Consider the following 56,425-nt stretch of genomic DNA (forward strand, 5'->3'; position numbering starts at 1 on the left):
ACCCACCAGGCGCGAGACCGAATGCGCTTCCATGTACTCGGACATGTCGAAGCGGATCATCTCGATGCCGAGCTGCATGGCCAACTGTTTGGTGACCTCTGTCTTGCCCACGCCGGTAGGGCCGGCGAGCAGGAAGCAGCCGATCGGCTTGGACGGATCGGCCAGGCCCGAACGTGCCATCTTGATGGAAGCCGCCAGGGCTTCGATGGCCGGGTCCTGCCCGAACACCACCATCTTGAGGTTGCGCTCCAGGTTCTTCAGCACATCGCGGTCAGACGCCGAGACCTGCTTGGCCGGAATGCGCGCCATCTTGGCGACGATGTATTCCACTTCCGGTACGTCGATCTTGCCAGTGCGCTGCTCGACCGGCAGCAGGCGCTGGCGGGCACCGGCTTCGTCGATCACGTCAATGGCTTTGTCGGGCAGCAGGCGATCGGGAATGTGCTTCACCGACAGATCTACCGCGGCCTTCAGCGCTTCCATCGTGTAGGACACGTTGTGGTGTTCCTCGAAACGAGACCTCAGGCCCTTAAGGATTTCCAAGCTGTCGGCCACGCTAGGTTCGACGACGTCAATCTTCTGGAAGCGGCGCGCCAGCGCGCGATCTTTCTCGAAGATGCCGCGGAATTCCTGGAACGTGGTGGAACCGATGCAACGCAACTCGCCCGACGCAAGCATGGGCTTAATCAGGTTGCTGGCGTCCATGGTACCGCCCGAGGCAGAACCGGCGCCGATGATGGTGTGAATCTCGTCGATGAAGAGAACCGCCCCCGGCTGCTTCTTCAGCTGACCGATGACGGCTTTCAGGCGCTTCTCGAAATCGCCGCGATACTTGGTGCCGGCCACGAGCGCACCCAGGTCCAGCGCCCAGATAGTGGCGTTTTCCAGCACCTCCGGCACCTCGCCGTCGACGATGCGCTTGGCCAAGCCTTCGGCCAGCGCAGTCTTACCGACGCCGGCCTCGCCGACGTAGAGCGGATTGTTCTTGCGGCGGCGGCATAGCACCTGGATGGTGCGCTCGATCTCGTCCTGGCGGCCGATCAGCGGGTCGATCTTGCCTTCCAGCGCCAGTTCGTTGAGGTTGGTGGCGTACTCACTGAGCGGATTGCCCTTGCCCTCACCGCCTTCCTCGGCATCGCGCTCGCTGCCGGAGATGCCGCTGGAGGGCTCGTCGCCGATCTTGGCGATGCCGTGTGAAATGTAGTTGACCACGTCCAGGCGCGTGATTTCCTGCTGATGCAGGAAATACACGGCGTGGGAGTCCTTTTCGCCGAAGATCGCCACCAATACGTTGGCGCCGGTGACTTCTTTCCGACCGGACGACTGCACGTGATACACCGCCCGCTGCAGCACGCGCTGGAAGCCCAGCGTGGGCTGAGTATCGCGTTCGTCGCCGTGCGGCAGCACCGGCACGGTCTCGGCGATGATCTTTTCCAATTCATGGGTCAGCCGCGGGAGGTCGGCGCCGCAGGCGCGCAGGGCGCCCAGCGCCGATTGGTTTTCCGTGAGCGCGAGCAGCAGGTGCTCCACCGTCATGAACTCGTGGCGCTGTTCGCGGGCCTGCTTGTAGCACTGGCCGATGGTGACTTCGAGATCCTTGCTGAACATCCGGACCTACTCCACTGCAATGTTAGGGCGGCATCTACCGCGATAGATGCAAGATGGGGGCCAAAAAGGGCCCGATCAATATCTCCACACAAGGGCCGCCTTGGCGAAAGCTTGAACGGATTCTCAAACCTTTTCCATCGTGCATAACAGAGGATGCTGATTGGCACGTGAATATTCGTTCACCTGGGTGACCTTGGTTTCGGCCACCTCGCGAGTGAACACCCCGCACACGCCCTTGCCGCGGGTGTGTACGTGCAACATGATTTGTACGGCTTTTTCCTGGTCCATGCCAAAGAACATACGCAGCACCTCGACCACGAAGTCCATCGGTGTGAAATCGTCGTTCAGCAGCAGCACCTGAAACAGAGGCGGACGCGCCACCTCAGGTTTCGATACTTCCACAGTGAGTCCATGCCCACTGCCGTGTTCTTGCTCGGATTCGTTCGCCATGCTTTGAAAAATGGATTCGGGCCTGTTCGGTTGCAGTATACGCCTGGCGCTTATCTTGCTACTCGGCGAGTGCGCTTGAGGTAATGGCACAATAACGATATTTCCAGTGCCCTTCCCCAGGGCTTCCTTGACTTCAAGATGACAATACCTGACAGCTCCAGCCATGACGTGTGGCGTCCTCGTGTAACAGTCGCGTGTGTGGTGACAGATCGCGACCGTTACCTCATGGTTGAAGAGGAGATCAACGGCTGCATGGCCTATAACCAGCCGGCGGGCCATTTGGACGATTTCGAGAGCCTGCAACAGGCTGCCGTGCGCGAGACGCGTGAAGAAACTGGCTGGACAGTGGCGTTGACACATTTAATCGGCGTGCACCAATGGCGCAGCAAGGAGCACTGCGAGGTAATCGTGCGCTTCAGCTTTGCGGCCAAGCCGTTGCATCACGATCCTCAGCAACCACTCGATGTCGGTGTTCGCCGCGCGCTGTGGCTGACACGCGGCGAAATAGCGGCGCTGGGCGAACGCCTGCGCAGTCCGATGGTGCTGATGAGCATCGACGACTGGCTGGCCGGGCAGCGCCTACCGTTGTCGGTGGTGACCAGCCTGATGCCTAGCGGTGACGCCCCATGAAGGTGATGCTGGGCATTTCCGGCGGCGTCGATTCCTCGGTCGCTGCGCTGCTGTTGCAGCAGGCCGGCCACGAGGTGGAAGGCCTGTTCATGCAGAACTGGGAGGAAGACGATCGCAGCGGCCCCTGCACCGCCGATGCGGACCGCAAGGACGCCGTGGCCGTCTGCGGCCGATTAGGCATTCCCTTCCATGCCCGCAATTTCGCTGCGGAGTACTGGGACGGCGTGTTCGAGCATTTCTTGGCCGAGTACCGCGCCGGGCGCACGCCCAACCCGGACGTGCTGTGCAATCGTGAAATCAAGTTCAAGACCTTCCTGGACGAGGCGCGCGCCCTGGGCGCGGAAAAAATTGCCACCGGTCACTACGCGCGCGTGGACTGTCTGGACGGTCGCTACCGCCTGCTGCGCGCGGTGGACGGCAGCAAGGATCAGACCTACTTCCTGCACGCACTGGGCCAGCAGCAACTCGCCGCCACCCTGTTTCCCGTGGGTGAGATCGAAAAAACGCAAGTGCGTGAGATGGCGCGCCAAGCCGCCCTGCCCACGCACGCCAAGAAGGATTCCACCGGTATCTGCTTTATCGGCGAGCGCGATTTTCGTCAGTTTCTGACTCAATACATCCCTGCCCGCCCCGGCGAAATGCGCAGCCCGGACGGCCGCTTGATCGGCGAGCATCAGGGTGTGATGTATTACACCTTGGGCCAGCGCAATGGCTTGGGGATTGGTGGGCGTCAAAATGCCGGCGGTGAACCCTGGTACGTAGTCGGCAAGGACGTGGCCCGTAATGTGCTCTACGTGGCCCAGGGCGGCGAGAACGAGTGGCTGCAGTCCCGGCGGCTGATCGCCGAGACACCTGCCTGGGTAGCAGGCTTAGCGCCAGCCAGGGAGCTTCGCTGCACCGCCAAGACCCGCTACCGGCAGCACGATCAGGCCTGCGTGGTGTCCTTACACAATGATCAATTGGAAGTACGGTTCGACGAGCCACAACGTGCCGTCACGCCCGGCCAGTCGGTGGTGTTCTACGCCGGCGAGGAATGCCTGGGCGGCGCAGTGATCGCGGCTACTGACGCCGCCTACGGTGGCCTTGCCCCTCAACAAGTAGAGAGTGTGACGCAGCGTGTTTAAAGCCTTCGCCATCAACGAGGAACGTGTACTGGCGCTGGCTGGGTTGTTCCAGGCCTCCGCCCTGGCGCATCAGCTGGCGAATGAAGGACGCTGCGACGATCTCGCGCTCGACGCCAGTCTGGCAAGCGTATTCCGCATCGATGCGCCCTCCGTGGTCGGCGTGTACGGCAACGTTTCGGGCATCCGTCTGGGACTGCGTACGCTGATCGGCCAGTTGGACGAAAACGGTCGCGACATGGCGATCACGCGCATGGTGGTCACGGTGATGCGCTTGGAGCGCAGCCTCGCCCATCACAAAGATCTGCTCGACGAACTGCAGCAAGGCATCGTGTCCGCCAAACGGCAGGTGGATCACTTCGGACTGAATTCGCCACAGGTGTACAGCCGCCTGGCCGAACTGTATGCCAGCACGCTGTCGACGCTGCGGCCGCGAGTGATGGTGACCGGCAACCCGCAATGGCTACAGCAACCGGCACTCGTGGAACGCGTGCGCGCAAGCCTGCTGGCAGCAGTACGCTCGGCGGTGCTATGGCGGCAGATCGGTGGGCGTCAGTACCAACTACTGCTGCATCGTCGGCAGTGCACGATGTTGGCGCGCGGTCTGCTGACCGGAACCACCCTGTAACGGCCATTGAGGGTTTACACAGCTTCTATGAGACGCAACCCAGGCCTCTGCTTCGCGAGCTTACGCAATAACTCTGCGAAGGCTTGCAGATCACCATGCCACGGCGACGCCTCGCGCCAATACAGCGCAATCTCCCGCCCTGGTGCATCACCTCGGATCTTCGCCAGCACGATGTCCGGCATCGACGCCAACCGATCGTGCGCAAGCGCCGGCACCAGCCCATGTCCGCCGCGCAAAGTGACCAGCGCAGCAAGACTCTCCAGACTCACGTCCTGTACATAGCCTTCGCCATCGGCATGGCTTTCCGCCATCAAAATGGCTTGGCTGACATCCAATTGATCCATCGAGATAGTGCGCTTGCCGGCGAGCGGATGATCGGCGCGCAGCAGTACTTCCCAGGGTTCGAAGAACAGCGGACACATGACGATGCCGCTGAGTGACGATGCAGGCGGCGCCAGCACTGCGTCGAGTTCACCTTCGTGTAGGCGACGCAACAATCCGCGCGGTTTGCCTTCGGACAGGCTCAAACGCGCACCGGGAAAATGCTGTGGAAACGGTTCGATCAAATGTGGCAGCAGATACGGCCCTAACGTGGCCAGCACACCCAGACGCAACTCACCACCGAATGCGGTGTCGTCGGCACGCGCCGCTTGCTGTAGATGCTCGGCCGCCAGTAGTACCGCATCGATCTGCTCCAGCAAACGCTGGCCGCCCGCCGTGGGCACGACGCGCCGTCCGCCGCGCTCGAACAGTGGCGCACCGAGCGCTTGTTCCACCTTCTGCACCTGATGCGAAAGGCCCGATGGGCTGATGTGCATCGCCCGTGCCGCGCTGTTGAAGCTGCCGTGTCGGTGCACGGCTTGCACCAGGATCAGGTCGCGCAACGAAACGGCGGATAGGTGGGAAGAGATCATTGCGCAAGCATAAACGACGAAGCCCGGCATAAGCCGGGCTTCGTGATCCCCTCCCGTCAGGAGAGGGAAGGTTTCATGCACTCAAGCTCCGACCGTATCCGCCACTTCCTTGAAATCAGCGATCTGATCGAAGTTCATGTAGCGATAGATCTTCTCGCCGTTCGCGTTGATCACGCCGATGTCGGTCATGTATTCCTGCTTGGTCGGGATGCGGCCAAGGCGCGAGCAGATGGCGGCGAGTTCCGCCGAACCCAGGTATACATTGGTGTTCTTACCCAGGCGATTCGGGAAGTTACGCGTAGAGGTAGAAAACACCGTGGCACCTTCGCGCGCCTGCGCCTGATTACCCATGCACAGCGAGCAGCCGGGCATTTCCATGCGCGCGCCGGCCGTACCTAGCACGCCGTAGTGACCTTCCTCGGTGAGCTGCTTCTGGTCCATCTTGGTCGGCGGGGCGACCCACAGGCGCGTGGGAATGTCGCGCTTGCCTTCCAGCAGCTTCGACGCCGCACGGAAGTGACCGATGTTGGTCATGCATGAGCCGATGAATACCTCATCGATCTTTGCACCGGCCACATCGGACAGCGTCTTGACGTCGTCCGGATCGTTCGGGCAGGCCACGATCGGCTCGTGTACGTCAGCCAGATCGATGTCGATGACGGCGGCATATTCGGCGTCCGCATCACGCTCCAGCAACTGCGGATTGGCCAGCCACGCTTCCATCGCCTTGATGCGGCGCTGCAGGCTGCGAACATCCTGATAGCCCTGCGCGATCATGTACTTCAGCAGCGTGATGTTGCTGTTGATGTATTCGATGATCGGCGCTTTGTCGAGGTGCACGGTGCAACCAGCGGCGGAGCGCTCAGCGGAGGCATCGGACAGCTCGAACGCCTGCTCGACCTTCAGATTCGGCAAGCCTTCGATTTCCAGGATTCGGCCGGAGAAGATGTTCTTCTTGCCCTGCTTGGCCACCGTGAGAAGACCTTGCTTGATGGCGTACAGCGGAATCGCGTTGACCAGGTCGCGCAGCGTCACGCCCGGCTGCAGTTCGCCCTTGAAGCGCACCAGCACGGATTCGGGCATATCGAGCGGCATCACGCCGGTGGCCGCGGCGAACGCCACCAGGCCGGAACCGGCCGGAAAGGAAATGCCAATCGGGAAGCGCGTGTGGCTGTCGCCGCCGGTGCCGACGGTGTCGGGCAGCAGCATGCGGTTGAGCCAGGAATGGATCACGCCGTCGCCCGGACGCAGGCTGATGCCGCCGCGCGTGGAAATGAAGGTCGGCAAATCATGGTGCGTCTTGACGTCGACGGGCTTGGGATAGGCGGCGGTGTGGCAGAACGACTGCATCACCAGGTCCGCGGAAAAGCCGAGGCAGGCCAGATCCTTCAACTCGTCGCGTGTCATCGGGCCAGTAGTGTCCTGCGAGCCCACCGAGGTCATCTTCGGCTCGCAGTACGTACCTGGGCGCATGCCTTTGCCTTCCGGCAGACCGCAGGCGCGGCCAACCATTTTCTGCGCCAGCGTGTAGCCCTTGCCGGTATCGGCCGGGTTCTGCGGTAGACGGAACAGCGTCGATGGCGACAAGCCCAACGCCTCGCGCGCCTTGGCGGTGAGGCCGCGGCCGATGATCAGCGGAATGCGGCCGCCGGCGCGCACTTCGTCGAACAACACGTCGGACTTCACCTGAAACTCGGCGATCACCTGGCCGTTCTTCAGCGCCTTGCCTTCATACGGACGCAGCTCGACCACGTCGCCCATCTCCATGCTGGAGACGTCCAGCTCGATCGGCAGCGCACCGGCATCTTCCATGGTGTTGTAGAAGATGGGCGCGATCTTGCTGCCCAGGCACACGCCGCCGAAGCGCTTATTCGGAATGAAGGGAATGTCCTCGCCCGTCCACCACAGCACCGAGTTGGTGGCCGACTTGCGGCTGGAGCCGGTACCGACCACGTCGCCGACGTAGGCAACCAGGTGACCCTTTTGCTTGAGGTCCTGGATCAGCTGAATCGGGCCGCGCTTGCCGTCTTCCTCCGGCTGGAACGGTGCGCCGTCGCGCTTGTTCTTCAGCATCGCCAGCGCATGCAGCGGGATGTCCGGGCGCGTAGTGGCATCGGGTGCCGGCGAGAGATCGTCGGTATTGGTTTCGCCCGGCACCTTGAACACGGTGATGGTGAGGCTCTGTGGCACTTCCGGACGGCTGGTGAACCACTCGGCATCGGCCCAGCTTTGCAGCACGCCCTTGGCATTGGCGTTGCCCTTGTCGGCTTTCTCTTTCACGTCGTGGAAGGCGTCGAACATCAGCAGCGTTTTCTTCAGCGCTTCGGCTGCGATGCCGCCGACTTGTGCGTCATCCAGCAGTTCGATCAGCGGATGGATGTTGTAGCCGCCAAGCATGGTGCCCAGCAGTTCCGTGGCTTTCTCGCGACTGATCAGTGCGCATGGTTCGGTGCCGAACGCCACCGCGGCGAGATAGGACGCCTTGACCTTGGCCGCATCATCCACACCGGCCGGCACGCGGTGGGTGATCAGGTCAACCAGGAAGGCCTCTTCGCCCGCGGGTGGGTTCTTCAACAGGTCGATCAGGTCGGCGGTCTGCTGGGCCGACAGCGGCAGCGCGGGGATACCCAGCGCAGCGCGCTCGGCAACATGTTGGCGGTAGGCGTTGAGCATGTGGTCGGTTCCTCGGGGAATGATGCAGTTGCCGTAACGGCCCCTCACCGCGAGGAGAGGGAGCAGAGAAGCGCGTATTTTGCCAGCCGGCCCCAAACACCAGCAACGAAAACCTGTTTCCGCCTGCGTTCGAAATCTTGCAATGCGATCATGGCCAAATAGCTCGAAAGTGGGTTGCGTGACCACCGATTTGGCCCAAACTTCGCGGCATCCCCCAAACAGAACGCGAACCTCCTTGCAATTCCCCTAACGCTCGCTGCTTTAGCATCTACCTGTTACGCCGCGTGCGTCCGCCAGACTTCAAGCAACAGGAGTTATCCCCATGCTGGATTCATTCGCCACCCGCGACACCCTCAAGGTCAACGGCAGCTCGTACCAGATCGCCAGTCTCGCCAAGCTCGGCCAGCAGTTCGATCTGAAGCACCTGCCCTACTCGATGAAGATCCTGCTGGAAAACCTGTTACGCCATGAGGACGGCGTCAACGTCACCAAGAAGGAAATCGAAGCGGTCGCCAAATGGGATCCCAAGGCCGAACCGGATACCGAAATTTCCTTCATGCCGGCGCGCGTGGTGCTGCAGGATTTCACCGGTGTGCCCTGCGTAGTGGACCTGGCGGCGATGCGCGATGCGGTGGTGAAGCTGGGCGGCGATGCCAACCAGATCAATCCGCTTGCTCCGGCCGAACTGGTGATCGATCACTCGGTGCAGGTCGACGTGTTCGGCTCGCCCTCGGCCATAGATAAGAACGTCGAGATCGAATTCGAGCGCAACCATGAGCGCTACTCGTTCCTGCGCTGGGGCCAGAAAGCCTTCAACAACTTCAAGGTAGTGCCGCCGCGCACCGGCATCGTGCACCAGGTGAACCTGGAGCACCTGGCGCGCGTAGTGTTCACTGGCAAGAAGGATGGCGCGGATTGGGCGTACCCCGATACCGTGTTCGGCACCGACTCGCACACCACCATGGTCAACGGTTTGGGCGTGTTGGGCTGGGGTGTAGGCGGCATCGAAGCGGAAGCGGCGATGCTGGGACAACCGTCCTCGATGCTGATTCCGCAAGTGGTGGGGTTCAAGCTCACCGGCAGGCTGCCCGAGGGTGTGACCGCCACGGATCTGGTGCTCACTGTCACGCAGATGCTGCGCAAGCTCGGCGTGGTCGGTAAGTTCGTGGAATTCTTCGGCGAGGGGTTGAAGCATCTGCCACTAGCCGACCGCGCCACCATCGGCAACATGGCGCCGGAATACGGCGCGACCTGTGGCATCTTTCCGGTCGATCAGGAAGCGCTGAACTATCTGCACCTCTCCGGCCGCAGCGAAGATCAGATCGAACTAGTGAAAACGTACGCGCAGGCGCAAGGTCTGTGGCACGACGAAAACACGCCGCATCCGCAATTCTCCACCACACTGGAACTCAACCTCGCCGACGTGAAGCCATCAATGGCCGGCCCCAAGCGCCCGCAGGATCGCGTACTGCTGGAAGACGTCAAGAAGAGCTTCCATGACAGCCTCGGCGCGCTCATCGCCAACCGCAAGAACAGCGGCGAGGTGCGTGGCGAAGCACGCTTTGCCGGCGAAGGCGGCGGCACCGCCGTGGGTCATGACGCCAGCGCCTTGGCCCAGGGTCAGCACGTATCGATGAACGGCGAGAGTTTTCATCTGCAAGATGGCGCCGTGGTGATCGCCGCGATCACTTCGTGCACGAATACGTCCAATCCGGCCGTGATGCTCGGCGCCGGCCTGCTCGCCAAGAAAGCCGCGGCGAAAGGACTGAAAGCCAAGCCGTGGGTGAAGACCTCGCTCGCGCCCGGCTCGCTGGTGGTCACCGATTACCTGGAGAAAACCGGTCTGCTGAAAGAACTGGAGAAGGTCGGCTTCTACCTGGTCGGCTACGGCTGCACCACCTGCATCGGCAACTCCGGTCCTTTGCCACAGGAAATCAGCAAAGGCATTGGTGAAGGCGATCTGGCGGTGGCTTCGGTGCTCTCCGGCAATCGCAACTTCGAAGGCCGCGTGCATCCGGAAGTGAAAATGAACTACCTGGCCTCGCCGCCGCTGGTGGTGGCTTATGCACTTGCTGGTTCGCTGGGCGTGAATCTCGCCACGGATCCGCTCGGCACCGGTAGCGATGGCAAACCGGTGTATCTCAAAGACGTCTGGCCGAGTAACAAGGAAATCTCCGATGTGATCGCCGGCGCGGTCAGCCCGGACATGTTCAAGAAGAACTACGCTGACGTGTTCAAGGGCGACAGCCGCTGGAACAGCATCGCCTCGCCGGAAGGTGCCGTGTACAAATGGGCCGATTCCACCTACATCAAGAACCCGCCCTACTTCGAAGGTATGACGATGGCGACGGGCAAGATCGAGGACGTCCACGGCGCGCGCGTGCTGGGGCTGTTCGGCGACTCGATCACCACCGATCACATCTCGCCTGCCGGCTCGATCAAGAAGGACAGCCCGGCCGGTAGATTCCTTATCTCCAAGGGCGTGGAACCGAAGGATTTCAACTCCTATGGCTCCCGCCGTGGCAACGACGACGTGATGGTGCGCGGCACCTTCGCCAACATCCGCATCAAGAACATGATGCTGGATGGTGTGGAAGGCGGCTACACACTATACGTGCCGAGCGGCGAGCAGATGGCCATCTACGACGCCGCGATGAAATACAAAGCGGACAAGACGCCGCTGATCGTGATCGCCGGCAAGGAATACGGCACCGGCTCCTCGCGCGACTGGGCGGCCAAAGGCACGCTGCTGCTCGGCGTGAAAGCGGTGATCGCGGAGAGCTTCGAGCGTATCCATCGCTCCAACCTGGTCGGCATGGGCGTGCTGCCGCTGCAGTTCAAGGATGGCGAGAACGCGAAGTCGCTCGGCCTGACCGGCAAGGAGACGTTCGAGATCACCGGTCTGCAAGACGGCGAGGCGAAGGAAGCCAAAGTGGTTGCCAAGAGCGATAAGGGCGAGAAGACTTTTACCGTGAAGGTGCTGCTGCTCACGCCGAAGGAGCGGGAGTTCTTCCGTCATGGCGGCATCTTGCAGTACGTGTTGCGTCAGCTGGCCAGCAAGAAGGCCGCGTAACCACGTAAACTCTCATGGCCGTCATTCCCGCGGAAGCGGGAATCCATTTTGCTCCGATACAAAAAGCGAAGATGGATTCCCGCTTCCGCGGGAATGACGGCCGAGTGGTGACAGCGCAAGATTGCTAGCCTCCTCTCCCAGAAGGAAAGAGGAGGCTAGAGTTGTTGCGTCCACGTCGCGTTATAACAGCGCCAATCATGCCCTTCCCTGCGCCACGCGGTTTCCACCTTGTAGACACCCAGTTCCGAAGGAAACACTTTGCCGCCGCTGGTCAGCGTGACGGTGAAACTGGCTACATATCGCTCGCCGCGCGGCTGCACGTCCACTGGGCCAAGCACCGCATGCAAGGTTTCGCCACGAAATTTCGCCACCCGCAGCAGATTGGCGATGTCCTGTCGGCTCATCGCGCCGCTGTTGCCGTCGAAATCGTCACTAACCGGTTGAAGCACCGCGGCGGCATCAACCTGCTCGGTGGCCTGGGCAACCTTGTCGATCGCCTGCCGGATCAGCACCTCGTCCGGCGCGTGATGGCAACCGGCTGCCGCCAGTATCAGCAGGGCGAAAATCAGAAATCGGTACAGATATTTCATGGCCGGCTTTTCCCAAGAGAGCTCGCTGCAACGCGGCTTGCCGCTGTACGTCAGCGTATGCTCCAATGCTTCGCCCGCATGATGCCCGATGCGCGCTGCCGCCACCATTGGCACGTATTCATGGAGCCTGGAATCGAAACATGAGCAATCAGTGTCCGTGGCTGAGTCACTATCCGGATGGCGTACCTGCAGAGATCGACATCAACCAGTACGCGTCGGTGGTCGCCGTTCTGGAAGAAGCGTTTGAACGCTTTCGCGGGCGTGATGCCTTCTCCAGCTTCGGCAAGCGGCTGAACTACGAACAGATCGATACGCTGAGCCGGCAATTTGCCGCTTATCTCACCGGGGAACTGAAGCTTTCCAAAGGCGACCGCGTTGCGATCATGCTGCCGAACATTCTGCAGTATCCGATCGCGCTGTTCGGCGCGCTACGTGCCGGCATGGTGGTGGTCAACACCAACCCGATGTACACCGCGCGCGAGCTGAAACATCAGCTGGAAGATTCCGGCGCCGTGGCCATCGTGGTGCTCGACAACTTCGCGGCGACCTTGCAGCAGGTCGTGGCCGAAACCCACGTCAAGCACATCGTGACCACCGGCATCGGCGATCTGCTCGGCGCCAAGGGCATGGTGATCAACTTCGTGCTCAAGCACGTGAAGAAGATGGTGCCGCCTTATTCGCTGCCGCATGCGCTGCGCTTCAAGGATGCGTTGGAGGCCGGCGCGAAGCACGCGTTGCCGAAACCCTCCATCACGCATGACGACATCGCCTTCCTGCAATACACCGGTGGCACTACGGGCGTGGCCAAGGGTGCCATGCTTACCCACGGCAACATGGTGGCAAACATGATGCAGGCCGGCGCCTGGATCGGTGCGAACCTCAAGGAAGAACGCGAGATCGTCATCACGGCCCTGCCGCTGTATCACATCTTTTCGCTCACCGCGAACGGGCTGGTGTTTCTGCGTCTGGGTGGCCTGAACATCCTCATCACCAACCCGCGCGATATGCCTGCCTTCGTGAAGGAGCTGCGTAACTCGCATTTCTCAGTGATCACCGGCGTCAATACCTTGTTCAACGGGTTGCTCAACACGCCGGGCTTTGAAAGCGTGGATTTCTCAAACCTGCACCTGAGCCTGGGCGGCGGCATGGCCGTGCAGCGCGCGGTAGCCGAGCGCTGGAAAAAAGTTACGGGCTGCACATTGGCCGAAGCCTACGGCCTCACCGAAACCTCGCCGGCCGCCTGTATCAACCCACTGGATTTGAAGGAATACAACGGCTCGATTGGTCTGCCGATTTCCTCCACCGAGGTCGCCATCTGGTCGGAAGACAATCAACCCCTGCCGATCGGCGAAGTGGGCGAGCTGATGGTGCGCGGCCCGCAGGTGATGAAGGGTTACTGGAACCGCCCCGACGAAACCGCCAAGGTGCTTGCCGATGACGGCTGGTTGCACACCGGCGATATCGCAAAGATGGATGCGAACGGCTATGTGTACATCGTCGATCGCAAGAAGGACATGATCCTGGTATCCGGCTTCAACGTGTATCCGAATGAGATCGAGGACACCATCATGAAGCACCCGGGCGTGGCCGAAGTAGCCGCCATCGGCGTTCCGGACGAACACTCGGGCGAAGCGGTGAAGCTGTTTGTGGTGCGCAAAGATCCCAGCCTCACGGTGGAGCAGCTCAAGGAGTTCTGCCGCGAAAACTTCACCGGCTACAAGCGCCCGAAGACCATCGAATTCCGCGATGCGCTGCCCAAGAGCAACGTGGGAAAGATTCTGCGGCGCGAATTGCGCGACGAAAAGAAACAGCCCGCTGTCGCGGGCTGATAATGCATGCATCGCGCGCGCTCCTACACAGGAAGCGCGCGTAGTTATTTTGCCCTACTCGTCGTGCCACATCTCCAGGATGTCGGCATAGCCGCCCAGCAGATTCCACAGCGGTACCTGCTTGTCCTCGGGGATGTGTGTGTACGCAAACCCGATGTGCCGCTCTGACACGCGCGCCACCTTCGCCTCCAGATGGATGTGCAGGTCGTCGCCGAAGATCATGTCCAGCACCCAGCTCTCGCCGGCCTGACCGCGCCAGTCGAGCGGACGGCGCACCAAGGCGCCCGTCGCTGAAATATCGATCAGGTCGGTCGGATGCGATTCATTGCCGTGGCTCATCAACACCGTGGTCTTGATGCGCATGCGCGCGGGGCGCAGATGCTCCTTGCCGGAACCATCCATGGCATCGTCACCTTTTGTATTCATGCTTTAGCTCCCTAACCCGCTTTACGTCGTCGACGCGACGCCCAGATCCGACCTCCGTGGCGATTGAACCATTGGACTTGGACAACGGTTCCATCACTCGTCAGCACCAGCGTATTCCTGCCGGCGTCCCCCGGATGTGCGCGTATGATGAAGCAAGGCACATGCCACTGCTACAACTACGTTTCAGCGCAGGATGCTGCTCGTTTCCAGGGCTCAGCCTGCTTGCTGGCGACGCAATGGGTCACATGCTGCCGCTGCTTGAACAGCAGCAACCAAGGCCAGCTTGTTGAATGAATCCGCGCCCGCTGCAGTCCAGGGTTTCTTGACAACCCGCTACCGCAGCTGAAGCACTCGCTGGACATGCCACAGCAGTGCCGCTAATCTGTAACCCGCGCGTGGAGCCATGCATGGATGGTCGCCGGGAGCCCCGGCGGGAATGGCCTTCACCCGATGTACTCAGCCGACCTTTTACGAATCGCGGGCGACGCCAGCGGCGTCACGCCGGTTCTTGCCTGATCGTATCTTTACCGACCCGGCGCCGACGACCGCCAGCCTGACACGAACCACGCCGTGTGGATTCATCAGGGCCAGCAATCGCGGGAAACCGTACGCTCGGCTGGGCATTGCGCAGATTGGCTTTTATGGGAATGGCCGCAAAAACCCGGGCCTTCCAGGCATGAACCCTTATGTTCCGCGTATCGGAAAAAGGGTTCTGAGTCGTCAACAGAACGAACGCCAGCCCGTCGGGCGGGCCAATGACATGCATTGATGAGCACTGAGCCAACCGAGTCTCAGCCTGTAGAAGCAACGCAAAATGCGTTCGCCGGGGTTCCGCAGCAGCAGGAAATGCCGCTGGCAGTCGTGCGCGGAGAACCGATCCTGCAGATGCCGCAGGATCTGTACATTCCACCGGATGCGCTGGAAGTTATCCTGGAGGCATTCGAAGGGCCGCTGGATTTGCTGCTGTATCTGATCCGGCGGCAGAACCTGGACATTCTCGATATTCCGATCGCCGAGATCACCCGGCAATACATGGAATACATCGAGATGATGCGCGATGTGATGCGCTTGGAGCTGGCCGCCGAATATCTGCTGATGGCGGCGATCCTGGCCGAAATCAAATCGCGGCTGCTGCTGCCGCGGCCCCCCTCGGAAGAAGGGGTGGAGGAAGATCCCCGTGCCGAACTAGTGCGCCGCCTGCAGGAGTACGAGCGTTTCAAGAAGGCGGCTGAGGACATCGATACTCTGCCCCGCCTGGAACGCGACACGGTGGTGGCGCAGGCCGACACGGGCGAGCGCAATGTGATCAAGCTGCCGCCGCCGCTGGACCTGAAGGAAATGCTGCTGGCCCTCAAGGACGTGATGCACCGGGCCGAATTGTTCGGGCATCACGCCATCAAGCGCGAGGCGCTGAGTGTGCGCCAGCGCATGGGCGAGTTGCTGAGCCGTCTCGAGGGCGACCAGTTCCATCGCTTCGAATCGTTGTTCGACCCCAGTGAAGGAAGACTGGGCGTGGTGGTCACCTTCCTGGCCATGCTGGAGCTGGCCAAGGAATTCTTGGTCAACATCGTGCAGGAAGAGCCGCTGGCGCCGATCTACGTGAAAGCGAACGCCGGTTCGGCCGCGGAAGAAGCCAGCGTCGCCGCCGGCGATGACGCATTCGATGAAGAACAGCATGCCGCCTCCGGCGGCGAATAACAGACAGCGGGAACAACACGCAACCGTCATGGACACCCGATCCTAAGGCTATGCAGATCGAGCAACTCAAACCGATTATCGAAGCCGCACTGCTGGCCGCCAGCCAGCCGTTGAGCGTGGCGCAGTTGGGCGAGCTGTTCGTGGAGGCAGACGAAGTCGACCGCGCACAGATCGCCATGGCGCTGGAGCAATTGGCCGAGGATTGTCAGGGCCGCGGTGTGGAGCTGAAGGAAGTCGCCTCCGGCTTCCGCTACCAAGTGCGCCAGGACATGCACCCCTGGGTCTCGCGCATGTGGACGGAAAAGCCCAGTCGCTACTCGCGCGCCCTCTTGGAAACGCTGGCGCTGATCGCTTACCGCCAGCCCATCACCCGCCCGGAAATCGAACAGATCCGCGGCGTGGTGGTTTCCTCCAACATCATCAAGACGATGGAGGAGCGCGAATGGATACGCGTCGTCGGCCACCGCGACGTGCCCGGCAAACCCGCCTTGTTCGGCACCACCCGCGGCTTCCTCGACTACTTCAACCTGAAATCGCTGGACGAGCTGCCACCGCTCTCCGAAATCCGCGACATGGAAGATCCACAACTGCGGCTGGACGACGAACCTTTCCCACCCAGGCCCGTGCGTAACTTGCCGATCGACCCGGATGCCGAAGAAACCGACGGCGAAACACCCGCCAATGAAGCACACGCTGAGCAAGAAGTGCACGCTGGCGAAGGGTCGATCGACGTCGAACACCACGAAGCGCCGAACGACGAAACATCGAACGAAGCATCCTTGGACGAAGCTGGGGAAAACCCGGAACCTTCGCTCCCCACCGAAGAAACTGCATCCCATCCCGACGAGCCTGACGATGAACTGAAGGCCGTCGCCGAAACCCATCCCGCCACTGCCGACGAGGCAGCGGCTTCCGCGGACGCCGATAACGGCACCGCCGAGCAAGACACCGAGGAGTACCGCGCATGAATGCGCCGCAAAAATCCGTATTGAGCCTCAAGCGCGCCGCGCCGACCGAGAACGCCCCCCAAATCGAAGAGCGCCTGCACAAAGTGCTCGCCAACGCAGGCCTCGGCTCGCGCCGCATGCTGGAGCAACGCATCCAGGCCGGTGAGGTCGAAGTCAACGGCAGCCCCGCCAACATCGGCGCCAGCGTGCGCGCAGGCGATCGCGTGGTGATCGATGGCAAGCAATTCGTTGTCGCCACTGACAGCCGCGACGATGCCGAAGTGCTGGTCTACCACAAGCCCGAAGGCGTGGTGACCACACGCGAAGATCCCGAAGGTCGCCCCACCGTATTCGAACAGCTGCCGCGACTGAAAGGCGCGCGCTGGGTCGCCGTGGGTCGCCTGGACATCAACACCACCGGCCTGCTGCTGCTCACCACCGATGGCGATCTCGCCAACGCGCTGATGCATCCGCGCAGCGGCCTGGAGCGCGAATACCTGTGTCGTGTGCATGGCGAAGTGCCCGACGAGATGATCGAAAAACTCAAGGCCGGCGTAGAACTGGAAGACGGCCCTGCCCGTTTCGACGAGATCGCCGTTATCAGCCGCGGCGGCAGCCACAGCTGGTTCCGCGTGGTGATCCGCGAAGGACGCAACCGCGAAGTGCGCCGACTGTGGGATTCGCAGGGCTTTCTGGTTAGCCGCCTGAAGCGCATCCGCTACGGCGGCATCGAACTGCCGCGTATGCTGCGCCGTGGCGATTGCGAAGCGCTTGGCGAAGAAGCCGTCAAGGAACTGCGCAAGAGCACCGGTCTGGGCGCACCGCAAGCTGTGCTCACGCTGAGCCCGGTGTTGCACCAGCGTCGCGCACCGCGCAACGTTGTGGAATACCGTCCCGAAAAAGGCGGCGCTGCTGGCTGGAGCGGCGGCTACCACGATGAAGCTCGCGAATTGCGCGCCTTCGACCGTATCCGCGAAGACCAACCCGCGCGCGGCAAGCAGCGCCGGCACGCGAATCCGAATCGCGAAGTGAACGGCAACGTGGCGACTCCGGAACGCCAGAAGAAAAATATCCACAAGAAGAAGCGCGTCGCCCCCGGCCAGGAATTGCCGCCGGCACGCACCTGGTTCGCTGGCGAGAACCGCGAAGGTGGGCGCACGCACGGCGGTGGCCAGGCGCCGGGCAATCGTCGCAGTGGTGGTGGCGGTGGTAGCACCAATCCGTATGGCGGCTTCAACGCCGGCGGCGGCGCAAACCGCAACAACAACCGCGGTAATAGTCGTCCTGGCGGCGGCAATAATCGCCCTGGTGGCAATCGACCTGGCGGCCGGCCGCAGCGCGGCAATCGCCCGCAGGGACAAGGCGGCGGTGGCGGCAATCGCGGCGGCAATCGCTGAATCACCGCGTGATCCGCATCTACCACAACAGCCGCTGCTCGAAATCGCGCAGCGCGCTTGCCTTGCTCGAACAGCACGGCAAACCGTTTGAAGTGATTCACTATCTCGAAACGCCACCTAGCGCCGCCGAATTGAAGGCGTTGCTATCGCAACTCGGCATCACCGCGCGGCAACTGTTGCGCACTGGCGAGGATGAGTATCGAGAGCTTGAACTTGGCGATTCGTCGCTGAGCGAAGCAATGCTGATTGCGGCGATGGTGAAACATCCGCGCCTGATCGAACGGCCTATCGTGATCGCCAATGACAACGCGGTAATTGGACGGCCGCCGGAGAAAGTGCTCGACATCCTGCAGTCGTAACGCGAACTCCAACATCTTCACGCCGCGTTGGAGCTCGCTTGCGCCTGCGCCAACTCCAACCTACGCCAAGCTATCCAATCGGCGGTTCCGACAACGGCAGCAGACGCGAATCTTCAAGCGCCGCCGTGCGATGCCCTATTCCGGCCAGATATGCTTCATGCGAAGCGAACGCCATGAACGAGGCGACGCTTTGTTGCCGTACCAGCATCACCATATCCCACCGCTCGTTCGGCGGACCGATCAGGAAATGATCGCCGCCTCCCAGAAACATCAACTCACCACCGCTTTCGCGCAAATAGGGCAAGGTGTGTTCGATATAGCGCTGGAAAGCTTCCGCGCCGCTGATCGCTTCGGCGGGCGCCAAATTTGGCGTGGCCGAATAGTCGGCCACAGTGCGAAAGCGCAACAAGTTGAGCATCACAATGCCGCCTTGCAGTTGCCTCGCCATAAACGCGCGCCCTGCTTCCCATGTAGGTTCCAGATAGTTCGTCACGGATGATGTCCTCTCATTCGCCGAACGCGAGCTCCATTGCGTAATCGCGTACGTCGCCCGGCCACTTGGTGATCAGCTCGCCAAATTTTGCGCGGTCGCCCGCGAACAAGGCGCGCGTGGCTTCTTCGAAGCCGGGCATGTCGCCAGCCATCGCTGACATGAAGTGATAGGCGCGCTCCTGTTGTGCGCGCGTCTTGTCGCGTTCACCGTTCGCGCGCCGCGCTTCCTCTACCAGCTTGCGCAGCGTCACGGACGAACCACCTGGCTGGGATTCCAGCCATTCCCAATGTCGCGGTAGCAAGGTCACTTCACGTGCGACCACGCCCAGTTTCGGACGTCCCCTGCCTCGGGGCGGATCGGGAATGGCACCGACGTCGCTTGCATTGTAAGCAAGCGCAACGGCATGGCGAGCAAGCACCTGCTCGTCGGTGCCTCGCGTATCGAGATCAATCGTACGGCCGGTTCTGTCGTCGAAGATCAGGATCGGCTTGGTACCACCATGCTCGGCGGCGAGCTTCACTGCCAGGGCAACGACGTGGAGCGGGCCGGAGGTTAGGCGCCGGTGACCCTGGAAACTGGTATAGGAAGCGGATGGCGTAGCACTGGTCATGACGGACTCCTGTCAAGGCGTCGAATAATACCCGGATAAAATACGGTCAAGCAATATCATCCGGGTAAAATTATTTTCGCGCCAACAAAAAAGGCCGCCCCGAGGCGGCCTTCCTTGATGATGACCCAGATTAGATCCGGCTCTGCGTGGCCGGATCCCCGACCTTCGCCCCAGCATCGCTGCGCGGCGGCGGCGGCGGTACCGAGCTCGAGGGCGTGGTCTTGGACCAGTCCGCCGGCGGTCCCGGCACGCGGCCAGACATGATGTCGTCGATCTGGCGGGCATCGATGGTTTCGTACTGCAGCAGCGCATCCGCCATCATGTGCAGCTTGTCGATGTTCTCGGTCAGCAACTGCTTGCTGCGCCCGTACGCGCGATCAAGGATCTCGCGCACCACTTCGTCGATCTTGCGCGCGGTCTCGTTGGAGACGTTCTTGTGCTGCGTCACCGAGCGACCGAGGAACACTTCATCCTCTTCCTCGCCGTAGGTCACCGGGCCAAGCTCGTTCGACAGGCCCCACTTGGTAACCATGTTGCGCGCCATCTTGGTGGCGCGCTCGATGTCGTTGGAGGCGCCGGTGGTGACCTTGTCGTTGCCGAAGATCAACTCTTCGGCAACGCGGCCACCGTACAGCGAGCACAGCTGCGATTCGATCGCGGTCTTGTTCATGCTGTACTTGTCGCCTTCCGGCAAGTACATGGTGACGCCCAACGCACGGCCGCGCGGAATGATCGTGACCTTGTAGACCGGATCGTGCTCGGGCACCAGGCGGCCGACAATGGCGTGGCCTGCCTCGTGGTAAGCGGTGAGCTTCTTCTCGTCCTCGCTCATCGCCATCGAGCGACGCTCGGTACCCATCAGGATCTTGTCGCGCGCCTTGTCCATGTGGGACATGCGCACTTCGCGGGCGTTCTCGCGAGCGGCGAACAGAGCTGCCTCATTGACGAGGTTGGCCAGATCCGCACCCGAGAAGCCCGGCGTACCACGCGCAATCACCATGGCATCCACGTCACTGGCGATCGGCACCTTGCGCAGGTGCACTTTGAGAATCTGCTCGCGGCCCTTCACGTCCGGCAGGCCAACCACCACCTGGCGGTCAAAACGACCTGGGCGCAGCAGCGCCGGATCGAGTACGTCTGGACGGTTGGTGGCAGCGATGACGATGATGCCCTCGGTGCCTTCGAAGCCATCCATCTCGACCAGCAACTGATTGAGCGTCTGCTCGCGCTCGTCGTGACCACCGCCGAGACCAGCGCCGCGATGACGGCCGACTGCATCGATTTCGTCGATAAAGATGATGCACGGCGCGTGCTTCTTGGCCTGGTCGAACATGTCGCGCACGCGTGAAGCGCCTACGCCGACGAACATTTCGACGAAGTCGGAACCGGAAATCGAGAAGAACGGCACCTTGGCCTCGCCGGCGATCGCCTTGGCGAGCAGGGTCTTACCGGTGCCGGGTGGGCCAACCATCAGCACGCCGCGCGGAATCTTGCCGCCCAGGCGCTGGAACTTACCCGGGTCGCGTAGGAATTCGACCAGCTCGCCCACTTCTTCCTTGGCTTCGTCGCAGCCGGCGACGTCACCGAAATTCACCTTGACCTGGTCCTCGCCCTGCAGCTTGGCGCGCGAACGGCCGAAGCTCATGGCGCCGCGGCCACCGCCGCCCTGCTGCATTTGGCGCATGAACCAGATGAACACGCCGACGATCAAGATCACCGGCAGCCAGTTCACCAAGAGACCGATCAGCGAGAAGCCGGTGCCGGAATCCTGAGTGACCGTGACGTTCTTGTCCTGCATCTGCTTGACCACCGAATTGGTGGAGAAGCCGAGCACCGGTGCAACGGTGCGGTAGTTGCTGCCGTCCTTGAGCTTGCCGGAAATGGTGGCCGGATTTTCGGCGCTGATGTTGGCGCTGGAGACGTTACCGCTCTCCACGCTCTGCACGAAGCTGCTGTAAGGCAGGTCCGAAGAGGCGCCACCGTGCGGGTTGAAGCTCTGGAACACGGTGATCAGTACTACTGCGATCACCAGCCAGAGCAACAGAGTTTTCCATGTTTCGTTCATGCGCGGTTCTCGCCAGTCTGCTGGCCGGTCGGTTTGAATCCGGTGGCCAGCGCATACACCTCACGCGAACGCGCGCGTGAGGCCTTGGGTTTACGCATACTTACGCGCGAGAACTCGGCGCGCAAGGTACGCAGGTAATCGTCGAAGCCTGTTCCCTGGAATAGCTTGATTAGAAACGCTCCGCCCGGTTTGAGCCAGTGCCTCGAGAAATCAAGCGCCAACTCCGCCAAATCCATCGCACGGATCTGATCGGCCAGCGCTACTCCACTCATATTGGGGGCCATGTCCGACAGCACAAGATCGACCTTCTGCCCATCCAAACGCGCCTCCAGCGCACGCAGAACGCTTTCTTCACGGAAATCGCCCTGCAAAAAATCCACGCCACCGATGCCCTGCATCGGCAGGATATCCAGCGCGACCACAGTACCACTATCGCCCAGGCGCTGCCGGACCAGCTGCGACCAGCCACCCGGCGCCGCACCCAGGTCGACCACGCGCATGCCTGGCTTCAAAAGATGATCGCGATCGACCAACTCTTCCAGCTTGAAGACCGCGCGCGAACGCAACCCTTCGGCCTGGGCCTTTTTGACGTAGACGTCGTCGAAATGCTCCCGCAGCCAGCGGGAACTGCTCTTGCTGCGAGGCATGGGTCGGCTAACAAACCGGGAACAGGGGACGAGCATGATACCCTTTACGATTCCCTCGCAGTGCATCTGAGACTGAACGCATGGCCATTTCCCCCTCGCAGCGACGCTATTTGCGCAGCCTCGCACACGACCTCCACCCAGTGATCCTGCTGGGCGCCAAGGGCGCCACCGAGGCGGTAGTGAAGGAGCTGGACCTGGCGCTGTCGCACCACGAGCTAGTTAAGGTGAAGCTCTCCGGTGGTGATAAGGAGGAGCGCGAGGAGCAGATCCAGTTCCTGATCGATGGCACGCGAGCAGAGAGCGTGCAGCAGATCGGTCACATCGTGGTGCTGTTCCGGCGCAACGAGGAGGATCCCCGCCTGGCTTTGCCACGCTGAGGAGGCTTTATGGATCTTTCGCTGGACCACCCTGGCGATTACCTGTTCGTCCGCCGCGTCACCGAGCGCGCCATTACGGTCATCGACCGCGAGTTGACCGCCAGTTTCCTACTCTCACCCGACCGCGCAGTGGAGCAATGGCCCGTCACCAGCGCTCAGGCGCTTAACGACCATCACGTCGAGTCCGTGCTTGAGCTGAAACCCGAAGTGGTGCTGCTGGGCACCGGCACGCGCCAGCAGTTTCCGTCAGCGGCGTTCATGGCCGGCTTTCTGCGCAAAGGTATCGGCATCGAAGTGATGGACAACGCTGCTGCGGCACGTACCTACGATCTGCTTGCCGGCGAAGGCAGGCGAGTCGTTGCGGCATTCATTCTCCCCGCCAGCTAAGCGCTTTCTCTCCTGAGAGAAGGCTGGGGTGAGGGGCCAACCTTGCCTACAAGCCGATCTGGCCAAGACGCGCCGAAAGCTGTTGCAAGATTGTCCCCTCACCCTAGCCCTCTCCTCGAAGAGGAGAAGGAACCGCTATCGCGACGGCAGATACTCGAGCGGATCCACCGGATTACCGTCCTTGCGAATCTGAAACTGCAGTTCGTCACGTGAACTGCCACTCGAACCCATTTCGGCAATTTGCTGCCCGGCTTTAACCTGCTGCCCTTCCGTGACCAGCCGCTTGCGGTTGTGGCCATAGGCAGAAAGGAAGCTGTCGTTGTGCTTGATGATGATCAGCTCGCCATAGCCGACCAAGCCATTGCCGCTGTACACCACTGTGCCGTCAGCGGCGGCGACTACCGGGTCACCTTCCTTACCCGCGATATCGATACCCGGAATCGCGGCGCTGGCCTGGAAGCGGCCAACGATCTGCCCGGATGCCGGCCAACGCCACTTCACCCCGCCCGCGGTATGCGTACCGCCGCTGCTTGCCACCACCGGTGTGGCGGCCGCAACGGCTGCAGGTGGCGGATTGCTGGGCGCGCTGGCCGGCACTGCCACGACAGCCGGCGGTGGTACCGGGTGTGCAGCCGCCACCGGTGCTGTCGAGCTTGCGTGAGCCGGCTGCGGCATTGTTGCAGCCGGCGTTGTTTCGACTGTCTGGAACACCGACGCCGAGGTAACAGGAGGCGGAGGCGAAGGCACTCTGGCGACAACCGGAGGCGATGGCGCATGCGCAGGCATCGCGCCGGCATGACCCGGCAGTTGCAACACCTGCCCAGGCCAGATCGTGTACGGCTGCGGGATGCCGTTCAACCTGGCCACTTCGCGAAAATCGGTGCCGTTACGGAATGCGATGGAGTAAAGCGTGTCGCCCTTGACCACCGTATAGGTACCGGCTTGTTGTGCTGGCACGGGACGAGCACCGCTCGGCGAACCCGGCGGTTGCTGCACCACGACCGTACTGCAGCCGGTCATGAGTAATGCTATAGCGGCAATTGTGGACCATCGCATCCATTCACTCATGCGCGCCAGCATAACGGGGTCGCGCAGAGTTTTCATGCGATCGCCACGAAACCATCGCTGCATGTTAATGCTTCAGCAACCACCACCCGGCAAGCGCCACCAAAGCAAGCAGCGCCGCCCAACCGATCCATTCGATGTGCTTGTGCAGGATGCGCTCGGCGCGCTCGCCGAACAAACGGATCAGCAAGGCCAGCAGCCACACGCGCTTGCCGCGCCCGAGCAGGATGCAGACCAGGAACGGAAGCACCGGCACGCCCACGATGCCCGAGGCCCAAGTGACGAACTTCATCGGCACCACTGGCTGCAGCGCTGCCAGCATCAGCACCAGCAGCATTTCCAGCCAATGCGAATTCATCTGCGTGCGCAGGCTTTCCACGCCTCGCTCGATCGAGTCGTACAGATGCAGCGATTGCAGCAAGGGCGTGAGTGCGTGAAACGCCCAATGCCCCAGCGAATAACCGACCAGCGAACCCAGCAGCGAGAACAGCAGGCTGAGGTTGGCGTAGAAAAACGCGCGGTGGCGCTTGCCCAGCATCATCGGCGCCAGCATCACCTCGGGCATGATCGGGAAGATGAAGGCTTCCACGAAACTCAGGCCGCACAAGTAATAGACCGCCCTGCGATGGCGCGCCCAGATCAGAACGCGCGCATAAAGCTTTCCGAAGAGCTGCATCAGCCGATACCGCCCAGCAAGGGTACGAAACTGACTGCCGCCAATTCTTCCTGCATGAAATCGCCTTTTCCATCGCCGCGCATGCGGATCAAAGTTTGACTGCTGGGGGACCCGACCGGCGCCACCAGCACGCCATCGGGAGCCAATTGATCGAGAATCTGGGAGGGAATCGCATCGCCCGCCGCAGTAAGAATGATCGCATCGAACGGCGCCTCGGCCGGCCAGCCGAGCTTGCCGTCATCATGGCGTGAGCGGATGTTTTCCAGACCTAACTGGCGGAAGCGGCGGCGTGCCTGACGCAGCAGTTCTTCGATGCGCTCCACCGTGTAAAGCTGCGGCACCAATTGGGCGAGCACCACGGCCTGATAACCGGAGCCCGTGCCGATTTCCAGCACTTTCTGCGGACGGCCGGACTTGGGCTCGAACGGTTCGAGCAAGGCCTCGGTCATGCGCGCCACCACCCACGGCTGCGAGATGGTCTGGCCGTGGCCGATCGGCAGTGCGGTGTTTTCGTAAGCGCGCGAATGCAGCGCCTGATCGATGAAGTGATGGCGCGGTAGATTGCGCATCACGTCGAGCACACGCTGGTCGCGAATGCCCTCTTCCTTCAATTTGGCAACTAGCCGATCGCGCGCACGCTGCGAGGTCATGCCCTCGCCTTTCAATGCGGATGGCGGCAATGGATGGATCATGCAGCCTTACCGTTTTCCTGTTTACCCATGCCGTCGCTCAACGCGCGCACCCAACTGCTCACTTTCTCCAATGCCTGAAAGCGCGTGAGGTCCACGTGGATCGGCGTAACGGAAATGTAGCCACGATTCACCGCATCGAAATCGGTGCCGGGACCGGCATCGTCCACGTCGCCCGCCGGACCGATCCACCAGATCGGCTTGCCGCGCGGATCGGTCTGCTTGATGCACGGTGCAGAGCGATGGCGCTTGCCCAGACGCGTGGTTTCGAAGCCGCGAATATCTTCCCACGGACGATCCGGCACATTGACGTTGAGAATGGTGTCGGCCGGCAGTGAATCGACCAGCAAGCGCTCCATGAGCAGCAGCACGGCCTTAGCCGCCGATTCGTAATGCTCGCCTTTGTGATCCTTGCTGACCAGCGACACCGCGATCGCCGGCAGACCGAGAAAGCGCCCTTCCATCGCCGCCGATACGGTGCCGGAATAGATCACGTCATCGCCAAGATTGGCAGCATTATTAATACCGGAGACGACGATGTCCGGCTCGTAGTCGAGCATCCCTGCCAGCGCCAGATGCACGCAATCGGTCGGCGTGCCCACCACGCGGTAGTAGCCGTTGTCCATGCGCGAGACGCGGATCGGCGCGTCGAGGGTAAGGGAATTGCTGGCGCCGGAGCGGTCACGGTCCGGCGCTACCACCGTGACCTGGCCTACCGCGCTGAGGCGCTCTGCAAGCACGCGGATACCCGGCGCGTCCACACCATCGTCGTTGCTTACCAGAACTCGCATCATGATCCGTTCAAAGCTGTTGACCGGCGTGCAACCTAAGCGATCGCACGCTCCCTGGATCAGGGAGTCTAACTGAGCCGACCATTTGTTTCACCGACGATTTTGTCGCTTTTCGCCACCCAATCTTGACCAAGACACCGTCGCTTTCGCTACGATCACCCTCATGAAACGCCGCAACTCCGCCAACGTGAGCGACGAGGACAGCCGCCTGTTTCGCGAGGCCATCGGCGAGGTGCGCCAGTTCGACCCGGTCGCACCGCCGCCCGCCAGTCCCAAACCGAAACCGTATCCATACATGCTCGAGGCCGACGAGGCCGCCGTGCCGGGCGAACTGCTGAATATGGAGTTCGATCCTGGCCTGATGGAGGTGGGCGAAGAGCTGAGTTATCTGCGCAACGGCTACCCGCCGAAACTGCTGCGCCAGCTCAAGCGCGGGCAGTTCAGCGTGCAGGACGATATCGACCTGCATCAGATGAATGCCGCGGCCGCGCAGGCCACCATTGCCGATTTTCTTGCGCAGGCCTCCGCGCGTGGCTTGCACTGCGTGCGCATCGTGCATGGCAAGGGGCTGCGCTCGAAGGCTTCCGGGCCAGTGTTGAAGACGTTGACGGATCGCCTGTTGCGCCGTAGCGATGACGTGATCGCGTTTGCTTCTGCGCGTCCAATGCAGGGTGGAACCGGGGCTGTCGTTGTGCTGTTGAAAGGCTAGGCGACCAGTTCCCGCACGACGACCGTGGCGTATGCACCCGCCGGCAATTCGAAGCTCAGTTCCAGCGCTTCGTCATCCAGCCAACGCCAAAGCAGATCCTTCGGCAGCAAGCGCAATGGGCGACGTTCCTGATCCATGCGCGCGGCTGCCAGGCCCTCGGCGAGGTCGCTATGTTGCGCGGTGACGGTGCACTCCAATTCGCCGGCAGCCGCGGCGGTGGGTGGTTCGCCCTGCCCCCACAACGGACCGGACGGATGGATGTCGCCTTGCGCCAGACGCGTGGCAAGCACCTCGTCGAACGGCTCCGGGCCAAACCAGGAGCGCGAACCGGCCAGACACCAGATTTCGCCATCCAGCGGTTTGTCCCAGGCATCGCGCTCCACGCGCGCCGCTAGCAGACTGTTGAAGATCTGTGAGCGCGCGGCGGAAAGCAGGATCGAACGCTTGTCGCGATCTACGCGGCGTCCGGCGAACATCGCCCGCGCCTGCGCCACGTTGCCGCCTTCGCGACCGAAGCGTTGTTCGCCGAAATAATTCGGCACGCCGCGCGCGACAATGTTATGCAGCACTTCTTCGGCACGCGTGCGATCGCCGCGCACGTTGCGCAGCACCAGCACAAAGCGGTTGCCGCGTAAGGCGCCGCGCTTGAGCTTGCGCTTGTGCCGCGTGCTCGCCAGTACTTTTACTTCGGCATGCGGAAACGCGCTCCAATCCGGATCGGCTTTGCCCGGCAATTGCACGGTAAAGGCCTGGCGTGTGACGGCGTGGCGATCCTTCAAGCCGGCATAGCCGACGTTCATCGGCGATACGCCTGCAAAGCGTGCCAGTTCACGCGCTACCCAATCCGTGTTGGCGTCGCGCTTTTCCACCCACAGCAAGGCGTGCTCGCCTTCGCCGTCGGCGTCGTAGCCGAGGATTTCTTCGACGCGGAAGTCTTCGGGCGTGCTGCGCAGTTCGGCCGTCAGAGGTGGCGTGCCGTGCGCGCGCGGAAGTTCGGATTCAGGAGCGGTCATAGATACCTTGCCGTCATTCCCGCGGAAGCGGGCACGCGGGGAGAGCACATGGACGTGCTCGGCCTTGAGGAGCGAGGAATCCATGTCGCTCTTAGGCGAGAGTCCGAAATGGATTCCTGCTTCCGCGGAAATGACGGCAAAGAGAAAGTGCTCAATTGCCGCCGCTCGTCCCCGAAGCCGCAGGTACAGCCGTACTCGCCGCTGGCTTCGGCACCACCTGATAGAAGGTCTCGCCCGGCTTGATCAAGCCCAATTCACCGCGAGCACGCGCTTCCACCGCCTGTTCGCCATGCTTGAGATCGTCCACGTCCGCGGCCAGCGCCTGGTTGCGTTGGGTGAGCTTATCGTTCTCGTCACCTTGCTTCTTCACCGCAGCGCGCAAGCTGGTCACCTCGGACATGCCGCCGTGACTGGACCACAGTTCAAACTGCAGTCCAATCAGCATCAGCAACAGGATCAAGGCGATCCAACGCAACATGGCTCAGGCGGTAACCTCGCTCAGCCAGGCAGATGGGTAAGACTGGGAAACGCGTTGCGACCGGCGTAGACGGCAGACGAACCGAGCGCCTCTTCGATGCGCAGCAGCTGGTTGTACTTGGCCACGCGATCGGTACGGCACAGCGAACCCGTCTTGATCTGGGTGGCAGTGGTGGCGACGGCGATGTCGGAGATGGTGGTGTCTTCGGTTTCGCCGGAGCGATGCGACACGATCGCCGCGTACTTGGCGGCATCGGCCATGGCGATGGCTTCCAGCGTTTCGGACAGCGTGCCGATCTGGTTCACCTTGATCAGGATCGCGTTGGCGATCTTCTTGTCGATGCCTTCGCGGAAGATCGCCGGGTTGGTGACAAACAAGTCATCACCCACCAACTGCACCTTATTGCCGATCTTATCGGTGAGCAGCTTCCAGCCGTCCCAGTCGCCTTCGGCCATGCCGTCTTCGATGGTGACGATCGGATATTGCTGCGCCCAGCTCGCCAAGAGATCCACGAACTGCGCCGGCGTGTAGACCTTGCCCTCGCCTTCCAGGTCGTACTTGCCGTCCTTGAAGAATTCGGAACTGGCCACGTCGAGACCGAGCAGGATGTCGCTGCCGATCTTGTAGCCGCTCTTGTTAACGGCTTCGAGAATGGTGTCCAGCGCTTCGATGTTGGAGCGCAGATTCGGTGCGAAGCCGCCTTCGTCACCCACCGCGGTGTTGAGGCCCTTGCCCTTCAGCACGCCCTTGAGCGCGTGGAAGATCTCGGTGCCTGCGCGCAGCGCTTCGGCGAAGTTCGGCAGGCCCACCGGCAGCACCATGAATTCCTGCACGTCGACGTTGTTGTCGGCATGCGCACCGCCGTTGATGATGTTCATCATCGGCACCGGCAACGCGCCCGGCTTGCCGTTGGAAAGGTATTTCCACAGCGGCTCCTTGCGCGATGCCGCCATGGCGTGCGCGGCGGCCATCGACACGCCCAGCAGCGCGTTCGCACCGAGACGGCCTTTGTTCGGCGTGCCGTCGAGGTCGATCAGCTTCTTGTCCAGGCCTTTCTGGTCCGCGGCATCGAAGCCCTTCAGCGTGTTGGCGATTTCACCGTTGACGTTGCCGACCGCCTTCTTCACACCTTTACCCAGATAACGCGACTTGTCGCCATCACGCAGCTCCACCGCCTCGCGCGTGCCGGTGGACGCACCGCTCGGAACCGCCGCGCGACCGAAGGCGCCATCGGCCAGCGTGACTTCTGCTTCGAGCGTGGGGTTGCCGCGGGAGTCGAGAATTTCACGGGCGTGGATGCGAGTGATGGCTGTGCTCATGGTTTGCCTTGATGATGTTATTCAACAGGTGGATGACGTTTCTGCTCTCTCCTCGAAGAGAGGGAGCCAGGAGAAGGGCTGAGCTTGCCAAGTATTCCGTGCTTAATGCAAAGCCTAATTTGCCTCGCCCCAAAAACAGCCTTCACGCAAGGTTGGCCCCTCATCCCTGCCCCTCTCCCCGAGGACAGGGGAAATCAAATATCTTGCTCCAGGAAACCGTGCCGCTTGGTCACGGCGTCCAATTCCAACAGTGTCTGCAGCAGCGCTTCCATCTTGCCGAGCGGCCAGGCGTTCGGCCCGTCGCTAAGCGCCTTGCTGGGATCGGGATGCGTTTCAGCAAACAGTCCGGCGATGCCCACTGCGACCGCCGCGCGCGCCAGCACCGGCACGAATTCACGCTGACCGCCGGAACTAGTGCCCTGCCCGCCCGGCAACTGCACCGAATGCGTGGCATCGAACACTACAGGACAGCCGGTGTCGCGCATCACGCTGAGTGAGCGCATGTCGGAAACGAGGTTGTTGTAGCCGAAGCTGGCACCGCGCTCGCAAACCATGATGTCGTCATTGCCCACGGCTTTGGCCTTGTCCACGACGTTCTTCATGTCCCACGGCGCGAGGAACTGGCCTTTCTTGATGTTCACCGGCTTGCCGGCGCGGGCCACGTTCTGGATGAAATCGGTCTGGCGACACAGAAACGCCGGCGTCTGCAGCACGTCCACCACGGCGGCCACTTCGTGCATCGGCGTGTATTCGTGCACGTCAGTCAGCACCGGCACGCCCAACTGGCGCTTCACCTCGGCCAGGATGCGCAGGCCCTCTTCCATGCCCGGGCCGCGAAAACTACTACCAGAGGAACGATTCGCCTTGTCGAAGCTGGATTTGAAGATGAAGTTGATGCCGAGCTTGCCGGTGATTTCCTTCAGCGTGCCGGCGGTGTCGATCTGCAGTTGTTCGGATTCCACCACGCAAGGACCGGCAATCAGGAACAAAGGGTTGTCCAGGCCGATCTCGAAACCGCACAACTTCATGCCACCGCCCCTTTTGCAAGCTTCTCGCCCTCGCGCACGGCTTTGAATTCGCGCGCAGCACGCACGAAGCCGATGAACAGCGGATGGCCGTCGCGTGGGGTGGAGGTGAATTCCGGATGCGCCTGGCAACCCAGGAACCACGGATGCTTCTGCAACGGCAGCTCGACGATCTCCACCAGCAGGTCGTCCATCGATTTGCCAGAGACCACCATCCCCAGGTCCTCAAACGACTGGCGGTAGCGGTTGTTGAATTCATAACGATGGCGATGGCGCTCGCGCACGATGTCCTGGCCGTACAGTTGGCGCGCCAGCGTACCGGCCTTCAAGCGGCATTCCTGCGCGCCCAGGCGCATGGTGCCGCCCAGATCTGAGCGCTCGCTGCGCTGCTCGATCTCACCGGTCGCGGTGGTCCACTCGGTAATCAGCCCGATCACCGGGTTGGGTGTGTGACGATCGTTCTCGCTGGAATCGGCATCGGTGAGGCCCGCCACGTTCCGCGCGAAATCCACCACGGCTGCGTGCATGCCATAGCAAATGCCGAAATACGGCACGCCGTGTTCGCGGGCGTATTTCGCCGCCAGAATCTTGCCTTCGAAGCCGCGCTTGCCGAAGCCGCCGGGCACCAGGATCGCATCGACGGTGCCAAGCACCTTGGCCGCGCCTTCCGCCTCGATCTGCTCGGAATCGATCCACTGCAGATTCACGCGCGCCTGCTGCTTGATGCCGCCGTGACGCAACGCCTCTCCCAGGGATTTGTAGGCATCCTTGTGCTCGACGTACTTGCCGACGATGGCCACCTTGACCTCGTCCTTGGGGTGCTCGACCGCTTCCACGGTACGCTGCCATCCCGACAGATCGGCCGGCTTGGCGTCCAGGCCCATTTTCTTGACGACGATGTCGTCCAGGCCCTGCTGATGTAGCCACAGCGGCTGCTTATAGATGATGTCCACGTCGGCCGCGCTGATCACGGCCTGCTCGGGCACGTTGGTGAACAGAGCGATCTTGCGGCGCTCACTGTCCGGCAGCGGCTGCTCGCAGCGGCACAACAGGATGTCTGGCTGGATACCGATCGAGCGCAGTTCCTTCACGGAGTGCTGGGTCGGCTTGGTTTTGATCTCGCCGGCAGCCTTGATGTACGGCACCAGGGTGAGGTGCATGAACAGGCATTTCTCTGGGCCGTGCTCGATGCGCAGCTGGCGGATGGCTTCCAGGAAGGGCTGGGACTCAATGTCGCCCACCGTGCCGCCGATCTCGACCAGCGCCACGTCGAAGCCGCGGGTGGCCTCGTGAATGCAGTGCTTGATCTCGTCGGTGATATGCGGGATCACCTGAACGGTGGCGCCCAGATAGTCGCCGCGACGTTCCTTGCGGATCACCGATTCGTAGATCTTGCCGGTTGTGATGGAATTCTTGCCGGTGAGACGAGTGTGAACGAAGCGCTCGTAGTGGCCGAGGTCCAGGTCGGTTTCCGCGCCGTCGTCGGTCACGTAGACCTCGCCGTGCTGGAAAGGACTCATCGTGCCCGGATCCACATTGATGTAGGGATCGAGCTTCATCATGGTGACCGAAAGCCCGCGCGCCTCAAGAATGGACGCAAGCGACGCCGCCGCGATGCCCTTGCCAAGCGAGGACACCACACCGCCAGTGACGAAAATCAGGGGGGTCATGGAAAGCAGCCGTGCTGGAAATCGGCATTTTAGCGGCAGAACGCTCCAGCCGCGAGATACTTCGCGGCTTCGACCGCAAACTTTCTTCCTGACCGGGCTGTGGATGCCCCTTTTCGCTAAAACGTGGCTGGCGAAAAGCCGACTGAGGGTTGTTAACGTTCAGACGACCGCGACGGAGACCGCGTCGCCCGGCACAGGCTGAGCGGCTTTCGGCAGCGGATGCGGAACGCGGCAGATGATGCGCTCTCGGTCATAGCGGGGGCAGACGAAATGCCAGTAACTGAAGCCTTCTGCCATGTGATGCATAAGCACACCCCACTCCCGGAGCTCGCTAGGCAGCGCATCAATCAGCATCGACAACTTCGCCAATGCTGCACGGCATAGGCTAACTACCCGGCCATACGCCGACTCGAAATCGCATCCGTACTGGTTCTGAACCAACACGACAAGATTCACACGGTCCGCATCCTTTTCCACACTGACCAGTTCATTCACGATGGCAACGATGGCCGATGCCGTCATCACCACGCGGCGGGCTGCGGGTATCCGGTCCACGTCCCCTATCTGCAGATCGAGGAGCTGCGCGGTGGGAATCACGCCGATCGTGATCACACGCCTGCGCAGATGAACCCACGGACTCACCATGCCCGTTGCATGAATAGAACTGTTTTCGCGAGCGACGGTTTTCACCCACACGCTCATCTTCCGATTGAGTCGATGCACGTAGTCGCTGGAGACTCCCAGGCTTTTGTAGCCATCGACGATCGCCTTCCAGGCTTGCAGATAAGGATCCTTTTCACAGTCAGCACCGGCGTCCCATCGGAAGGCGCTCTTCATGCCGTGCAGGATGGTGCCGAGGTCCGGCGCCTTCTCTACCACCACATCATCCCAGAGCAGCCACAGGGTGATGTATTTCGAATAGAGCAAGAGCTCTTCAAAACTCGCAAAGGGGTGTGAAAAGCCGGCATAACCCCATACCGCCATGCGGCTTACCTTTTCCGCATAACACTCATCAGGAATGAGACCAGAAGCTTCCATCCACGCGATCGTCGCTCGCTCCACTTCATGCGCGTACGGTGAAAGTTTCACGTGAGACAAACTCAGCTCGTGCTGCGCGCCTGAGTCCACCAAACCTTGCATCGACGATTCACTTGCCGAATCCATGTTCATCTTTCACCTCGCACGGCGAGAAGCAACATCAATGCTTGACGTTTCGATGGGACAGCATGGGGCGTCAGGCTTATTGCAAGCCCGGACAGCAAACATCACTTATGCATCGCGCTACCGAAAATGGCGCGCATATTGATGCTACCTACACATCTATAAATGAAGAATCAAAATGCAGTTACGAGCCCAGGCAGCAACGTGTCCCCCTTATTCGGGCACAGCATCACGTTGAGAAGCCGAGCATAAAAAAACCTCTCCGTTCCGGAGAGGTTTTTTGGTGCGATATACGACGTCAAGTACTACCCCGGAGCCATAACCCCCATTGAGCTGCCAGGGGCCAGACCGCACACGGGATATCAGCCGATGCTCGAAGGCATCGAGGTCGGATGCATCATGTAGAGGTTCATGTTGTGCATCACCCAGATCGAACCGACCACGATGATGGCGATGATCAGCACGGTGAACACGCCGATGGACAAGTTGTCGCGCTGACCCGGCTTGCTGCTCAGATGCAGGAAGAACACCAACTGCACCAGCACCTGCGCCACGCACAGCACCATGATGCCCGGCATCACCATGTTATGCGGCACCGCGCCTGACATCACGCATCCGAACGACATGAACGTCAGGATGATGGAAAGCGCGAAACCAACGATGTAGGACTTCAGCGTGCCGTGATTGGCGTGCTGGTGATCCGCATGACTGTGATGAGCCGACATCAGAGCACTCCCCGCAGATAGACGATGGTGAACACGCAGATCCAGACCACGTCCAGGAAATGCCAGAACAGGCTCAGGCACGACAGACGGCGCGTGACGGTATCGGTGAGGCCGAAGCGGCGCACCGTGTCCATCATCATCACGATCCAGATCAGGCCGGCGCTGACGTGCAGGCCGTGCGTGCCGACCAGGGTGAAATAGGACGACAGGAACGCGCTGCGATTCGGGCCGGCGCCCTCATGAATGAGGTGCGCGAACTCGTGCACTTCCATCACGATGAAGCCCAGGCCGAACAGGAAGGTGACGAACAGCCAACCCATCACCTTGTTGCGCTTGCCGGCGTGCATGTTCAGCATCGCCAGACCGAAGGTGAAGCTGCTGAACAACAGCAGCATGGTTTCACCCAGTACATACGGCAGTTCGAACAGCTCCTTGCTGGTCGGGCCGCCGGCAGTGGCGTTGCAAAGCACGGCGAACGAAGCGAACAGCGCTGAGAAGATCAGGCAGTCGCTCATCAGATAGATCCAGAACCCGAGCAGGGTCTTGGATCCGTCGTCGTGATGGTCGTCAGCAGCGTGCGCGACGATGTCGTGATTAGCGGTAATGGTGGAACTGCTCATGACTTAAGCAACCTTCTGACCGGCCGATGCCGGATCCACGTTTTCGACCAGCTTCTGCAGCGGCACCAGGCGTGCGCGCTCGATCTTCTCCACTTCAGCACCCGGCACGTAGTAGTCCACGTTGGTGTCGTACGCACGGACGATGAACGAGGCGATCATGCCGGCCAGGCCTGCGATGGCGAGCCACCAGATGTGCCACACCATGGCAAAGCCCAACACCGTGCCGAACGCGGCCATCACCAAGCCCACGCCGGTGTTGCGCGGCATATGGATGTCCGCATAGTGCGCGTGGCGCGGATAGGCGCGCTTGTGCTCCTTGTCGGCCCAGAACTGATCCAGTTCCTCGACCTTCGGCAGCACGGCGAAGTTGTAGAACGGCGCCGGCGAGCTGGTCGCCCACTCCAGCGTGCGGCCGCCCCACGGGTCGCCGGTGAGATCGCGGTTCTCGGCGCGATTGCGCACGCTCACCACGAACTGCAGCAAGGTGAAGCCGATGCCCAGCGCGATGATGCCAGCGCCGACGGCGGCTACCACCAGGTAAGGCTGCCACGCCGGATTCGCGTAGTGGTTCATGCGGCGCGTCATGCCCATCAGGCCCAGCACGTACAGCGGCATGAAGGCCAGATAGAAACCGACCAGCCAGCACCAGAACGAAGCCTTGCCCAGGCGCTCGTCCAGCTTGAAACCGAACGCCTTCGGGAACCAGAAGTTGATCGCGGCCATGATGCCAAACAGCACGCCGCCGATGATCACGTTATGGAAGTGCGCGATCAGGAACAGACTGTTGTGGAGCACGAAGTCCGCACCTGGCACGGCCATCAGCACACCGGTCATGCCGCCGATGGTGAACGTGACCATGAAGCCCACTGTCCACAGCATTGGTACCGTAAAGCGGATGCGTCCGCGATACATGGTGAACAGCCAGTTGAACAGCTTCACGCCGGTCGGCACCGAGATGATCATCGTCGTGATGCCGAAGAAGGCATTCACGTCCGCGCCCGAGCCCATGGTGAAGAAGTGGTGCAGCCATACGACGAAGGACAGCACGCCGATGCCCGCGGTAGCGAACACCATCGACTTGTAACCGAACAACGGCTTGCCCGAGAAGGTGGAAACAATCTCCGAAAACACGCCGAAGCACGGCAGGATCAGGATGTACACCTCCGGGTGGCCCCAGATCCAGATCAGGTTGATGTAGAGCATGGCGTTGCCGCCGAGCTCATTCGTGAAGAAGTGCATATCCAGGTAGCGATCGGCCGCCAGCAGCGCCAGCGCCACTGTCAGCACCGGGAACGCCGCCACGATCAGGATGTTGGTGACCAGCGCGGTCCAAGTGAACACCGGCATTTGCATCAGCTTCATGCCGGGCGTGCGCATGCGCAGGATGGTGACGATGAAGTTGATACCGCTGAGCGTGGTACCTAGACCGGATAGCTGCAGCGCCCATATGTAGTAATCCACGCCTACCGTTGGGCTGAATTTCAGCTCCGACAGCGGCGGATAGGCCAGCCAGCCGGTGGCGGCGAAGTCACCCACGAACATCGACAGCATGACCAGCACCACGCCGGACACGGTGAGCCAGTAGCTGAGCGAGTTCAGAAATGGATACGCCACGTCGCGCGCGCCGATCTGCAGCGGCACGATCAGGTTCATCAGGCCCACCACGAACGGCATGGCGACGAAGAAGATCATGATCACGCCATGGGCGGTGAAGATCTGATCGTAGTGATGCGGTGGCAGATAGCCGGCCGCATCCGCGGAGGCGATCGCCTGCTGGGCGCGCATCATGATGGCGTCGGCAAAGCCGCGCAGCAGCATCAGCAGCGCCAGGATCACGTACATGATGCCGATGCGCTTGTGGTCCACCGTGGTGAACCACTCGCTCCACAGATAGCCCCACTTGCGTTGATGAGTGACCCAGCCGAGCAGTGCAGCACCGCCCAGACACACCATCACCAGGGTGCCCATGATGATCGGTTCATGGAAGGGAATGGCCGATAGAGAAAGTTTTCCGAACATGGCCTACTCCGCAGCCTTGGCGTGATCGTTATGCGAGGGAATGGCGCTGGCCTGCGCAGGCGCGGTGCCGATCTTGTCCATCTGCATATCGCCCATGTACTGGCCGATGATGCTGTCGAACAGACCCGGCTTGACGTTGGTGTAATACGTCACCGGCACTTTTTCGCTCGGCTGCGTCAGCGCGTGATAGGTCTGGTCGTCGAGATTGGCCGAGCTGGCCTTGGCCTTCTTGATCCAGTCCTCGAAGCCCTGCTGCGACATCGCGTTCGCGGTGAAGTGCATGTCGGAGAAGCCCGCGCCGCTGTAGTTGCTCGACAGGCCCGCGTAGCTGCCCGGCTCGCTCGCGATCAGGTTGAGCTGCGTCTTCATGCCGGCCATGGCGTAGATCTGGCTACCCAACTGCGGAATGAAGAACGCATTCATCACCGAGTCGGACGTGATCTCGAAGTGCACCGGCACATTGGTGGGGAACGCCAATTCATTGACGCTGGCCACGCCATAGTCCGGATAGATGAAAGCCCACTTCCAATCCATTGACACAGCCTGGATGGTGATCGGCTTCACCTTGGATTCCAGCGGCTTGTACGGATCGAGCGCGTGCGTGGTGCGCCAGGTGATCGTCGCGAGAATCGCGATGATGATGCAGGGAATGACCCACACTACCGCTTCGATCGCGGTCGAATGCGACCACTTCGGCGCGTAAGTAGCCTTGGTGTTGGACGCACGGTAGCGCCAGGCGAAATACAGGGTCATCGCGATGACTGGGATAACGACCAGCAACATCAAGCCGGTGGCAATCAGGATCAACGACTTTTCCTGCATGCCCACGTCACCCTTCGGCGCGAGGACTTCCAAGTTGCAACCGCTGAGACACACGGCGAGGCCTGCGCATGACCAGCGCAAGGCGGAGACGAGGGAACGCTTGTTCACGAACGACTCTTAAGACAGCTGATGGGGATGTTGCCGGGGAAGACAACGTGCATAGGATATCGCGCTGCAGCAAGTCGTGACTAGCCCGCGGCATGCAGACAGAATGTCGCGCCGTATTTTTTTTCACCGTCGCAGCACCTTCGCTGCACAACTTGACGAAGCGTGCAGAACTAAAGTAAGCGCCATATGCCTGCTACCATGCGCCGATGAGCACTCCGATTCCCGCCCGCATTGCCGCGTTGCGCGAAGCGATGGCCAAGCACGGCATCGCCGCTTGCATCGTGCCCACCGCCGATCCGCATTTGTCCGAATACCTGCCTGCGCATTGGCAGGCGCGCGAATGGCTTTCCGGTTTCGACGGCTCGGCCGGCACACTGCTGGTCACCACCAAGGAAGCAGGGCTGTGGACCGATTCACGCTATTTCTCGCAGGCCGAACAACAGCTTGCCGGTACTGGTATTGCGCTGATGAAGCAGCGCGCTGGACAAGCGGCTGAGCATTTGACATGGCTGCAACACCATTTGCATAAGGACGATGTCGCGGCGATCGCGGGCGACAGCGTCTCGGTGGCCGCGCAGCGGCAGATCGAACGTCTGCTGGGCGCGGCCGGCGTCACGCTGCGTGTCGATCTCGATTTGCCGGGTATGGTGTGGCGCGATCGCCCCGCCCTGCCGCATGCACCGGTGTTCGAGCATCCGCTTACCTACGCCGGCACGTCGCGCGCCGAAAAATTCAACAAGCTGCGCCATGCGATGCGCAAGCAGCACGCCACGCATCATTTGGTCTCCAGTCTGGACGACATCGCCTGGCTCACCAACCTGCGCGGCAGCGACGTGGAATGCAATCCGGTGTTCCTCGCGCACTTGCTGGTGGAAGTTGCCGGACAGGCCACGTTGCTCGTCGATCGGGACAAGCTCAATGACGAAATAGTCGCCGCGCTCGGTGCCGACGGCGTCCGCATTGCCAACTACGCCACGCTGAGCGACGCACTCGGCGACCTCAAAACCGCCGACACCTTATTGTTCGATCCGGGTCGCGTGGTGAGCGATGTGCTGAAAGCGGTCGGGCCGGACGTGAAGCAGGTCGAAGGTCCGAATCCATCTACCGCATTCAAGGCGATCAAGAGTGAGGCCGAATTGGCGCACATCCGTGAGGCGATGCGCCGCGACGGCGCCGCGCTGGTGCGCGCTTTCCGCCGCCTGGAAGAACGCCTCGCCGCCGGCATGACGCAGACCGAGCTGGATGTGGATGCGCTATTGCGCGACGAACGTTCCGCCCAGCCCAACTTCATTGGCGAAAGTTTCTCCACCATTGCCGGTTACATGGAAAACGGCGCACTGCCGCATTACCGCGCCACGCCGCAAGCACACAACACTTTGCAGCGCCACGGCCTGCTGCTGGTGGATTCCGGCGGCCAGTACCTGGGCGGCACCACTGACATCACCCGCGTGCTGGCGCTTGGCCCCACCACCGCCGAACAGCGCCGCGACGCCACGCTGGTCATGAAAGGCATGATCGCGCTTTCCCGCGCGCGCTTTCCCAAGGGCGCCAGCGGCCCGCAACTCGACGTGCTGGCCCGCGCACCGCTGTGGGCCAGCGGCATGGACTACGGCCACGGCACCGGCCACGGCGTCGGTTACTTCTTAAATGTGCACGAAGGTCCACACGGCATTCGCCCGCCAACCTCCGGCGCCACGCTGGTTCCGCTGGAACCGGGCATGATCACCTCGATCGAGCCTGGCTTATATAAGCCGGCGCGCCATGGCATCCGCCATGAGAACCTCGCCGTGGTGGTCGAAGCCGAGCAGACCGAGTTCGGGGAGTTCCACGCTTTCGAAACACTCACCCTGTGCCCGTTCGATCGCCGCGCACTGGAACCGGCCCTATTGAGCCCGGACGAGCGCGCCTGGCTGGACGACTATCACGCCACGGTGCGCGCGGCACTGGCGCCTTTGCTGGAGGACGCGGATCTGGCTTGGCTGGAGAAGCATTGCGCACCGCTTTAAATCGGGAAATAGGAAACAGGGAACGGGGAGCGTCAGGCTTGCGATCATATTGATGTTCCCCGTTCCCTGTTTCCGCTCCACTTGACCTGCACAACGCCACCAACCATTCTCCCGCGCCTGACCACCAACGAAGTAGGCATCCGCCTCTCAGCATGAGCAGCCGCTACAACGCCGCCGATATCGAAGTCCTTTCCGGCCTTGACCCCGTCAAGCGCCGGCCGGGCATGTATACCGACACCACGCGCCCGAACCATCTGGCGCAGGAAGTGATCGACAACTCGGTCGACGAGGCGCTGGCCGGCCACGCCAAGTCGATCGAGGTAATCGTGCACACCGATGGCTCGGTGGAAGTCAGCGACGACGGCCGCGGCATGCCGGTGGACATCCATCCGGAAGAAGGCATTCCCGGCGTCGAGCTGATCCTCACTCGCTTGCATGCGGGCGGCAAATTCTCCGGCAAGAACTACAACTTCTCCGGCGGCCTGCACGGCGTGGGCGTATCGGTGGTGAATGCGCTGTCGAACAAAGTGGACGTGACCATCCGCCGCGATGGCAACGAATACCGCATGAGCTTCGCCAACGGCGATCGCGCCAGTCCTTTGGAAACCATCGGCACAGTGCCGAAGAAGAAGACCGGTACCACCGTGCGCTTCTGGGCCGATCCGAAATACTTCGATTCACCGAAGATCTCGCTGTCCAAGCTCAAGCATTTGCTGCGCGCCAAGGCCGTGCTGTGCGCCGGCCTCAGCGTGAAGCTGCTCGACGAAGCCAGCGGCGAAACGAGCGAGTGGTATTATGAGGATGGCCTGCGCGACTACCTGCGGGGCGAACTCGACGGCGGCGAATGCCTGCCCGCCGATCTGTTTGTGCATCACGTCGCACGCGATACCGAAGGGCTGGATGTCGCCCTCACTTGGCTGCCCGAAGGCGAGCTGGTGCAGGAAAGCTACGTCAACCTGATTCCCACCGTACAAGGCGGCACGCACGTCAACGGACTGCGTACCGGCCTCACCAATGCGGTGCGCGAGTTCTGTGACATTCGCAACCTGCTGCCGCGTGGTGTGAAGCTGGCGCCGGAAGATGTATGGGAACGCCTGGCCTTCGTGCTGTCGGCGAAATTGCAAGATCCGCAATTCGCCGGCCAGACCAAAGAGCGCCTTTCCTCGCGCAACGCTGCCGCGCTGGTAGAAAGCGTGGTGCACGATGCTTTCAGCCTGTGGCTCAACCAGCACGTGGACCTGGGTGAACGCATCGCCCAGTTGGCGATCGAACGCGCCAGCGCACGCCTGAAAGCTGCCAAGCAGGTGGTGCGCAAGAAGATCACGCAAGGCCCCGCCCTGCCCGGCAAGCTGGCCGATTGCACCGCCACCGATCTCACCCGTACCGAGCTGTTCCTGGTGGAAGGCGATTCGGCCGGCGGTAGCGCCAAGCAGGCGCGCGACAAGGACTTCCAGGCGATCCTGCCGTTGCGCGGCAAGATCCTCAACACCTGGGAAGTGGAATCCACTTCGGTGCTGGCTTCGGAAGAAGTGCACAACCTGGCGGTGGCAATCGGCTGCGACCCAGGCAAGGACGACCTCTCCGGCCTGCGCTACGGCAAGGTCGTCATCCTTGCCGACGCCGACTCCGACGGCCTGCACATCGCCACCCTGCTCAGCGCGCTGTTCCTGCGCCACTTCCCCTCACTGGTGCGCGAAGGTCACGTATTCGTGGCGATGCCGCCGCTGTTTCGCGTGGATGTGGGCAAGCAAGTGTTCTATTGCCTGGACGAAAACGAAAAGGCCGCGATGCTGCAGCGCGTGGAGCGCGAAAAGATGAAGGGTCAAGTCACCGTCACCCGCTTCAAGGGCCTGGGTGAAATGAACCCGTCGCAGCTGCGCGAATCCACCATCTATCCTGACACGCGCCGCCTCGTACAGCTCACTGTGGAAGACAATGACGGCACCGCCAAGCTGATGGACATGCTGCTGGCCAAGAAGCGCGCCAGCGATCGCAAGAGTTGGCTCGAAGAGAAAGGCGATCTCGCCACGCTGGATGTCTGACTCCAGCAGCGGCATTCGCCTTCACCAGAGCGAGGCGAACACCGAGTAGGGCTGCTGCGAAACTACGGACACAATGCGCCGCCATGAGCGGCGCATTTTTTATGCGTCCATGGAAGGCGCATTCGGCATGAAGAAGTACTCGAGATGGTTCTTGGCGCTTCTGGTCCTGGTCTGCGCGAGCTGCAAACCTACGCCTCCCGTCAATGGTCATGTCGTACCCGAAGCGAAGCTGACCAAGGGTCAGTTGATCCAGTCCGATCCCAACCGCATGGCCAACCTGGAGATACGCAACAATCTCGACGCGCTGTATCTGCTGATGGACAAGCTCTACAAGCGCAATCCATCGGAATGGAAAAAAGGTGGCGCGGCCAACCGTGAAGAAGCCGAGACGCGCGTACGCCACGCAGTCGATCACCACACGCCGTTGCCGGGACTCGACGCGCGCGACACCAAGGCCATGGAGCTTGCGCTTGATCCGCATTTCAAAGGTGACCGCGTCGGCACGCTTATCTATGGCATCGGCGACATGCTGATCACCGCGCACGGCGGCAAGCGCGAGCTTTATCTCATCGACGGACTCGACGCGCAGCGTGTCTATAACGCCGCCCGTAATGTGGAAATCGCCATGTGGCTGCTAGCCCGACGTAGGGATGACGCCGGACACTCACTGCTGCTTTCCAACGCACTGTCCGAGCAGGAGCAAAACCTCAGTTTCGAGCGCCTGTTCGGCGGCATCATTGGACGCACCGATCTGGTGGCGGAATTCACCGCCGAGAAATATCGCCGCTCGGTGATCGACTACGGGCAGAGCTTCTTCGGCGGGCAGTTTCTGCAGTTCCTGCCGGTGAGCGAGGTCGCCGGCGCGGCGTCTTCCCTCTAGCGCCGCATCGGCGTTATGGTGACGCCCTGCCCTCGCCGGACCTCGCCGCATGTCTCTACTGCCGCCCATTGATCTTCAGCGCTGGATCGACGAACACCGCCACTTGCTGAAACCGCCGGTCGGCAACAAGTGCATCGTCGACGGTGATTTCATCATCATGATCGTCGGGGGTCCCAATGCGCGCACCGACTATCACTACGACGAAGGTCCGGAGTTCTTCTACCAGATCGAAGGCGAAATGGTGTTGAAGGTACAGGACGAAGGCACCGCCCGCGACATGTCCATTCGCGCCGGCCAACTCTTCTATCTGCCGCCTCGCGTGCCGCATTCGCCGCAGCGCATGCCCGATTCCATCGGCTTGGTGATCGAGCGTCGCCGGTTGCCGCATGAAAAAGACGGCCTGCTATGGTTCTGCGAAAGCTGCAACCACAAACTGTACGAAGAATATTTTGTGCTGCAGAACATCGAGACCGATTTTCCTTCGGTGTTCGATCGCTTCTACGCTTCGAAAGAGGCGCGTACGTGCAAGGCATGTGGGCATCTTAACCCGGCGCCCGCCCGCTACAGCTAGGGCATCATGTAAGCTGGGATTGCATCCCAGCCTACGCGACCCGCGCCAGCCACTTGCACGCCATGCGGCGCAATGATTCATCCGTGTCGTGCGCCTCGGCCAGTTCTCGTATGGATACCCACGCCAACTCCAGCGATTCATCGCCAACGGCAAAATTTTCATCGCCGCCGACGCGCACAACGTAGCGCACGTCGTAATGCCAATGCCCGGGCTCGCTCATGCGCTCGGGTATCCAATGCCGGTCGACGTCAAAAATAGCCGGTTCGACCGTCAAATCCGAGAGTCCCGATTCCTCGCATGCTTCGCGCAACGCGACGGCTGCCAGATCGCTATCACCATCCGCGTGGCCGCCCAACTGCAGCCACCGCTGCAACTTGCGGTGATGCGTGAGCAATACGCGCTCGCCACTGGCATCCACTAGCCATGCCGAACCAGTGAAGTGACCGACCCCATTTTCGCGATGAAAAGGCAGTTCCGCCTCATCGAGAAAACGCATGCAGGCGGCCGCGTGAACGTCATCAGCGTGATCGTGCATGTATCGGTCCAGCGACATTCGCAATGTCATGAAGCTCCTTCCTTCTATTCAAGTTGGTCGCAATTTTCAAAGTTCTAGCATGGATCGCCGGAAAGCGTGCCGGTAGCGTGAGTCGTCTCACCTCATCACTGTGCACGCCCGATGACGCATTTCAAGCATCGCTTCGGTTCTCTGGTTGCCTGCTCGTTCGCACTTGCCCTATGCGCAAACCAGGCCAGCGCTCAAGACTCGTCCGCCAATTTCACCGGTCCTTTGCTCACCTCCAACGCGGTGACGCTTCCCGCTGGCGCGTGGCTGGTCGAGCCTTATCTGATCTATTACAAGAGCAACGCGTATTACGACGAACAGGGCAATCGCCACTCGCAAACGCCAAGCACGCGCCAGTGGCAGACGTCGATCCCCATCTATTACGGTGTTACCGACCGCTTCCAGGTGCAGCTCGGTCTCGGCGGTGCGCATGCGATGTCCGGTGGCGCGCATACCGACGGCATCGGCGCCGCGGATACCACGCTGGGCATGCAGTACATGGTGCTGGCGCCAGGTGAAGACAAGAAGCATCCCACCGTCTCGCTGGCCTACTCGCATCGCTTTCCGACCGGCACCTACGACCGGCTCGATCAGAATCCACTGAACGCGATCGGCAATGGCGCAAACGTCGATACCTTCTCGGCGTTGCTGCAACAGTACGTGTGGCTGCCGAATGGCAGGCCGATGCGTTTTCGCGCGACGGTTTCCTACAGCCTTCCGCCCAGTCGGGTAAACGTGCAAGGCGCGAGTGCTTACGGGACGCCGCAAGATTTTCGCGGTGGCGTGCGGCTGGGTAGTTCGCTGGGCGTTTCCACCTCCGTCGAATACAGCATCAACCCGCAATGGGTGCTGGCGATGGATCTGGCCTACAACCGAGATGCCCCTTCGCAGTTGAAGGGCATAACCGGACAAGGCGACGCGGCTACACAGTTTGCGCGGCGCGACGCATCGCGTGACGTCTACAGTCTCGCGCCCGCGGTGGAATACAACTTCAACGATCGCATCGGCATCGTGGGCGGCGTGCAATTCAGCTTCGCCGGTCGCAATAACAATGCGTTCGTCACGCCCATGGCCGCCATTAACATGGTCTTCTAATGCAGCAGCAAAATACGCTTTCCGACGCAAGTGCCATACGCCGCCGCGGATGCTTCTCAGCCAGCTCGCATGGCTGCAAATTCAGCCGCAATGCAGCTTGTACCGCTGCCCTCCGCTGGGCTATGGTTCGCTGATGCCTCAAGCCCTAGGGCTGATTCCAGAGCACTTTCGATAACCGAGGCAATTGTTCTCATGGGGATCATTTAATGCTATTCAAACGCGTCAAGCCACTCGATCAGATACTAGCCACAGCAGAAAAGAAAGGGCTCACCCGGCAGCTTGGCGCATTCCAGCTCACCATGCTCGGCATCGGCGCCATCATCGGCACCGGTATTTTCGTCCTCACGGCGGAAGCCGGACAGAAAGCCGGCCCCGGCATGATGATCTCGTTCGTGATCGCCGCCATCGTCTGCACGCTGGCGGCGTTGGCTTATGCGGAGCTGGCATCCATGGTGCCGGTAGCCGGCTCGGCCTACACCTACACGTACGGTGTACTCGGCGAAGGTATGGCCTGGATCGTCGGCTGGGCGCTGATTCTGGAATACACGATTGCAGCGAGCACGGTGTGCGTGGGCTGGTCGGGATACATGAACGGCTTGCTCGCCAACCACGGTGTTGGCTTGCCTGAATTCCTCCGCACCGGTCCGATGGATGGCGGCACTTTCAATCTGCTGGCCTTTCTTATCGGCGCGCTGATCACCTTCCTGTTGGTGATCGGTACGTCTAAGTCGGCCAAGGTCAATGCTGTGCTGGTGCTGGTCAAAGTGATCGCGTTGACGGTGTTCATCGTGCTCGCCTTACCGAAGGTACAAGACGCGAACTTCCATCCCTTTGTGCCAAACGGCTGGGGCAGCCCGATGGGCGGCATCGGCGTGCTGGGTGCGGCGGCGTCGATCTTCTTTGCTTATGTGGGTTTCGATGCGGTCTCCACCGCCGCGGAAGAAACCAAGAATCCGAACCGGAACATCCCCATCGGCCTAATCGGCTCGCTCGGCATCTGCACCGTCTACTACCTGCTGGTCAGCTATGGCGCCATCGGCGCAGTAGGTGCGCAGCCTGTCGTGGGACCCGGCGGCGGTGCACTGCAACCCGGTACGCCGGAGATGGTAGCCGCCTGTAAAGCCTCCGAAGCATTGGTTTGCAGCAAGGAGGCGCTGGCGCATGCGTTGCGCATGATTCACCACAACTGGTGGGGCGACATCATCGGCGCGGCGGCAAGCATCGCGCTGCCTTCCGTGATCCTCACCATGACCTACGGCCAGACACGCATCTTCTTCACCATGGCACGCGACGGTCTGCTGCCCTCTTCGCTCTCCAAGATCCACCCCCGTTTCCACACGCCGCATGTGATCACGCTAATCACTGGTCTGTTCGTGTCGTTTTTCGGCGCGATCTATCCGGTAGGCCAGCTCGCCGACATCACCAACTCGGGTACGCTGTTCGCGTTCCTGATGGTGGCCGTGGGCGTGATGGTGCTGCGCGTGACGCAGCCGGATCGCAAGCGTCCTTTCCGCACACCGTTCGTGTGGTTGGTATGCCCGCTCGCGGTGATTGGCTGTCTGCTGCTGTTCGTCAACCTGCCGCTGAAGACGATAGAAGTGTTCTTCGGCTGGGGTATCGTCGGTCTGGTGGTGTACTACCTCTACGGTTATCGCAAGAGCCATCTTGCCAACGGCACCGAACCCGCCTGAGGTTACGGCGCCGCGTTATCGAGTAAATACGTCCGGCACGGTGAGCACACCGTGCCGGCTTTCTTTCAGGAAGCCTTATGCTCAAGCAGTTATTCGCCCGCAAGACCGATTTTTCCGATGACGAGAGTACGCACGGCCCAAGCTTGCGTCGAACACTCGGCCCTTGGGGCATTACTGCGCTGGGTATCGGTGCAGTGATCGGCACCGGCATCTTCGTGGTGACCGGCCAGGCCGCGGCGGACCACGCCGGGCCGGCAGTGATCATCTCGTTTATCCTCGCGGCAATCTGCAGTGGCTTCACCGCATTGTGCTACTCTGAATTCGCCACGCTGATTCCGATTTCCGGCAGCTCCTACTCGTATGCGTACGCCACGCTCGGCGAGTCGGTGGCATGGTTCATTGGCTGGAACATGGTGCTGGAATACGGCATCTCGGCGTCCGCGGTAGCGACGAGCTGGACCGGCTATTTCACCAGCCTGCTCGATCACGTCGGTATCCACCTGCCACACGCGCTGACGAATGCGCCATTTGCCTATACCAATGGCGCACTCGTCACGACCGGAGATCTATTCAACCTGCCCGCGGTGGCGATTGTGATGGCGCTGACCTGGGTCTGCTACATCGGTATTCGCGAATCGGCCGGCATCAACTTTTTCATGGTGCTGCTCAAGGTCGGCCTGATCATTGTCGTGGTGGTGGCCGGTTATCGCTACGTGAATCCGGCCAACTGGCACCCGTTCATTCCAGAAGCGCAAGGTAACCATAAATACGGTTGGGACGGCATTTTGCGCGGCGCGGGAATGGTGTTCTTTGCCTACATTGGTTTCGAGGCTACCTCGACCGCCGCACAGGAATGCAAGAACCCGCAACGCGATCTTCCATTCGGCACGCTGGTGTCGCTGGTGATCTGCACGGTGCTGTACCTGGCGATGGCAGCCGTGTTGACCGGACTTATTCCGTACACGCAGCTCGGCACGGACGAGCCGGTCGTTACCGCAATCAAGGCGCATCCTGAGCTTGGTTGGCTGCGTCTGATCGTAGAGATCGGCGCCATGATCGGCCTGTCCTCGGTGATCCTGGTAATGATCATCGCGCAACCGCGCATCTTCATGATCATGTCGCGCGATGGCCTGCTGCCTCGGGTGTTCAATCGCATTCATCCGCGCCACCGCACGCCGCATATCAATACACTCATCACCGGTGGAAGTATTGCGGCGCTCTCGGCGGTGTTTCCACTCGATCTGCTGGCGAACCTTACCTCCATGGGCACCCTCATTGCGTTCGTTGCCGTGTGCGCGGGCGTGCTGATCCTGCGCTACACCTCGCCCGAATTGCCGCGCACCTTCCGCGTGCCGTGGGCACCGGTGATCTGCGTGGCCGGCGTACTGAGTTGTGCAGGCCTGCTGGCTACCTTCGACTGGTTCAATTGGGCGTTGATGGTGGTCTGGACCCTGTTCGGCTTTGCGATTTACTTCACCTATGGGGTTCGCCATAGTCGCCTGCGTCTTGCCAATGGCTCGGCACGGGGCCAAACGTCGACGATTTGACGCAAACATCAGCTAACTGCATCGAAAAGCTTGGAATATGGCGCTAACGGCGTTTTAATGAATTGAATGTGATGTGTTCGAAATTATCTTTAACTTACTGAATTTAAAGAGAAAAAAATTTCGACATCACAAATTTCCTACCCCGATCCGCCGTACTTCGGTCAACCGGAGTATCATCGGTGGCCCGGGTTGATCACTTGGCAGTGGGCCCCGGATTGCCACCCGGCGCGTCAGGCCAGTTAGCTCCTCGACCTGACGCGTCCGGGTAGCACCTTTCAGTAACACCCCTTCGTTTCTTTTCAAAACGCCTGTCCCGTACAGGCGTTTTCTTTTTGTGTGCACGACGCGCAAACAAAAAGGCCGGCGTAAAGCCGGCCTGTACTGATAAGCGTGATGCGTCAGGCTTGCTTCGCTGTGTGCGAGATGCACCAGCCTTTCGCATTCACTGCCTTGCCCGGGAACAACTGGCAGGGACCGTAACCTGTTGCAGCACCGGTATAGAACTGACAGTTGGCGCAGGTGTCGCCGGGTTTGTGCTTGGGATCCTTCGTCGCCGTGGCGTCTTCCACATAGCCCAGCGCCTTGGCGGTGGGATCGGCTTCAGAAACGTGCGGCAGATCATCCGCGCGCGCGACGCGCGGCAATCCACTTACCAGCGCTGCCGCGGCGGCGGTGCCGACGGCAAGCTTGAGGAAACGACGACGTGACTCGATCTCTTCATGTCCTGACATAACCACCCTCATCGTTGTTTTTGCCGCGGGAGCTGCGGCGACGGTGCACGCATCCTAACGCCATGCACCGCGCCAGGTCCTTTTCGCGAATAACTCGCATTTCGCGCGTTTCCTGCCGTGCTATAGTCACCACTCATTTGGACGTCCATTTGCCATGAGCCAAACACTGCCCGCCTCCATTCCCTCTGCACTGTTCTACGAGCGCGCCGATGCGATCACCGACGCAGCGCGCGAACTTGCGCAACACGGCTGGACGCCGGCCACCAGCAGCAATTTCTCGATGCGCGTGGATGCCGATCACGCTGCAATAACAATCTCCGGACGCGACAAAGGCAAGCTCGGCCGCGACGACATCATGTTGGTGGACATGCACGGCAAGGCGGTCGGCACCAGCGCACGCCCAAGTGCGGAAACCGAATTGCACACGCAGGTGTATCGCCGCTGGCCGGAAGTGAACGTAGTGTTGCACACGCATTCGCGCACGCAGAGCGTCGCCTCGCGCCTGTTCGCCAGCGACGGCGTCATCCGCCTGGAAGGCTGGGAACTGCAGAAAGCGATCCGCGGCCACACCACGCACGAAAGCGTGCTCGATATTCCCGTGTTCCCCAACACACAGCACATGCCCGAACTGGTGGCGCAGGTAGATGCCTGGATAGATTCCGGCAAGCCTCTGAGCGCCTACTTGATCAATGGTCACGGCATCTATACCTGGGGTCATGACATGGCCGAAGCGCGCCGCCATCTGGAGGCGCTGGAATTTCTGCTCGGCTGCGAACTCGATTTGAGGAGACTGAACGCATGAGCCGCCTGCGCATTTTTGACGAGCAGCACCCGCACAACCCCCTCTCGGTGCACGAGGATCACGCCGGCATCGCCCGCGAACTGGCCAAGGTCGGCGTGCGCTTCGAGCAGTGGGAAGCCAGCCAGCCGATTAAACCCGGTGCCAGCCAGGACGACGTCATCGCCGCCTATCGCGCGGACATCGATCGCCTGATGGGCGAGGAAGGCTACCAGGCGGTCGACGTGATCAGCCTGACGCCAGACCATCCCGATCGCGCCACGCTTCGCCAGAAATTCCTGAGCGAGCACACACACAGCGAAGACGAAGTGCGCTTCTTCGTCGCCGGTGCTGGTCAGTTCACTCTGCATATCGGCGACAAGATCTACGACGTGCTGTGCGAACAAGGCGACCTGATCGGCGTGCCGGACGGCACCCGCCACTGGTTCGACATGAGCGAGGCGCCCTACTTCGTGGCCATTCGCCTATTCACCAACAAGGAGGGCTGGGTGGCCAACTTCACCGGCTCGGATATTGCGGAGCGGTTTCCGCGGATGACGCCTTTGGCAGCCGCTGCGTAATTCTTTCACCCTCCCCCAAACTGGGGGCTGTAGCTGATAGTTTTCTCGTCACCCCGGCGAAAGCCGGGACTCAGTGCCTTTGCACATCAAAGTCGCTGGGCCCAAGCTTTCGCCGGGGTGACGAACTCTAAACTGCCGGTGTCGCCGAGTTTCATCGCCAATCACGCTTCCGAAGTCGAGAGAGAATCGACCTGCGGCGAAGCCAGAACCGCGACAGGGGCCGCTTGCACCCACGCAAGCCCACGCTAAGCTTGGGAGCCCCCTCCCCCCGCAGCTCCCCATGACCGTCATCCGCGCCATCGTCACCGATATCGAAGGAACCACCAGTTCCATCAGCTTCGTCAAGGACGTGCTGTTCCCGTACGCCCGCAAACGCCTACCGGCCTATATCGAGACGCACGGCGACAAACCCGAGGTGCAGCACTGGCTGCATGAGGCGGCCAAAGAGGCCGGCATCGTCGAGGCGAGCCGGCAGGAAGTCCTCGAGCTGCTGCTGCGTTGGATCGACGAGGACCGCAAATCCACTGCCCTCAAAGCGCTGCAGGGCATGATCTGGCAGGAAGGTTACGAGTCCGGCGAATACCGCGCCCACGTGTACCCAGAAGTCGCTGCCCGCCTGCACGCCTGGCGCGGCGAGGGGCTGCACTTGTACGTGTACTCCTCCGGCTCCGTGCCGGCGCAGAAACTGCTTTTCCGCTACAGCGAGTCCGGCGACCTCAGCCCTCTGTTCGCCGGCAACTTCGACACCGAGACCGGCCCCAAGCGGGAGCAGGCTTCCTACGAACGTATCGTGGAAGCGATCGGCGAGCGCCCTGAGCACGTGCTGTTCCTCTCCGATGTAGTGGAAGAGCTGGACGCCGCCCGTGCCGCCGGCCTGCGCACCGGCTGGTTGCTGCGGCCGCCCATGGAGATTCCGCCGCAACCGCGCCATCCGGCCTACACCAGCTTCGACGCCATCCAGCTCTGAGCCGATCGCCTATGCGCATGCGCACTCTCCTGATCGCCCTGCTCTCCTTCGCCGCCGGTGTGCTGCTGATACTGCTGGTCACCGGGCACCGGCCGCCACACAACGAAGAAGTGGTGAGCGTAGCGACCAGCAGCAGCGTATCGCCCGCGCCTTCCGCCTCCAGCAGCGACACGGACGACGACGAAGGCAACGACAATTGGCCCAGTCAAGGTCCCTCACCGGAACAAGTGATCTATACGCAACCGACGATGGTGCGCAAGGCCGTGGCCGGCCTTTCTCCTCGTATTCCCGACAAGACCAACCTGTATCTGCTGAGCTTCGCCGGCGACGGTGGCGAAGACGTGTTCCGCAACGAGGCCGAATACGCCGCACAGCTGTTCACTCGTCGCTTCGGCCCCACCGCGCACGCGCTGGTATTGGAAAACAATCCCGCCACGCTGCAGACGCATCCGCTGGCGAGCTGGAGCAATCTGGAGGATACGCTCGACCAGCTGGCGAGCGTGATGAACCCGGAGCAGGACATCCTGGTGCTCTACATGACCTCGCACGGCGACGAGGACCACAACCTGCTGGTCGACATGGACCCGCTGCCGCTGGACCAGATTGGTGCCCCCGACCTCGCCGGCATCCTGAAAAAGCGTTCGTTCAAATGGAAAGTGGTGGTGGTGAACGCCTGCTATTCCGGCGGCTTCGTGCCCGATCTACGCGGCCCCGGCACGCTGGTGCTCACCGCCGCGCGCACGGATCGCAGCTCGTTCGGCTGCGGCAGCGATTCCGATATCACCTACTTCGGCAAGGCCTGGTTGGTGGATGCGCTGAACAAGACCGACAACTTCGTCGACGCCTTCCAGTTGGCCAAGCGCGACATCAACACATGGGAACAACAGGACAAGCTCACGCCATCCGAACCGCAGATCGATATCGGTACCGGCATTGCACAGCAGCTTGCGATGTGGCGGAAGGAAGTGACGCCAGGGCCGGTCGTGCCGTTTACACCGCCGCCGGCGTCGGCGAGCAGTGCGGGAGCGACAACTCAGTAAGCCTCGACTTTTGCATAATCCCCACGGCCGTCATTCCCGCAAAAGCGGGAATGACGGTCATAGTGGTTACCCATGCCGCTCCACCAACACCTTCGTCGCATCCTCAAGCCCAAACCCGCGCGCACGCAACAATACGGTGAGATGAAAAATCAAATCCGCCGCCTCGCCTAGCAGTTCTTCATCGCCCTGTGCCACGGCAGCCAGCGCGGTCTCCACGCCTTCTTCGCCCACTTTCTGCGCAATCCGCCGCGTTCCGCCGTGGAACAGCTTCGTGGTGTAACTGCCCTCGGGCAACTCCGTCTTGCGTTTTTCAACCAGCGCATCCAGTTGCGCGAGAAATCCCAGCGGCGGGCGCACTTCATTGCCGAAGCAACTGCGCGTTCCCAAATGACAGGTCGGCCCATGCGGATCGGCCAGCACCAGCAAGGTGTCGCGATCGCAATCCATGCGGATCGACTTCAGATGCAACACGTGGCCTGAGCTTTCGCCCTTGGTCCACAAACGCTGCTTGCTGCGGCTGAAGAAGCTCACCTTGCCGCTGCTTTGCGTAAGCGTCAGCGCTTTGTGATCCATATAGCCGAGCATCAGCACTTCGCCCGTGAGCCAGTGCTGCACGATCGCGGGCACCAGCCCATCCGATTTGGACCAGTCGATCTGGCTGAGATCGAGTGGATCGAATCCGCTGATTGTTTCACTCATGGCCGGCTGCCTCTTGCAAACGTATAACTAGGCCTTCCTGCTGCAGATAACGCTTCAGATCAGGAACGGCGATGGCGCCGCTATGGAAAACGCTGGCCGCCAAAGCACCATCAACACGAGCGCGCGTGAACGCATCGCGAAAGTGCGCCATCGTTCCCGCTCCGCCCGAGGCGATCAGCGGCACCGTGCACAGCGCTCGCGCCGCGGCGAGCTGCGCCAGGTCGTAACCCTGGCGCACGCCGTCGGTATCCATGCAATTAAGCACGATCTCACCCGCGCCGCGCCGCTGCGCCTCGACCATCCAGTCCAACGTGCGCCGCGCCAGCGAACGCGTCTTGGACGGATCGCCGGTGTACTGCCGCACGCGCCACTCACCGTCAGCATCGCGCATGGAATCGATGCCAACCACCACGCACTGCACGCCGAAGGCAGCTGCCAGTTCGTCGATCAACGTCGGACGTTCCAGCGCCGGTGAGTTGATCGAAACCTTGTCTGCGCCAGCGTGCAATACCTCGCGTGCGTCCGCCACCGAGCGAATACCGCCGGCCACACAGAACGGTATATCGATCACCCGCGCTACACGCTCCACCCAGCCGCGATCGACACTGCGACCTTCTGGGCTAGCGGTAATGTCGTAGAACACCAGCTCGTCCGCACCTTCATCGCGATAGCGCAAGGCCAGATCGACGATTTCGCCCATCACGACGTGATCACGAAAACGCACACCCTTGACCACCTTGCTGTCGCGTACGTCCAGGCAGGGAATGATGCGGCGGCTTAACATGCCAGTGCGTCCTCCAGCGTAAAGCGTCCTTCCAGCAAGGCACGTCCCAGGATCACGCCACGCGCACCGGCTTCGCGTGCCGCGCGGATGTCCTCCAACGAACGCACGCCGCCGGAAGCCTGCACAGCAAGCTGCGGCACGGTTTGCGCCAGGTGCCGATAGAGCTCGAGATTGAAGCCGGCCAGCATGCCGTCGCGCTCGATATCCGTGCAGAGTAGATGTCGCGCGCCATGCGCTGCGTACCAGGGCGCGAGTTCGTCCAGGGTCCGCGCCTCGTCTTCGGTCCAGCCGGCACTGGGTAAGGTCCACGTGTTATCGCAACGGCGCGTATCCAACGCGATGGTGAAGCGCTCGGCACCATGCTTGTCCAGCCATTGCGCTACGCGTTCCGGCTCACGAATCGCGACGCTGCCCACGACCACGCGGCTGACGCCCGCGCCAAACAAGCGTTGCACATCGTCTTCCACGCGGACGCCGCCGCCGGCCTGCACCTGCATGCCGGCTTTCGCCAGCACTTCGATCACTGCGAGATTGGTCAGATCGCCCGCGCGTGCGCCATCCAGATCGACCACGTGCAGCCACTGCGCGCCGGCCTGCGCGTAACGGGCGGCCAGTTCATGCGGCGCGGCTGCGTATTGCGTTTCCTGCGCGTAATCGCCTTGGCGAAGGCGGACAACTTGGCCGTTGCGCAGATCGATGGCAGGGATGACTTCAACGTTCATTCTGATCAGCTCTTTTCCCATGCACAAAAGCACAGGCATCTATATGACTTCTGCTTGATCTAATCTTGCCGGCCGTCATTCCGGCGAAAGCGAAGGCGCTTTCGCCGGAATGACGGCCACTCGAAAATTCAAAGCTCGAGGAAGTTCTTCAGCAACTTCGCTCCCACCTGTGCCGAACGCTCCGGATGAAACTGCGTACCATGAAAATTTCCGCTCGCAATCACCGCCGAAAACGCACCGCCATAGTCGCTGCGCACCAGTGTGTAATCACCCACTGGCACCGAATAGCTGTGCACGAAGTAGGCCCAATCGCCCTCTTCCAGGTTTTTCAGCAGCGGATGCCGGGTGACCGGCGACAGACGGTTCCAGCCCATATGCGGCACGCACAATTCCGGCGTTTCTTCGAACTTGCGCACGGTGGCGGGAATCACGCCCAGGCAAGGTGTGTCGCTTTCCTCGGAGTGTTCGCACAGCAGCTGCATCCCTAAGCACACGCCTAACACCGGCTGCGTAAGCGAACGGATCACATCGACCAGCTCCAGTTCTTGCAGCCGCGCCATGCCGGGGGCGGCCGCACCAACACCCGGCAGTATCACCTTATCCGCACTGCGAATACGCTCGGCATCGGCGGTCAACGCGGCATCCACGCCCAGCCGCTGCAATGCATAACGCACCGAACCGATATTGGTGCCGCCGGCATCGACCAGGACCACGCTCATCACAGCGCTCCCTTCGTGCTCGGCAGCTCGTCACCTTCACGGCGGATCGCCTGGCGCAAAGCACGTGCCGTGACCTTGAAGCAACCTTCCACCATATGATGTGCGTTCTCGCCCTTCACCGTGATATGTAGATTGGCGCCCAGCGTGTCGCACAGCGAACGGAAGAAGTGCGGCACCAGTTCGGTCGGTACGTCGCCTACGCGCTCGCGTGGGAACTGGCCTTCAAACACGAAATATGGACGCCCCGACAGATCCAGTGCTGCGCTGGCCAGCGACTCGTCCATCGGCAACGTAAAACCATACCGGCCGATGCCACGCTTGTCGCCCAGTGCTTGGCGCAAGGCCTGCCCTAATGCGAGCGCGCAATCCTCGATGGTGTGATGTTCATCGACCTTGGTGTCGCCATCGCATTGGATGCTGAGCGCGAAACCGCCGTGCTTGCCGATCTGCTCCAGCATGTGGTCGAAAAAGCCCAGGCCGGTATGCGCAACGGGCTCGGCTTGCGTGTCCAGATCCACGCGCACCGTAATGCGCGTCTCCTTGGTATGCCGCACCACCTCAGCCACGCGCGGCCGATCGAGCAATTGATGCGCGACTTCTTCCCAGCCCATGCCTTTCGGCCCGACTCGAAAACCGCGCACGCCCATGTTCGCGGCAAATTGCAGGTCGGTTTCGCGATCGCCCACCATGGCCGAATCGGCGCGCGTCCAGCCATCGTCGGCTAGATAGTGGCGCATCATGCCGATGCCGGGTTTGCGCGTATCCAGACCTTCATGCGGAAAACTTCGATCGATCAGCACTTCGCCAAAGCGCACGCCTTGCGAGGCGAAGATGCGCATCAACAGATCGTGAGGGCCATCGAAATGTGGTTGCGGAAAGCTATCCGTACCTAGGCCATCCTGGTTGGTGACCATCACCAGTTCGTAGCCCGCCGCCACGATGCGCTGCAAGGCAGCCATCACGCCCGGCAGCAGGGACAGTTTTTCGTAGCTGTCGATCTGCTCGTCAGCAGGCTCCTCGATCAGGCAACCATCCCGGTCGATGAAAAGTATCTTGCGACTCATGCCTGGACCTTGTTCAACGTCATTTCGTTCAGCACGGCAAGCACCCGCGCATTTTCTTCCGGCGTACCGACAGTGATACGCAAAGTATCGTGCAACTTGGGATAACGGCGCACGTCGCGTACCACGATGCCTGC

55 protein-coding genes (2 of these 55 cut by a window edge) are annotated in these 56,425 nt (G+C 61.3%); 23 read left to right on the forward strand and 32 right to left on the reverse strand.

The window, feature by feature from the left end:
- A protein-coding gene (gene clpA / locus ISP18_RS02065) for an ATP-dependent Clp protease ATP-binding subunit ClpA (protein WP_380016531.1) crosses the window boundary here: on the reverse strand, positions 1–1,608 show its 5' portion. It extends 663 nt beyond the left edge of the window; 1,608 of the gene's 2,271 nt are visible here — the first part of the coding sequence; it begins with the start codon at positions 1,606–1,608; its stop codon lies beyond the left edge, outside the window.
- A gap of 123 nt (positions 1,609–1,731) precedes the next feature.
- Positions 1,732–2,058 (reverse strand): ATP-dependent Clp protease adapter ClpS, encoded by a 327-nt coding sequence (gene clpS, locus ISP18_RS02070; protein ID WP_380017603.1) that lies wholly within the window; start codon positions 2,056–2,058, stop codon positions 1,732–1,734.
- A 138-nt stretch (positions 2,059–2,196) separates the two neighbouring features.
- Here clpS and ISP18_RS02075 point away from each other — a divergent pair, with 138 nt between their 5' ends.
- Genes ISP18_RS02075 through hflD form a run of 3 tightly spaced genes read left to right on the forward strand, consistent with a single transcriptional unit; the run spans position 2,197 to position 4,437 of the window.
- A complete protein-coding gene (locus ISP18_RS02075; protein WP_380016533.1) occupies positions 2,197–2,688 on the forward strand; it encodes an NUDIX hydrolase in 492 nt (163 codons plus the stop codon).
- Positions 2,685–3,812 (forward strand): tRNA 2-thiouridine(34) synthase MnmA, encoded by a 1,128-nt coding sequence (mnmA, locus tag ISP18_RS02080; protein ID WP_380016535.1) that lies wholly within the window; start codon positions 2,685–2,687, stop codon positions 3,810–3,812. Before ISP18_RS02075 ends, mnmA begins: the two co-directional genes overlap by 4 nt.
- Before the next feature lie 10 nt (positions 3,813–3,822).
- The gene (gene hflD / locus ISP18_RS02085) at positions 3,823–4,437 is read left to right on the forward strand and encodes a high frequency lysogenization protein HflD (RefSeq protein ID WP_380017604.1); all 615 of its coding nucleotides are present in this window, start codon (positions 3,823–3,825) and stop codon (positions 4,435–4,437) included.
- Positions 4,438–4,451: 14 nt separating this feature from the next.
- Here hflD and ISP18_RS02090 read toward each other — a convergent pair whose 3' ends face one another.
- Together ISP18_RS02090 and acnB are read right to left on the reverse strand one after the other, a co-directional pair.
- A complete protein-coding gene (locus tag ISP18_RS02090) occupies positions 4,452–5,351 on the reverse strand; it encodes a LysR family transcriptional regulator (protein ID WP_380016537.1) in 900 nt (299 codons plus the stop codon).
- A gap of 81 nt (positions 5,352–5,432) precedes the next feature.
- The gene (gene acnB / locus ISP18_RS02095; protein ID WP_380016539.1) at positions 5,433–8,024 is read right to left on the reverse strand and encodes a bifunctional aconitate hydratase 2/2-methylisocitrate dehydratase; all 2,592 of its coding nucleotides are present in this window, start codon (positions 8,022–8,024) and stop codon (positions 5,433–5,435) included.
- Positions 8,025–8,346: 322 nt separating this feature from the next.
- On the opposite strand from acnB, the gene acnA reads away from it, so the two are divergent.
- Positions 8,347–11,097: an aconitate hydratase AcnA gene (acnA, locus tag ISP18_RS02100; protein ID WP_380016541.1), complete on the forward strand. Its 2,751-nt coding sequence runs from the start codon at positions 8,347–8,349 to the stop codon at positions 11,095–11,097.
- A 155-nt stretch (positions 11,098–11,252) separates the two neighbouring features.
- On the opposite strand, the gene ISP18_RS02105 is transcribed toward acnA, so the two are convergent.
- A complete protein-coding gene (locus ISP18_RS02105) occupies positions 11,253–11,687 on the reverse strand; it encodes a hypothetical protein (RefSeq protein ID WP_404559240.1) in 435 nt (144 codons plus the stop codon).
- A gap of 140 nt (positions 11,688–11,827) precedes the next feature.
- Here ISP18_RS02105 and ISP18_RS02110 point away from each other — a divergent pair, with 140 nt between their 5' ends.
- Entirely contained in the window at positions 11,828–13,516 is a 1,689-nt protein-coding gene (locus ISP18_RS02110) for a long-chain-fatty-acid--CoA ligase (RefSeq protein ID WP_380016545.1), read from the forward strand.
- 54 nt (positions 13,517–13,570) lie between these two features.
- On the opposite strand, the gene ISP18_RS02115 is transcribed toward ISP18_RS02110, so the two are convergent.
- Positions 13,571–13,942, reverse strand: a complete 372-nt coding sequence (locus ISP18_RS02115) for a PilZ domain-containing protein (protein ID WP_380016547.1) — start codon at positions 13,940–13,942, stop codon at positions 13,571–13,573.
- A gap of 768 nt (positions 13,943–14,710) precedes the next feature.
- Here ISP18_RS02115 and ISP18_RS02120 point away from each other — a divergent pair.
- Genes ISP18_RS02120 through arsC form a run of 4 tightly spaced genes read left to right on the forward strand, consistent with a single transcriptional unit; the run spans position 14,711 to position 18,343 of the window.
- Positions 14,711–15,640, forward strand: a complete 930-nt coding sequence (locus tag ISP18_RS02120) for a segregation and condensation protein A (protein ID WP_380016549.1) — start codon at positions 14,711–14,713, stop codon at positions 15,638–15,640.
- 50 nt (positions 15,641–15,690) lie between these two features.
- Positions 15,691–16,608, forward strand: coding sequence for an SMC-Scp complex subunit ScpB (gene scpB / locus ISP18_RS02125; RefSeq protein ID WP_380016551.1), 918 nt, complete (start codon positions 15,691–15,693; stop codon positions 16,606–16,608).
- On the forward strand, positions 16,605–17,984 hold the full coding sequence (locus tag ISP18_RS02130) for a pseudouridine synthase (RefSeq protein ID WP_380016553.1): 1,380 nt from the start codon (positions 16,605–16,607) through the stop codon (positions 17,982–17,984). Before scpB ends, ISP18_RS02130 begins: the two co-directional genes overlap by 4 nt.
- Positions 17,985–17,992: 8 nt before the next feature.
- Positions 17,993–18,343: an arsenate reductase (glutaredoxin) gene (arsC, locus tag ISP18_RS02135; RefSeq protein WP_380016555.1), complete on the forward strand. Its 351-nt coding sequence runs from the start codon at positions 17,993–17,995 to the stop codon at positions 18,341–18,343.
- 70 nt (positions 18,344–18,413) lie between these two features.
- Here the strand turns inward: arsC and ISP18_RS02140 are convergent, their stop codons facing one another.
- The 4 genes from ISP18_RS02140 to rlmE all read right to left on the reverse strand — a co-directional run bounded on the left by ISP18_RS02140 (position 18,414) and on the right by rlmE (position 22,158).
- Complete coding sequence (locus tag ISP18_RS02140; protein ID WP_404559241.1) at positions 18,414–18,836, reverse strand: DUF1330 domain-containing protein; 423 nt, start codon at positions 18,834–18,836, stop codon at positions 18,414–18,416.
- 13 nt (positions 18,837–18,849) lie between these two features.
- A complete protein-coding gene (locus ISP18_RS02145) occupies positions 18,850–19,446 on the reverse strand; it encodes a DUF2239 family protein (RefSeq protein ID WP_380016559.1) in 597 nt (198 codons plus the stop codon).
- Between the two features lie 130 nt (positions 19,447–19,576).
- On the reverse strand, positions 19,577–21,511 hold the full coding sequence (ftsH, locus tag ISP18_RS02150; protein ID WP_380016561.1) for an ATP-dependent zinc metalloprotease FtsH: 1,935 nt from the start codon (positions 21,509–21,511) through the stop codon (positions 19,577–19,579).
- Positions 21,508–22,158 (reverse strand): 23S rRNA (uridine(2552)-2'-O)-methyltransferase RlmE, encoded by a 651-nt coding sequence (gene rlmE / locus ISP18_RS02155; RefSeq protein WP_380016563.1) that lies wholly within the window; start codon positions 22,156–22,158, stop codon positions 21,508–21,510. Before rlmE ends, ftsH begins: the two co-directional genes overlap by 4 nt.
- 80 nt (positions 22,159–22,238) lie before the next feature.
- On the opposite strand from rlmE, the gene yhbY reads away from it, so the two are divergent.
- Entirely contained in the window at positions 22,239–22,535 is a 297-nt protein-coding gene (gene yhbY / locus ISP18_RS02160; RefSeq protein ID WP_380016565.1) for a ribosome assembly RNA-binding protein YhbY, read from the forward strand.
- Positions 22,536–22,544: 9 nt separating this feature from the next.
- Complete coding sequence (locus ISP18_RS02165) at positions 22,545–22,922, forward strand: Mth938-like domain-containing protein (RefSeq protein ID WP_380016567.1); 378 nt, start codon at positions 22,545–22,547, stop codon at positions 22,920–22,922.
- Between the two features lie 135 nt (positions 22,923–23,057).
- On the opposite strand, the gene ISP18_RS02170 is transcribed toward ISP18_RS02165, so the two are convergent.
- The 4 genes from ISP18_RS02170 to surE form a co-directional block, all read right to left on the reverse strand.
- Positions 23,058–23,942 (reverse strand): peptidoglycan DD-metalloendopeptidase family protein, encoded by an 885-nt coding sequence (locus tag ISP18_RS02170; protein ID WP_380016569.1) that lies wholly within the window; start codon positions 23,940–23,942, stop codon positions 23,058–23,060.
- A gap of 112 nt (positions 23,943–24,054) precedes the next feature.
- Complete coding sequence (locus tag ISP18_RS02175) at positions 24,055–24,663, reverse strand: YqaA family protein (protein WP_380016571.1); 609 nt, start codon at positions 24,661–24,663, stop codon at positions 24,055–24,057.
- The gene (locus ISP18_RS02180; protein WP_380016573.1) at positions 24,663–25,355 is read right to left on the reverse strand and encodes a protein-L-isoaspartate(D-aspartate) O-methyltransferase; all 693 of its coding nucleotides are present in this window, start codon (positions 25,353–25,355) and stop codon (positions 24,663–24,665) included. The genes ISP18_RS02175 and ISP18_RS02180 overlap by 1 nt, the downstream gene beginning before the upstream one ends.
- Entirely contained in the window at positions 25,352–26,143 is a 792-nt protein-coding gene (surE, locus tag ISP18_RS02185) for a 5'/3'-nucleotidase SurE (protein WP_380017605.1), read from the reverse strand. Before surE ends, ISP18_RS02180 begins: the two co-directional genes overlap by 4 nt.
- Positions 26,144–26,306: 163 nt before the next feature.
- On the opposite strand from surE, the gene ISP18_RS02190 reads away from it, so the two are divergent.
- Complete coding sequence (locus ISP18_RS02190) at positions 26,307–26,852, forward strand: Smr/MutS family protein (protein ID WP_380016575.1); 546 nt, start codon at positions 26,307–26,309, stop codon at positions 26,850–26,852.
- Here the strand turns inward: ISP18_RS02190 and truD are convergent.
- From truD to cyoA, 10 genes are all read right to left on the reverse strand, one after another.
- Positions 26,849–27,865, reverse strand: coding sequence for a tRNA pseudouridine(13) synthase TruD (gene truD, locus ISP18_RS02195; RefSeq protein ID WP_380017606.1), 1,017 nt, complete (start codon positions 27,863–27,865; stop codon positions 26,849–26,851). The genes ISP18_RS02190 and truD overlap by 4 nt on opposite strands.
- Before the next feature lie 151 nt (positions 27,866–28,016).
- Positions 28,017–28,343 carry a cell division protein FtsB gene (ftsB, locus tag ISP18_RS02200; RefSeq protein WP_380016577.1) on the reverse strand — a complete coding sequence of 109 codons (327 nt, stop codon included), beginning with the start codon at positions 28,341–28,343 and terminating at the stop codon, positions 28,017–28,019.
- Between the two features lie 20 nt (positions 28,344–28,363).
- A complete protein-coding gene (eno, locus tag ISP18_RS02205; protein WP_380016579.1) occupies positions 28,364–29,662 on the reverse strand; it encodes a phosphopyruvate hydratase in 1,299 nt (432 codons plus the stop codon).
- 194 nt (positions 29,663–29,856) lie between these two features.
- Entirely contained in the window at positions 29,857–30,690 is an 834-nt protein-coding gene (gene kdsA / locus ISP18_RS02210) for a 3-deoxy-8-phosphooctulonate synthase (RefSeq protein ID WP_380016581.1), read from the reverse strand.
- The gene (locus ISP18_RS02215) at positions 30,687–32,357 is read right to left on the reverse strand and encodes a CTP synthase (protein WP_380016583.1); all 1,671 of its coding nucleotides are present in this window, start codon (positions 32,355–32,357) and stop codon (positions 30,687–30,689) included. The genes kdsA and ISP18_RS02215 overlap by 4 nt, the downstream gene beginning before the upstream one ends.
- Before the next feature lie 159 nt (positions 32,358–32,516).
- Entirely contained in the window at positions 32,517–33,527 is a 1,011-nt protein-coding gene (locus tag ISP18_RS02220) for a terpene synthase family protein (RefSeq protein ID WP_380016585.1), read from the reverse strand.
- A gap of 353 nt (positions 33,528–33,880) precedes the next feature.
- Complete coding sequence (gene cyoD / locus ISP18_RS02225) at positions 33,881–34,243, reverse strand: cytochrome o ubiquinol oxidase subunit IV (RefSeq protein WP_380016587.1); 363 nt, start codon at positions 34,241–34,243, stop codon at positions 33,881–33,883.
- Positions 34,243–34,863: a cytochrome o ubiquinol oxidase subunit III gene (gene cyoC / locus ISP18_RS02230; protein WP_380016589.1), complete on the reverse strand. Its 621-nt coding sequence runs from the start codon at positions 34,861–34,863 to the stop codon at positions 34,243–34,245. Before cyoC ends, cyoD begins: the two co-directional genes overlap by 1 nt.
- Positions 34,864–34,866: 3 nt before the next feature.
- On the reverse strand, positions 34,867–36,882 hold the full coding sequence (gene cyoB, locus ISP18_RS02235; RefSeq protein ID WP_380016591.1) for a cytochrome o ubiquinol oxidase subunit I: 2,016 nt from the start codon (positions 36,880–36,882) through the stop codon (positions 34,867–34,869).
- Positions 36,883–36,885: 3 nt separating this feature from the next.
- Positions 36,886–37,812: a ubiquinol oxidase subunit II gene (cyoA, locus tag ISP18_RS02240; protein WP_380016593.1), complete on the reverse strand. Its 927-nt coding sequence runs from the start codon at positions 37,810–37,812 to the stop codon at positions 36,886–36,888.
- 206 nt (positions 37,813–38,018) lie between these two features.
- On the opposite strand from cyoA, the gene ISP18_RS02245 reads away from it, so the two are divergent.
- From ISP18_RS02245 to ISP18_RS02260, 4 genes are all read left to right on the forward strand, one after another.
- On the forward strand, positions 38,019–39,818 hold the full coding sequence (locus ISP18_RS02245) for an aminopeptidase P family N-terminal domain-containing protein (RefSeq protein ID WP_380016595.1): 1,800 nt from the start codon (positions 38,019–38,021) through the stop codon (positions 39,816–39,818).
- Positions 39,819–39,970: 152 nt separating this feature from the next.
- The gene (gene parE / locus ISP18_RS02250; RefSeq protein ID WP_380016597.1) at positions 39,971–41,860 is read left to right on the forward strand and encodes a DNA topoisomerase IV subunit B; all 1,890 of its coding nucleotides are present in this window, start codon (positions 39,971–39,973) and stop codon (positions 41,858–41,860) included.
- Between the two features lie 151 nt (positions 41,861–42,011).
- Positions 42,012–42,740, forward strand: a complete 729-nt coding sequence (locus tag ISP18_RS02255) for a hypothetical protein (protein WP_380016599.1) — start codon at positions 42,012–42,014, stop codon at positions 42,738–42,740.
- Positions 42,741–42,789: 49 nt separating this feature from the next.
- Positions 42,790–43,311 (forward strand): 3-hydroxyanthranilate 3,4-dioxygenase, encoded by a 522-nt coding sequence (locus ISP18_RS02260; protein ID WP_380016601.1) that lies wholly within the window; start codon positions 42,790–42,792, stop codon positions 43,309–43,311.
- Positions 43,312–43,342: 31 nt separating this feature from the next.
- On the opposite strand, the gene ISP18_RS02265 is transcribed toward ISP18_RS02260, so the two are convergent.
- Complete coding sequence (locus ISP18_RS02265; RefSeq protein ID WP_380016603.1) at positions 43,343–43,876, reverse strand: NUDIX hydrolase; 534 nt, start codon at positions 43,874–43,876, stop codon at positions 43,343–43,345.
- 111 nt (positions 43,877–43,987) lie between these two features.
- Between ISP18_RS02265 and ISP18_RS02270 the strand changes: the two genes are divergently transcribed.
- From ISP18_RS02270 to ISP18_RS02280, 3 genes are all read left to right on the forward strand, one after another.
- A complete protein-coding gene (locus tag ISP18_RS02270; RefSeq protein WP_380016605.1) occupies positions 43,988–44,968 on the forward strand; it encodes a transporter family protein in 981 nt (326 codons plus the stop codon).
- 206 nt (positions 44,969–45,174) lie between these two features.
- Positions 45,175–46,659 carry an amino acid permease gene (locus tag ISP18_RS02275; RefSeq protein ID WP_380016607.1) on the forward strand — a complete coding sequence of 495 codons (1,485 nt, stop codon included), beginning with the start codon at positions 45,175–45,177 and terminating at the stop codon, positions 46,657–46,659.
- Between the two features lie 77 nt (positions 46,660–46,736).
- The gene (locus ISP18_RS02280; RefSeq protein ID WP_380016609.1) at positions 46,737–48,206 is read left to right on the forward strand and encodes an amino acid permease; all 1,470 of its coding nucleotides are present in this window, start codon (positions 46,737–46,739) and stop codon (positions 48,204–48,206) included.
- Between the two features lie 398 nt (positions 48,207–48,604).
- On the opposite strand, the gene ISP18_RS02285 is transcribed toward ISP18_RS02280, so the two are convergent.
- The gene (locus ISP18_RS02285) at positions 48,605–48,937 is read right to left on the reverse strand and encodes a high-potential iron-sulfur protein (protein ID WP_380016611.1); all 333 of its coding nucleotides are present in this window, start codon (positions 48,935–48,937) and stop codon (positions 48,605–48,607) included.
- A 154-nt stretch (positions 48,938–49,091) separates the two neighbouring features.
- Here ISP18_RS02285 and ISP18_RS02290 point away from each other — a divergent pair, with 154 nt between their 5' ends.
- The 4 genes from ISP18_RS02290 (at position 49,092) to ISP18_RS02305 (ending at position 52,303) form a co-directional block, all read left to right on the forward strand.
- Positions 49,092–49,739: a methylthioribulose 1-phosphate dehydratase gene (locus ISP18_RS02290; protein WP_380016613.1), complete on the forward strand. Its 648-nt coding sequence runs from the start codon at positions 49,092–49,094 to the stop codon at positions 49,737–49,739.
- Positions 49,736–50,296: a 1,2-dihydroxy-3-keto-5-methylthiopentene dioxygenase gene (locus tag ISP18_RS02295; RefSeq protein ID WP_380016615.1), complete on the forward strand. Its 561-nt coding sequence runs from the start codon at positions 49,736–49,738 to the stop codon at positions 50,294–50,296. The genes ISP18_RS02290 and ISP18_RS02295 overlap by 4 nt, the downstream gene beginning before the upstream one ends.
- A 280-nt stretch (positions 50,297–50,576) precedes the next feature.
- Entirely contained in the window at positions 50,577–51,263 is a 687-nt protein-coding gene (mtnC, locus tag ISP18_RS02300; protein ID WP_380016617.1) for an acireductone synthase, read from the forward strand.
- A gap of 17 nt (positions 51,264–51,280) precedes the next feature.
- Complete coding sequence (locus tag ISP18_RS02305) at positions 51,281–52,303, forward strand: C13 family peptidase (protein WP_380017607.1); 1,023 nt, start codon at positions 51,281–51,283, stop codon at positions 52,301–52,303.
- Between the two features lie 66 nt (positions 52,304–52,369).
- On the opposite strand, the gene hisIE is transcribed toward ISP18_RS02305, so the two are convergent.
- From hisIE to hisC, 6 genes are all read right to left on the reverse strand, one after another.
- Positions 52,370–53,002, reverse strand: a complete 633-nt coding sequence (hisIE, locus tag ISP18_RS02310) for a bifunctional phosphoribosyl-AMP cyclohydrolase/phosphoribosyl-ATP diphosphatase HisIE (protein WP_380016619.1) — start codon at positions 53,000–53,002, stop codon at positions 52,370–52,372.
- Complete coding sequence (hisF, locus tag ISP18_RS02315; protein ID WP_380016621.1) at positions 52,995–53,786, reverse strand: imidazole glycerol phosphate synthase subunit HisF; 792 nt, start codon at positions 53,784–53,786, stop codon at positions 52,995–52,997. Before hisF ends, hisIE begins: the two co-directional genes overlap by 8 nt.
- Entirely contained in the window at positions 53,780–54,508 is a 729-nt protein-coding gene (gene hisA / locus ISP18_RS02320; protein WP_380016623.1) for a 1-(5-phosphoribosyl)-5-[(5-phosphoribosylamino)methylideneamino]imidazole-4-carboxamide isomerase, read from the reverse strand. Before hisA ends, hisF begins: the two co-directional genes overlap by 7 nt.
- 128 nt (positions 54,509–54,636) lie before the next feature.
- Positions 54,637–55,227, reverse strand: a complete 591-nt coding sequence (gene hisH, locus ISP18_RS02325) for an imidazole glycerol phosphate synthase subunit HisH (protein ID WP_404559242.1) — start codon at positions 55,225–55,227, stop codon at positions 54,637–54,639.
- Positions 55,227–56,291 carry a bifunctional histidinol-phosphatase/imidazoleglycerol-phosphate dehydratase HisB gene (gene hisB, locus ISP18_RS02330; RefSeq protein ID WP_380016625.1) on the reverse strand — a complete coding sequence of 355 codons (1,065 nt, stop codon included), beginning with the start codon at positions 56,289–56,291 and terminating at the stop codon, positions 55,227–55,229. The genes hisH and hisB overlap by 1 nt, the downstream gene beginning before the upstream one ends.
- Positions 56,288–56,425: the final stretch of a histidinol-phosphate transaminase gene (hisC, locus tag ISP18_RS02335; RefSeq protein ID WP_380016627.1), read on the reverse strand. It continues 939 nt past the right edge of the window; the window shows 138 of its 1,077 coding nt (coding positions 940–1,077); the start codon falls outside the window, past its right edge; it ends in the stop codon at positions 56,288–56,290. The genes hisB and hisC overlap by 4 nt, the downstream gene beginning before the upstream one ends.

The sequence above is a fragment of the Dyella humi genome, from assembly GCF_044904605.1.
GTDB classification, from domain to species: Bacteria; Pseudomonadota; Gammaproteobacteria; order Xanthomonadales; family Rhodanobacteraceae; genus Dyella_B; species Dyella_B humi.

Bases quoted from the DNA above. Each gene is read 5' to 3' on its own strand.
- ISP18_RS02170 (WP_380016569.1), bottom strand. From the start codon at position 23,942: ATGACCGGCTGCAGTACGGTCGTGGTGCAGCAACCGCCGGGTTCGCCG.
- ISP18_RS02105 (WP_404559240.1), bottom strand. From the start codon at position 11,687: ATGAAATATCTGTACCGATTTCTGATTTTCGCCCTGCTGATACTGGCG.
- ISP18_RS02280 (WP_380016609.1), top strand. From the start codon at position 46,737: ATGCTCAAGCAGTTATTCGCCCGCAAGACCGATTTTTCCGATGACGAG.
- hisA (WP_380016623.1), bottom strand. From the start codon at position 54,508: ATGAACGTTGAAGTCATCCCTGCCATCGATCTGCGCAACGGCCAAGTT.
- rlmE (WP_380016563.1), bottom strand. From the start codon at position 22,158: ATGCCTCGCAGCAAGAGCAGTTCCCGCTGGCTGCGGGAGCATTTCGAC.
- mtnC (WP_380016617.1), top strand. From the start codon at position 50,577: ATGACCGTCATCCGCGCCATCGTCACCGATATCGAAGGAACCACCAGT.
- ISP18_RS02245 (WP_380016595.1), top strand. From the start codon at position 38,019: ATGAGCACTCCGATTCCCGCCCGCATTGCCGCGTTGCGCGAAGCGATG.
- ISP18_RS02265 (WP_380016603.1), bottom strand. From the start codon at position 43,876: ATGACATTGCGAATGTCGCTGGACCGATACATGCACGATCACGCTGAT.
- yhbY (WP_380016565.1), top strand. From the start codon at position 22,239: ATGGCCATTTCCCCCTCGCAGCGACGCTATTTGCGCAGCCTCGCACAC.
- ISP18_RS02275 (WP_380016607.1), top strand. From the start codon at position 45,175: ATGCTATTCAAACGCGTCAAGCCACTCGATCAGATACTAGCCACAGCA.
- mnmA (WP_380016535.1), top strand. From the start codon at position 2,685: ATGAAGGTGATGCTGGGCATTTCCGGCGGCGTCGATTCCTCGGTCGCT.
- ISP18_RS02295 (WP_380016615.1), top strand. From the start codon at position 49,736: ATGAGCCGCCTGCGCATTTTTGACGAGCAGCACCCGCACAACCCCCTC.
- ftsB (WP_380016577.1), bottom strand. From the start codon at position 28,343: ATGTTGCGTTGGATCGCCTTGATCCTGTTGCTGATGCTGATTGGACTG.
- hisB (WP_380016625.1), bottom strand. From the start codon at position 56,291: ATGAGTCGCAAGATACTTTTCATCGACCGGGATGGTTGCCTGATCGAG.
- ISP18_RS02180 (WP_380016573.1), bottom strand. From the start codon at position 25,355: ATGATCCATCCATTGCCGCCATCCGCATTGAAAGGCGAGGGCATGACC.
- hisH (WP_404559242.1), bottom strand. From the start codon at position 55,227: ATGAGCGTGGTCCTGGTCGATGCCGGCGGCACCAATATCGGTTCGGTG.
- ISP18_RS02190 (WP_380016575.1), top strand. From the start codon at position 26,307: ATGAAACGCCGCAACTCCGCCAACGTGAGCGACGAGGACAGCCGCCTG.
- cyoC (WP_380016589.1), bottom strand. From the start codon at position 34,863: ATGAGCAGTTCCACCATTACCGCTAATCACGACATCGTCGCGCACGCT.
- cyoB (WP_380016591.1), bottom strand. From the start codon at position 36,882: ATGTTCGGAAAACTTTCTCTATCGGCCATTCCCTTCCATGAACCGATC.
- ISP18_RS02175 (WP_380016571.1), bottom strand. From the start codon at position 24,663: ATGCAGCTCTTCGGAAAGCTTTATGCGCGCGTTCTGATCTGGGCGCGC.
- kdsA (WP_380016581.1), bottom strand. From the start codon at position 30,690: ATGAAGTTGTGCGGTTTCGAGATCGGCCTGGACAACCCTTTGTTCCTG.
- ISP18_RS02270 (WP_380016605.1), top strand. From the start codon at position 43,988: ATGACGCATTTCAAGCATCGCTTCGGTTCTCTGGTTGCCTGCTCGTTC.
- ftsH (WP_380016561.1), bottom strand. From the start codon at position 21,511: ATGAACGAAACATGGAAAACTCTGTTGCTCTGGCTGGTGATCGCAGTA.
- ISP18_RS02285 (WP_380016611.1), bottom strand. From the start codon at position 48,937: ATGTCAGGACATGAAGAGATCGAGTCACGTCGTCGTTTCCTCAAGCTT.
- ISP18_RS02305 (WP_380017607.1), top strand. From the start codon at position 51,281: ATGCGCACTCTCCTGATCGCCCTGCTCTCCTTCGCCGCCGGTGTGCTG.
- surE (WP_380017605.1), bottom strand. From the start codon at position 26,143: ATGCGAGTTCTGGTAAGCAACGACGATGGTGTGGACGCGCCGGGTATC.
- cyoD (WP_380016587.1), bottom strand. From the start codon at position 34,243: ATGTCGGCTCATCACAGTCATGCGGATCACCAGCACGCCAATCACGGC.
- hisIE (WP_380016619.1), bottom strand. From the start codon at position 53,002: ATGAGTGAAACAATCAGCGGATTCGATCCACTCGATCTCAGCCAGATC.
- acnB (WP_380016539.1), bottom strand. From the start codon at position 8,024: ATGCTCAACGCCTACCGCCAACATGTTGCCGAGCGCGCTGCGCTGGGT.
- ISP18_RS02090 (WP_380016537.1), bottom strand. From the start codon at position 5,351: ATGATCTCTTCCCACCTATCCGCCGTTTCGTTGCGCGACCTGATCCTG.
- clpS (WP_380017603.1), bottom strand. From the start codon at position 2,058: ATGGCGAACGAATCCGAGCAAGAACACGGCAGTGGGCATGGACTCACT.
- hisF (WP_380016621.1), bottom strand. From the start codon at position 53,786: ATGTTAAGCCGCCGCATCATTCCCTGCCTGGACGTACGCGACAGCAAG.
- ISP18_RS02130 (WP_380016553.1), top strand. From the start codon at position 16,605: ATGAATGCGCCGCAAAAATCCGTATTGAGCCTCAAGCGCGCCGCGCCG.
- truD (WP_380017606.1), bottom strand. From the start codon at position 27,865: ATGACCGCTCCTGAATCCGAACTTCCGCGCGCGCACGGCACGCCACCT.
- ISP18_RS02220 (WP_380016585.1), bottom strand. From the start codon at position 33,527: ATGAACATGGATTCGGCAAGTGAATCGTCGATGCAAGGTTTGGTGGAC.
- ISP18_RS02145 (WP_380016559.1), bottom strand. From the start codon at position 19,446: ATGACCAGTGCTACGCCATCCGCTTCCTATACCAGTTTCCAGGGTCAC.
- ISP18_RS02260 (WP_380016601.1), top strand. From the start codon at position 42,790: ATGTCTCTACTGCCGCCCATTGATCTTCAGCGCTGGATCGACGAACAC.
- eno (WP_380016579.1), bottom strand. From the start codon at position 29,662: ATGAGCACAGCCATCACTCGCATCCACGCCCGTGAAATTCTCGACTCC.
- acnA (WP_380016541.1), top strand. From the start codon at position 8,347: ATGCTGGATTCATTCGCCACCCGCGACACCCTCAAGGTCAACGGCAGC.
- parE (WP_380016597.1), top strand. From the start codon at position 39,971: ATGAGCAGCCGCTACAACGCCGCCGATATCGAAGTCCTTTCCGGCCTT.
- ISP18_RS02290 (WP_380016613.1), top strand. From the start codon at position 49,092: ATGAGCCAAACACTGCCCGCCTCCATTCCCTCTGCACTGTTCTACGAG.
- ISP18_RS02115 (WP_380016547.1), bottom strand. From the start codon at position 13,942: ATGAATACAAAAGGTGACGATGCCATGGATGGTTCCGGCAAGGAGCAT.
- scpB (WP_380016551.1), top strand. From the start codon at position 15,691: ATGCAGATCGAGCAACTCAAACCGATTATCGAAGCCGCACTGCTGGCC.
- ISP18_RS02075 (WP_380016533.1), top strand. From the start codon at position 2,197: ATGACAATACCTGACAGCTCCAGCCATGACGTGTGGCGTCCTCGTGTA.
- ISP18_RS02215 (WP_380016583.1), bottom strand. From the start codon at position 32,357: ATGACCCCCCTGATTTTCGTCACTGGCGGTGTGGTGTCCTCGCTTGGC.
- ISP18_RS02120 (WP_380016549.1), top strand. From the start codon at position 14,711: ATGAGCACTGAGCCAACCGAGTCTCAGCCTGTAGAAGCAACGCAAAAT.
- ISP18_RS02110 (WP_380016545.1), top strand. From the start codon at position 11,828: ATGAGCAATCAGTGTCCGTGGCTGAGTCACTATCCGGATGGCGTACCT.
- ISP18_RS02165 (WP_380016567.1), top strand. From the start codon at position 22,545: ATGGATCTTTCGCTGGACCACCCTGGCGATTACCTGTTCGTCCGCCGC.